The following is a 56,568-nucleotide window of genomic DNA, read 5'->3' as shown; positions in this document are numbered from 1 at the left end:
GGCGCGATCAAGGCGCTCGGCTCCAAGGCCGGCAGGTCCGTGCAGGTGGTCGGCTTCGACGGCACCCCGGACGGTCTGAGCGCGGTCAAGAACGGCACGCTGTACGCGTCCGTCGCCCAGCAGCCCTCGCAGCTGGGGAAGATCGCCGTGGACAACGCCCTCAAGGCGGTCAGGGGCGACAAGGTGGACCCGACGGTGAAGGTGCCGGTGAAGGTGGTCACGAAGGACAACGTGGCCGGCTTCACCGGCTGACAACAGGCGACTCGGGCGGGCGGCCCCGGGCACTTCCGGGGCCGCCCGCCTGGCGTCATCTCTCAGGGGAGTCAACTGATGTACGACTACGACCTTCTGGTCGTGGGATCGGCCAACGCCGACCTGGTGATCGGCGTCGAGCGGCGGCCGGCCGCCGGCGAGACGGTGCTCGGCGGCGATCTGGCCGTGCACCCGGGCGGCAAGGGCGCCAACCAGGCGGTCGCCGCTGCCCGGCTCGGTGCCACCACGGCCCTGCTCGCGCGGGTCGGCGACGACGGCCACGGCCGGCTGCTGCTCGACTCCCTGCGCGCGGCCGGGGTCGACACCGTGGGCGTGCTGGAGGGCGGGGCCCCGACGGGCGTCGCGCTGATCACCGTCGACCCGTCCGGTGACAACAGCATCGTGGTGTCGCCGGGCGCCAACTCCCGCCTGCTGCCGGCGGACGTCCGGGCGGCGGCGGGCGTGCTGCGCGCCTCCCGGGTGGTGTCGGCGCAGCTGGAGATCCCGCTGGAGACGGTCGTGGAGGTCGTACGGACCCTGGCGCCGGGCACGCGCTTCGTGCTGAACCCGTCGCCGCCGCGCCGGCTGCCCGCACAGGTGCTGGCGGCGTGCGACCCGCTGATCCTCAACGAGCACGAGGCGCGGGTCGTCCTCGGGGACGCCGGTGCGAGCGACGACCCCGAGGACTGGGCCCGGCGGCTGCTGGCCGAGGGTCCCCGCTCGGTCGTGGTGACGCTGGGCGCGGAGGGTGCGCTGGTGGCCGACGGCTCGGGGGTGACCCGGGTGCCGTCGGTGGCGGTGGACGCGGTGGACACCACGGGCGCCGGGGACGCGTTCACGGCCGCGCTGGCCTGGAGGCTGGGGGCCGGTGCGGAGCTGGCGGACGCGGCGGCCTACGCGGCCCGGGTCGGCGCGGCGGCCGTGACCCGGCGGGGCGCGCAGGAGTCGTACCCGACGGCGGAGGAGGTCGAGGCGCTGTGAAGAAGGCGGGGATCCTCAACCGTCATCTCTCCGGCGCCCTGGCCGAACTGGGCCACGGGCACGGGGTGCTGGTCTGCGACGCGGGCATGCCGATACCCGACGGGCCCCGGGTGGTGGACCTGGCCTTCCGCGCCGGTGTGCCGTCCTTCGCCGAGGTGCTGGACGGACTGCTGGCCGAGCTGGTGGTGGAGGGCGCCACGGCGGCGCGGGAGGTGCGGGCGGCCAATCCAGAGGCGGCCGGGCTGCTCGACGCCCGCTTCCCGGACCTGGCCCTCGTCCCGCACGAGCGGCTCAAGGAGTTGTCGGCCGGGGCCCGGCTGATCGTCCGCACCGGCGAGGCCCGGCCGTACGCGAACGTCCTGCTGCGCTGCGGGGTGTTCTTCTAGCGCGGCCGGCACGTAGCGAGGGGGCCTCCCCGGCCCACAGGCCCGGGACGCCCCCTCGGCGTTTCCCCTCCCTCGCCGGAACCCGATCCCCCCCCGGGGTCCCCCGTGGTTCCGACGACAGGTACGACACGGCGGGCGACGGAATGGTTGCACCCGCTTCTGAAATTACTCCGCGCGGGTGAGCTGGCGGATCACGTGCTCCAGGAACCGCTCGGTCGTCTCCGCCAGCACCTCACGCCCGTCGCGCGCCCACAGCCGCTCGTTGAACAGCTCGACCTCGATGGGGCCGGTGTACCCGGCGGCCTCCACGCGGCTCCTCCACTCCCGCAGGTCGACCGCTCCGTCGCCGATCTGGCCGCGCCCGTTGAGGACGCCCTCGGGCAGGGGGGTGGTCCAGTCGGCGACCTGGAAGGTGTGGATGCGGCCCGCCGCGCCCGCGCGGGCGATCTGGGCGGGGGCCTGGTCGTCCCACCAGACGTGGTAGGTGTCCACGGCCACCCCGACCTGGTGCGCGGGGAAGCGTTCGGCGAGGTCCAGGGCCTGGGTGAGGGTGGAGACCACACAGCGGTCGGACGCGTACATGGGGTGCAGCGGCTCGATGGCGAGGCGTACGCCGCGTTCGGCCGCGTAGGGGGCGAGGACGGCCAGGGCGTCGGCGATGCGCTCGCGGGCGCCGCGCAGGTCCTTGCTGCCGGCGGGGAGCCCGCCGGAGACCAGGACCAGTGTGTCGGTGCCGAGGGCGGCGGCCTCGTCGATCGCCGCGTGGTTGTCGCCCAGCGCCTCGGCCCGCTCGACGGGGTCGGTCGCGGTGAGGAAGCCGCCCCGGCACAGTGTCGTCACCGTCAGCCCCGCGTCCTCGACCAGCTTGGCCGCGGCCTCCACGCCGTACCGCCGCACCGGTTCGCGCCACAGGCCGACACCGGGGATGCCCAGCGCGACGCAGGCGTCGACCAGTTCGGGCAGGGACAGCTGTCTGACCGTCATCTGGTTGACGGAGAAGCGCGCGAGTTCCGCCGTGCTCACTGGTTCACCCCGTACAGCGACAGAAGGGTCTTCATCCGTTCCTCCGCGAGCCGGGGATCCGGGAACAGGCCGAGGCCGTCGGCGAGTTCGTAGGCGCGGGCGAGGTGCGGGAGGGAGCGGGCCGACTGGAGTCCGCCGACCATGGTGAAGTGGCTCTGGTGTCCGGCGAGCCAGGCGAGGAACACCACTCCCGTCTTGTAGAAGCGGGTGGGCGGCTGGAACAGGTGCCGGGACAACTCCACCGTCGGGTCGAGGAGTTCGCGGAACGCCTGGACGTCGCCCGTGTCCAGGACGCGTACCGCCTCGGCCGCGAGCGGGCCCAGCGGGTCGAAGACGCCGAGCAGGGCGTGGCTGAAGCCCTGGTCGTCGCCCGCGATCAGCTCGGGGTAGTGGAAGTCGTCGCCGGTGTAGCAGCGCACGCCCTGCGGCAGCCGCCGTCTGAGGTCGACCTCCCGCCGCGCGTCCAGCAGGGAGATCTTGACACCGTCGACCTTGTCGGGGTGGGCGGCGATCACCTCCAGGAAGGTGCCGGTGGCCGCGTCCAGGTCGGACGAGCCCCAGTAGCCCTCCAGGGCCGGGTCGAACATCGGGCCGAGCCAGTGCAGGATCACCGGTTCGGCGGCCTGGCGCAGGAGGTGGCCGTAGACCTCCAGATAGTCCTCGGGGCCCTTCGCCGTCGCGGCCAGCGCCCGGGACGCCATGAGGACGGCCTGGGCGCCGGCCTCCTCCACGACCGCGAGCTGCTCCTCGTACGCGGCCCGGATCTCCGCGGGGCCGCCCCCGGCGAGCTGGTCCGTGCCGGCACCGCAGGCGATACGGCCGCCGACCGAGCGCGCCTCCGCCGCGCCGCGCCGGATCAGTTCGGCGGCGCCCGCCCAGTCCAGGCCCATGCCGCGCTGTGCGGTGTCCATCGCCTCGGCGACACCGAGCCCGTGGGACCACAGGTGGCGGCGGAAGGCGAGGGTGGCGTCCCAGTCGACGGCGGCGGGCGCGTCGGGCGGGACGTCGGCGAAGGGGTCGGCGACGACATGGGCCGCCGAGAAGACCGTCCGGGAGGTGAAGGGGGTGCCGGGGGCGAGGGCGAGGGGTGCGGTGCGCGGCTCGTACGCGCGCAGGCTGCCGTCGGCAGCGGGGAGTCGGACGGTCACAGGGAGATCTCCGGTACGTCGATGCGGCGGCCCTCGGCGGAGGACTTCAGGCCCAGTTCGGCGAGTTGCACGCCTCGGGCGCCGGCCAGCAGGTCCCAGCGGTAGGGGGCGTCGGCGTAGACGTGCTTGAGGAACAGCTCCCACTGGGCCTTGAAGCCGTTGTCGAACGCGGCGTTGTCGGGGACCTCCTGCCACTGGTCGCGGAAGACCTCGGTGGCGGGGACGTCCGGGTTCCAGACCGGCTTCGGGGTGGCGCTGCGGTGCTGGACGCGGCACCCGCGCAGGCCGGCGACGGCCGAGCCCTCGGTGCCGTCGACCTGGAACTCGACCAGTTCGTCGCGGTGGACGCGGACCGCCCAGGAGGAGTTGATCTGGGCGACGGCACCGCCCTCCAGCTCGAAGATGCCGTAGGCGGCGTCGTCGGCGGTGGCGTCGTAGGGCTTGCCGTCCTCGTCCCAGCGCTGGGGGATGTGGGTGGCCGCGAGGGCCTGGACGGAGGTGACGCGGCCGAACAGCTCGTGCAGGACGTATTCCCAGTGCGGGAACATGTCGACCACGATGCCGCCGCCGTCCTCGGCGCGGTAGTTCCAGGAGGGGCGCTGGGCGGGCTGCCAGTCGCCCTCGAAGACCCAGTAGCCGAACTCGCCGCGCACGGAGAGGATCCGGCCGAAGAAGCCGCCGTCGACGAGGCGCTTCAGCTTCAGCAGGCCCGGCAGGAAGATCTTGTCCTGGACGACGCCGTGCTTGACGCCCTTGTGGTGGGCGAGGCGGGCGAGGGCGAGGGCGCCGTCGAAGCCGGTGGCGGTGGGCTTCTCGGTGTAGACGTGCTTTCCGGCCGCGATCGCCTTGGTGAGGGCCTCCTCGCGGGCGGAGGTGACCTGGGAGTCGAAGTAGATGTCGACGGACGGGTCGGCGAGGACGGCGTCCAGGTCGGTGGAGACCTGCCCCAGGCCGTGCCGCTCGGCGATCTCCCGCAGGGCGTGCTCGCGGCGGCCGAGCAGGATCGGTTCGGGCCAGAGCACGGTGCCGTCGCCGAGGTCGAGGCCGCCCTGGTCGCGCAGGGCGAGGATCGACCGGACGAGGTGTTGGCGGTAGCCCATGCGCCCGGTCACGCCGTTCATGGCGATACGCACCGTCTTGCGTGTCACGTGAATCCCCTTCGCGGGCCGGTGGAGCAAGCGATTCGGACCATCGGATAGCAAGCGCTTTCTACATGGAGAAGCTAGCCTGCGGACCTGGTCTGTACAAGACCGTGTCCGCTTCGAGTTGTTCGAGGGGGCGAACAACGGGGGGTCGCGGCCGTAAGGTCTGCTCGGAACCAGGACGGATGCCCGGCTGTCTACGAGGGCGTACCAGACGACGCGTGACCGGAGGACGACGAGATGACGGTGACCCTGGCGGACGTGGCGGCCCGCGCCCAGGTCTCCCCCGCGACGGTGTCGCGCGTGCTGAACGGCAACTACCCGGTCGCCGCGTCCACCCGCGAGCGGGTGCTGCGGGCGGTGGACGAGCTGGACTACGTCCTCAACGGTCCCGCCAGCGCGCTCGCCGCGGCCACCTCCGACCTGGTCGGCATCCTCGTCAACGACATCGCCGACCCGTTCTTCGGCATCATGGCGAGCGCGATCCAGGGCGAGATCGGGGGGCCGGGCGGGCGCGCGGGCGGTGAACGCCTCGCCGTCGTCTGCAACACGGGCGGCTCCCCCGAGCGCGAGCTGACGTATCTCACCCTGCTCCAGCGGCAGCGGGCCGCCGCCGTCGTACTGACCGGCGGGGCCGTGGAGGACGCCCCGCACGCGGCGGCCGTCGCGGCGAAGCTGCGGAGGCTGGCGGACGCCGGCACCCGGGTGGTGCTGTGCGGGCGTCCGCCGGCACCGGACACCGAGGCCGTCGCGCTGACCTTCGACAACCGCGGCGGCGCCCGCGCGCTCACCGACCACCTCATCGGCCTCGGCCACCGCCGGCTCGGCTACATCGCCGGCCCCGAGGAACGCACGACCACCCGGCACCGCCTGGAGGGCCACCGGGCGGCCCTCGAAGCGGCGGGCATCGAGGAGGACCCGCGCTGGACGGTCCACGGCCGCTACGACCGCCGGTCCGGCTACGAGGCCACACTGGAGCTGCTGCGCCGCGACCCCTCGCTGACGGCGATCGTGGCCGCGAACGACTCGGTCGCCCTCGGCGCCTGCGCCGCGCTGCGGGAGTCCGGGCTGCGGATCCCCGCGGACGTCTCGGTGGCCGGCTTCGACGACCTGCCGTTCAGCATCGACGCGGTGCCCTCTCTCACCACGGTCCGGTTGCCGCTGGCGGAGGCGGGAGCACGGGCCGGGCGCATCGCGATGGGCCGGGAGGAGCCGCCGCCCGGGGGGATCGCCTCGGCGCGGGGGGAGTTGATGGTGCGGGGGTCCTCCGGGGTTCCGCGGGGGTGAGGGTGCGGGGGTCCTCCGGGGTTCCGCGGGGGTGAAAGTGCGGGGGTCCTCCGGGGTTCCGCGGGGGGGTGCGGGGTGTTGCCCGGGGCGGCGTCGGGGTGGGGGTTGTGGTTGTGCACCGGCTGCGGGTGCGGGGGTTACCAGGGCGGCCCCGGGGTGGGGGTCGGGGTCGTACGCCGGCTGCGGGTGCGGGATGTCGTGGGGGCGGCGTCGTGCACCGGCTGCGGGTGCGGCATGTCGTGGGGGCGGCCTTGCGAGTGAGGTTGCGGTCGTGCGCCGGCTGCGGGTGCGGGGCGGCGTCGGGGTGGGGCGTGTCGTCGTGCGCCAGGTGCGGGTGCGGGGGTTGCCGGGGCGGCCCCGAGGTGGGGTTGTGGTTGTGCGCCGGGTGCGGAGGTTGCCCGGGTGGGGGTTGGGGTCGTGCACCAGGTGTGGGTGCGCGGTGGTCGAGTGCGTCGTGTCCGCGCGGCGGAGGTGGACATCTGTACGGCCCGCGCCCCCTAGGGTTGGCCGGGCCGCCGTTTTTCCGGTCGGCACCGATGAGTTTCCGAGGTGCCGGGCGTCTTCATCGTCGTAAGCAACGGACCCTTGCCGAGGAGCGGACACATGCGTGTCGTCGTCACCGAGTTCATCAGTCTTGACGGAGTCGTCCAGGCCCCGGGCGGACCCGAGGAGGACACCGACGGGGGGTTCGCGCACGGCGGGTGGTCGCATCCGTTCTTCGACCCGGAGGTCGTGGGCGGGGCCTTCGCCGCGGGGCTGGAGAAGGCCGAGGCGCTGCTGTACGGGCGGCGGACGTATCTGACGATGGCCGCCGCGTGGCCGGAACGGGCGGGGGACCCGTTCGCCGACCGGCTGAACTCCATGAAGAAGTACGTCGTGTCCGACACGCTCGGCGAGGACGAGCTGAGCTGGGAGAACACCGTGCGCATCCCCGGGGCCCAGGCCCTGGACAAGGTGCGGGAGCTGCGGGCCGCCGAGGGCGGGGACCTGGCGATGATGGGCAGCCCCACCCTGGTACGCGCGCTGATCGCGGCGGGGCTCGTGGACGAGTTGCAGCTCGTCGTCATGCCCGTGCTGCTCGGCGGCGGGAAGTCGATCTTCCCGGCCGACGGGGGGCTGCGCAGCTGGGAGCTGGTGTCGTCGGCCACCGCGAAGACCGGGGCGCAGGTGAACGTGTACCGGCCGGCCGGACGGGCGTAGGCGTGGACGGCGCGGCGCGGGCGGCCTAGGCTCGGGGCAGAGGATCTCTGACTGGGTCAAGCATCCGGGGGCGATCATGACCGTCCAGGACGTCCGCGCGTTCAACCGCTTCTACACGGGGGTGATCGGCGCCCTCGACTACGAGCGCCACCTGTACGCCCCGTACACCCTGACCGAGGCCCGCGTGCTGTACGAACTCGCGCACGCCCCCTACCTGGACGCGGCCGACCTGCGCGCCGGGCTGGGACTCGACGCCGGGTACCTGAGCCGGATCCTGAACCGCTTCGAGGAGAGCGGGCTGATCGGGCGGGAGCCCTCGCAGGACGATCCGCGGCGGCGCCGTGTCACGCTGACCGCGCGCGGGCGCGAGACCGCCGCACTGCTGGACGAGCGGGCCCGCGAGTCCGTCGGGGAACTGCTCGACGGCGTCGCGCCGGCGGACCGGGTCCGGCTGGCCGAGGCCATGCGGACCATCCGCGACATCCTGAGTGGGGAGAAGCGGGCCTCGGAGGTGGTGCTGCGGGAGCCGCTGGCCGGGGAACTGGGCTGGATCGTGCAGCGCAACGGCGCCCTGTACGCGGCCGAGTACGGGTGGAACGCCGAGTACGAGGGGCTCGTCGCCCGGATCGTCGCCGACTACGCGGAGGATCACGATCCGCATCTGGAGCGGGTGTGGATCGCCGAGCTGGCCGGGCGGCCCGTGGGCTGTGTGATGTGCGTACGGGACGACGCGCCCGGCACCGCGCGGCTGCGGCTGCTGCTCGTGGAGCCCGAGGCGCGCGGGCACGGCATCGGCGACCGGCTGGTACGGGCGGTGATCGACTTCGCCCGGGGGGCCGGCTACCGGGACCTGGTGCTGTGGACCAACGAGGTGCTCGACAGCGCCCGCCGCCTCTACCAGCGGCACGGTTTCGTCCTGGCCGCCGAGCGGCCCCACCGCTCCTTCGGCAAGGACCTGGTCGGCCAGGACTGGCGGCTGACGCTGCGGGGGCCGGCCGAGTGACACGCAGGCCCCCCGAACATGCCCACCGCCTCCGCCGGCCCTGCCCCGGCCAGGCCGACCCCGCGCCCTGCCACTGGCGCACCGCCTCCCGGGCCGTCCGGTGGGCCGTGACCGGCGGCTCGCGCTGTGTGGATCGAGCATGCGGCGGGCGGGGCGAGTAGGGTCCCTGCCCATGAAGCTGGCGTTCTCCACTCTCGGTGTCCCCGGCCTGCCCGTCCCGGAGGTCCTCGCGCTCGCGACCGCGCACGGCTACCACGGTGTCGAGGTGCGCGCCCATCCCGAGGAGCCGGTGCACCCGGGCCTGGCTCCCGCCCAGCGCGCCGAGACCGCGGCCCTGTTCCGGGACGCGGGGGTCGAGTTGCTCGGCCTCGCCGGGTACGCGCGTGTCGCGGCCCCGGGCGAGGACGCGCCCGTCCTCGCGGAGATCCGGGACCTTCTGCGGCTGGCCCACGACCTGGGCGCGCCCTTCGTCCGTGTCTTCCCCGGCGCCGCCCCGGACCGGCCCCGCGAGGAGTCGGACGCGATCGCCGCCCGGCGGCTCGGCACCGCGGCCGAGGACGCCGCCGCCCTGGGTGTCCGGATCCTGCTGGAGACGCACGACTCGCACCGCACCGGCGCCGACGCGATCCGCATCCTCGGCCCGGTCGGGCACCGGCAGGTGGGCGCGCTGTGGGACGTGATGCACACCTGGCTGGGCGGTGAGCAGCCGTCGGACACCTACGCGGCCCTCGCACCGCACCTGGGCTACGTCCAGGTCAAGGACATCGCCTCCGCCGAGGACACCACCCCGCTGCCGCTCGGCACCGGAGTGCTGCCGCTCACCGAGTGCGTGGACGTGCTGTCCCGGCACCACTGGGACGGCTGGCTGTGCTGGGAGTACGAGAAGCGCTGGTACGAGGGGGCGGCGCCGCTTGCGGACCTGCTCGGCGCCGGCCGCGAGCACCTGCTGAGGATGCTGGGCGAAGCGGCCTAGCCCGGACAGACCTGGCCCCCGGCCGGTCCGCCCCGCGCGCAGCCGCCGCCCGCGCGAAATTCGCTGGCCGGGGCGTCGGCGCCCGGTTACCCTCCCCCGGTGATCCAGCCACCGGGGCCGTGCGCCCGCCTCCGCTCATGAGCCTCACCCGCTCGCTCGTCGACGTACGCCCCCTGCGCACCTCACCCGTCTTCCGGCGGCTGCTGATCGGACGGACCGTGTCCGTGCTGGGCGGGTTCATGACCATGGTGACGGTCATGTACCAGGTCTGGGACCAGACCCGCAGCACCGCGTGGACCGGTGCCGTGGGGCTGGCCCAGGCGCTGCCGCTGGTGGTGTTCGGGCTGTTCGCCGGGGCGTGGGTGGACCGGGCCGACCGGCGCCGGGTCTACCTCACGGCGACCGTCGGCCAGGCGGCCTGCTCGCTGCTGCTCGCCGTGCAGGGCTTCACCGGGCACGTGCCGCCGGCGGTCGTCCTGCTGCTCGTCGCCGTGCAGTCGGGCTTCGGCGCGCTGGGCGCCCCGGCCGCCGGGGTGTTCGTGCCGCGGCTGCTGCCCAAGGAGCAGGTGGCCGCCGGGCTGGCGCTCCAGCAGGTGACCGGTCAGTCGATGATGCTGCTCGGCCCCGCCCTGGCCGGGCTGCTGCTGGGCTGGTTCGGCATCGGTGTCTGCTATCTGCTGGACGCCCTCAGCTTCGGCCTCGCCTTCTACGGCGCCCTCGGGCTGCCGGCGCTGCCGCCGCAGGGCGAGCCGTCGCGGGCCGGGCTGCACGGGGTGCTGGACGGGCTGCGCTTCCTCGCCGGGCACCGGGTGGTGCGGGGGGCGCTGATCACCGACCTCGCCGCCACCGTGCTGTCGTTCCCGGTGAGCCTGTTCCCGCTGGTGAACGCCGAGCGGTTCGGGGACGATCCGCGCACCCTCGGCCTGTTCCTGTCGGCGCTGGCGGTGGGCGGGGTCGCCGCGACCGCGCTGTCCGGGCCGCTGACCCGGCTCGCCCGGCCGGGACCGGTGATGCTGTGCGCGTCCGCCACCTGGGGCGCGGCCCTGGTGCTGTTCGGCCTGGCCGGCAACCCCTGGCTGGGCCTGGCCCTGCTCGCGCTGGCCGGTGCGGCGGATGCCACGGCCGTGGTCTCGCGCTCCACGATCGTGCAGACCCGCACCCCGGACGCGCTGCTCGGCCGGGTGACGGCGGCCGAGCAGATCGTCGGCCAGGCGGGTCCCAGCCTCGGCAACGCGCGCGGCGGTCTGCTCGCCGGCTGGACCTCGGGCACGACCGCGCTGATCAGCGGCGGCCTGCTGTGCGTGCTGGCGGTGGCGGCGGTCGCGACGGCCACGCCGGAACTGCGGGACGGGGCTAGCGCGGTGCCGGACGCACCGTGAGCGGTGCGGTGCCGTCGACGCACCAGTCCAGGACCGCCGGCCAGGAGCCGTACCCGGCGTCCAGGTCGAGGTGGGCGGCACCGGGCAGGACGTCGGCGGGGATGCCGAGCGGCTCGGCGAAGACGGTGTCCGCGCCCCCGGGGCAGTACGGGTCGTCGTCGCCCGCGACCAGCCGCGTCGGCCCGGGCAGCGTGAAGTCGAGCGCGGGCGGGGCGAAGGCGGCCACCTCCGGGTGCCGGGCGAGGACGGGACCGGAAGGCGGGGAGACGAGCAGTACCCGGTCCGCGTACCGCTGCTGCTTCATGCCCCGGGCGGCGGCGTGCAGCCACAGCACGGCGGACAGGCTGTGGGCCACCACGACCCGCTCCTCGGGTCCGTTCAACTCCTCCAGGTGGCGGGCGAGTTCGCCGAGCCAGACGTCCAGGTCGGGGTCGTCGGCGTCGGGCAGCTGCGGGTAGCCGACCCGGTGGCCGAGGGCGGTGAGCCGGCCGGCGAGCCAGTGCTGCCAGTGCTCCGGCGGGCGGTGGTTCTGCCAGCCGTGCAGGATCAGGTACGCGCGTGTGGTCATGCGGGTGATCCTCCACGGCCGGCGCCCACCGGTCCAGCGATCTCGTGGAAGCCGGGGAACGCCCGGACGCGCCCCGCCAATGCGCGGCCGGCCGGCCCTTCGTGGTTACTGTGCATTCCCTTGACGGAAAGAAACTTCCCGGATATTGGTGACTCCTCGGAAGTTTCCTTCAGCGGTTCTCCTCGGGAAGGAGCGCACGTGCACCACACCAGCACGGGAAGCGGCACCGGCACGGGAGGCACGGAGAGCTCCGCAGGCGCGGGCGGGTCCAGGGCACGGCCGTCCCGACGCGCCGTCCTCGCCGCGACCGCCGGCCTCACCGCCGCGCTGACCGTACCGACGACCGCCCACGCCGCCACCCCGGACGACCGGCGGCTGCGCGCCCTGATCTCCGGCATGACACTTCAGGAGAAGGTCGGCCAGCTCTTCGTGATGCGGGTCTACGGCCACTCCGCCACCGCCCCCGACCAGGCCGACATCGACGCCAACCTCCAGGAGATCGGCGTCCGCACCGCCGCCGAGCTGATCGCCGAGTACCGGGTCGGCGGCATCATCTACTTCGCCTGGGCGCACAACACCCGCGACCCGCACCAGATCGCCGAGCTGTCCAACGGCATCCAGCGGGCCTCCCTGGACCAGCCGCGCGGCCTGCCGGTGCTCATCGCCACCGACCAGGAGCACGGCGCGGTGTGCCGGATCGGCAAGCCCGCCACCCTGTTCCCGGGTGCCATGGCGATCGGCGCGGGCGGCTCCCGCTCCGACGCCCGCGCCCTCGGCCGGATCTCCGGCGCCGAGCTGCGCGCGATGGGCGTCAACCAGGACTACTCCCCCGACGCCGACGTCAACGTCAACCCGGCCAACCCGGTCATCGGCGTCCGCTCCTTCGGCGCCGACCCGGAGGCCGTGGCCGGGCTGGTCGCCGCCGAGGTGAGGGGCTATCAGGCCGCGGGGGTCGCCGCGACCGCCAAGCACTTCCCGGGCCACGGGGACACCGCCGTCGACAGCCACTACGGCTTCCCGGTCATCACCCACAGCCGCGAACTGTGGGAGGAGCTGGACGCCGTACCCTTCCGGGCCGCGATCCGGGCGGGCATCGACTCGATCATGACCGCGCACATCCAGTTCCCGGCCCTGGACGACTCCGGCGACCCGGCGACCCTCTCCCGCCCGATCCTCACCGGCATCCTGCGCGAGGAACTCGGCTACGACGGTGTCGTGATCACCGACTCGCTCGGCATGCAGGGCGTGCGCACCAAGTACGGCGACGACCGGGTGCCGGTGCTCGCCCTCAAGGCCGGCGTGGACCAGCTGCTCAACCCGCCGTCGTTGGAGGTGGCCTGGAACGCGGTGCTGAAGGCCGTACGGGAGGGCGAGCTGACCGAGGCCCGCCTCGACGAATCGATCCTGCGCATCCTGCGCCTGAAGGCCCGGCGCGGACTCTTCGACCACCCCTGGGCCGACCCGGCGGGCGTCGACCGCACGGTGGGCACCAAGGCCCACCTGGCCACGGCCGACCGCATCGCCGAACGCACCACCACCCTGCTGGTCAACGAGGACGCCGCCCTGCCCCTCGACCGCCGCACGCAGCGCAGGCTCCTGGTCGTCGGCGCCGACCCGGCCTCCCCGTCCGGCACCACCGGCCCGCCCACCGGCGTGCTCGCCGCCGCCCTCACCGAACTGGGCTTCACCGCCACGGCCCTGTCCACCGGCACCGCGCCGTCCGCCACGGCCATCGACCAGGCGGTCACCGCCGCGAGGGACGCGGACGCGGTGATCGTCGCCACGTACAACGTGACGGCGTCCAGCACCCAGCGCACCCTGGTGGACCGCCTGCTGGCCACGGGCCGGCCGGTGGTCGCGGTGGCCGTCCGCAACCCGTACGACATCGCCCACCTCCCCGCCGTCCGGGCCTGCCTGGCCACGTACTGCTGGACGGACGTCGAACTGCGCGCGGCGGCCCGGGTGATCGCGGGCCGGGTGGCACCGCGCGGCAGGCTGCCGGTGCCGGTGCAGCGGGCGGACGACCCGACGCGGGTGCTCTACCCGATCGGCCACGGCCTGACCTATTAGAGGCACCCGCGCACCGTCCGGCGTCTCCTCCGTACGGCCCCCTTCCGGCTGCGGCATATGCCAGGGATGACCGATCCTGGCCGGGACGGGGAGCCGACGCCCCCGCGCGACGGAGGAGGCGCCGTGACAGTCCTGACCCGGATCCCCCTGGAGGGCGGGGGCTTCCTCCTGGTCGAGGCACCGGCCGGCCTGGAGGGACCGGTGAAGGCCGGGCGCGTCGGGGAGTTCCTGCACGAGGCGCCGCGGACCCTTCAGGAGGCGCTGGAACCGGTCACCCAGGCGGCCCAGACCGCCCTGGACCAGCTGCGCAAGGCCCGCCCCGACGGGATCACCGTCGAGTTCGGGGTGGACCTCGCGGTCGAGGCCGGTGCGGTGATCACCAAGGGCCGGGCCACCTGCCACCTCCAGGTGACGATGTCCTGGCAGGACGCGCGTGGCTAGCACCGGCGGGAGACCGGACGCGGGCCTGCCCTCACTCCTTCCGATGGCAGTGGCCCAACTGCTCGCGCCGGACGGGAGCGTGACCGGGACGGGTTTCCTGGTCGCCGAAGACGTCCTCGTCACCTGCGCACACGTCGTACGGGCCGCCGGGGCGGGGCCCGAGGAACCGGTGCTGCTGACGTTCCCGAACGTGCTGGGCACCCACGGGCTGGAGGGGCGCGTCGAAGGCTGGCGCGCGCCCGGGAACGACGACGTCGCCTTCGTACGCCTGGAGGCCGCGCCACCCGGCACGAGAGTCCTGCCGCTGGGCTCCGCGGAGGGGTGCGCGGGCCACAAGATCCGGTCGTACGGGTTCCCGGCGCAGGCACCGCCGGCCGGGCACTCCGGCTACGGCCGGGCGGGCGACCTGCTGCCGGCCACCGCGAACAGGGGCGCGCTCCTCCAACTGACCGAGGCCAACGACATCACCACCGGCTTCAGCGGCGGCCCCGTCCTCGACCTGAGGACCGGCCTCGTCATCGGCATGGTCACCGAGATCACGGCGCCCGACCCGGTCGCGCGCGGACAGAACATCGCCTACGCCACCCCGACCGAGGTCCTGCGCGGGATCCGCCCCGGGCTGACCGCCCAGCAGGTGTGCCCGTACCGGGGCCTGGAGCCGTTCACGGCCGAGCACGCGCACTGGTTCCAGGGACGGGGCGAGGCCGTACGGCAGGTACTGGCGAACCTGGCGGGCGGGCGCCGCCTGACCCTGCTCCTGGGGCCGTCCGGCTCGGGCAAGTCGTCGCTGATCCAGGCGGGTGTGCTGCCGGCGTTGGCGGAGGGGGCGGTGCCGGGGAGTGACCGGTGGCTGCCGGTGCTGGCCCGGCCGCGGCGGGACCTGGCGGCCGAGATCGAGAGGGCCGGGCTGCCGGGTGCCGCCCGCGACGGGATCGTGGCGGCGGTCCGGCGCAGACTCGCGGCCGAACCGGCCGCCGAGCGGGTCCTGCTGGTCGTCGACCAGTTCGAGGAGTTCCTCACCGAGTCCTCCGAGGACCCGCGACGGCCGCCCACGGCCGTCGCCGCGGAACTCGCCGCGCTGGCCGGCTCGCACGCCCCGGTCAGCGTGATCCTGGTCATGCGGGACGACTTCTATCACCAACTGGCCGCGCAGACGCCGAAGGTGCTGAAAGCGGCGATGCCGGGACTGCTCAACGTGCCGGGCACCTTGAGCGAGGACGACCTGCGCGCCATCATCACCCTGCCCGCCGACGACGTGGGGCTGCGTTTCCAGCCGGGACTGCCGGAGCAGCTCATCGCCGACGTCCTCGCCACGAGCCCCGGGACCGCCACCGCGAGGCAGGCGCCGGCCACCGTACTGCCGCTGCTGGAGCTGACGCTGGAGCAACTGTGGGACCGGCGGCAGGACGGGTACCTCACCCATGACGCCTACCGGAACATCGGGGCGGTCGGCGGCAGTCTGACGACGTGGTGCGAGAGAGCGCTGGACGAGATGTCGCCCCGCCAGGAGGAGATCGCGAGAAGCGTCCTCACCTCGCTGGTGCGTCCCGCCGACCCGGACCGGCGTATCCCGGCCGTCCGCGCGCAGGTTCCGCTGGACGAACTGCGCGACCTGGGGGCCGGGCCGGGCAACGTGCCCGACGGCGAAGTGGACGCGGTCATCGCCTCCCTCGCCCGTCACCGCATCATCACCACGCAGACCCTCCCCGAACACGACCGGCCCGACGCCCCTCCGGGCGTACCGGTGGCGGAACTCATCCACGACGCCCTGATCCGCGACTGGGACTCCCTGCGGACATGGCTCGACTGGGACCGCGCCTTCCACGAGTGGCTGGAGCGCACCCGGGAGAGACAGCGGCGCTGGTCCGAGAAGCACGACCCCGGCGACCTTCTCGCCGGCACGGCGCTGGCGGACGGCATCAAGTGGTCGGGGCGGTGGGGACTGCCGGACGACATCGCCGCGTACCTCACCGCGAGCCGCCACCACCAGGAGGCGGCGGCCCGGCGCCGCACACGCGTCATCACCGTGCTGGCGACGCTGCTGGTGCTGGCGCTGCTGGCCGGCGCGGTGGCGTTCTGGCAGCGGCGAACGGCGGTCGAGGAGCGGCAGGCGGCGCTGTCACGGCAGTTGGCCGCCCAGTCCGACACCATCCGCGGGACGAACGCCGAACTGGCCTCGCTCCTGGCCATCCAGGCCTACCGCACCAGCCCCACGGCCGAGGCGCTCCAGAGCCTTCGCACCGCCGCCTCGCTCCCCCTGCAGCGACGCCTGTCCGGTCACACCGAAGCGGTGGCCGCCGTCGCGTACAGCCCGGACGGCAGGACCCTCGCCACCGGCGGCTACGACCGCACGGCACGGCTGTGGGACCCGGCCACCGGCCGGACACGCCACGTCCTGAAGGGACACACCGACCAGGTCTACGCCGTGGCGTTCAGTCCCGACGGCGCGACGCTGGCGACCACCGGACGCGACGGAACGACGTGGCTGTGGGACGTGGCCACCGGCGAGCCCCGGGCCAGGCTGGGGGGACACGACGGCGCGGTGGCGTCCGTGGCGTTCAGCCCGGACGGCAGGACGCTCGCCACCGCCCGCGAGGACACCGTGCAGTTGTGGGACCTGGTCGCCCACAAGGCGGGTGACGTGCTGCGGGGACACACCGACCTGGTCACCTCGGTGGCGTTCAGCCCGGACGGCGGGACGCTCGCCACCGGCAGCGCCGATCAGACCGTGCGGCTGTGGAACACGACCGCCGGCGGGGCACCCCACGTCCTGAAGCGGCACACCGCGCCTGTCACGTCGGTGGCGTTCAGCCGTGACGGCCGGCACCTCGCCACCGGCGGCACCGACTCCACCGTCCTGGTCTGGGACGTGGCCACCCGCACGGCTCGCACGGAACTGTCCACCGACACCGATTCGGTGACCTTCAGCCCCGACGGCAGAACCCTCGCGACCGGCGGCACGAGCTACCTGGGGGACTACGACGTCAAGCTGTGGGACGTGAGCACCGGCGCGACGGTCTCCTCCCTGTCGGGCCACAGCGACCATGTGCTCGGGACAGCGTTCGCCCCGGACGGCAGGACGCTCGCCAGCGCCGGCCGGGACCACACCGTACGGCTGTGGAACGTGTCCGCCGAGCGGAGCGGGACCACGCTGACCGGTCACACCGACTCGCTGACGTCGGTGGCGTTCGCTCCCGACGGCGGCACGTTGGCCACGGGCAGCGTCGACGCGACCGCCCGGCTGTGGGACGTGGCCACCGGCAAGGCCCGGCCGCCCCTGCGGGGACACGCCACGACGGTCGGTTCGGTGGCGTTCAGACCGGACGGCAAGGTCCTCGCCACCGGCAGCTTCGACGGCACCGCGGGGCTCTGGGACGTGGCGACCGGCGCCCGCCTGCACACCCTTCGGGGGCACGAGGACTCGGTGGACGCGGTGGCCTTCAGCCCGGACGGCAGGACGCTCGCCACCGGCAGCGCCGATCGGACCGTGCGGCTCTGGGACGGCGCCACGGGCGGGCTGCGCCGCACTCTGAGGGGCCACACGGATGACGTGCTCGCCGTCGCGTACAGCCCGGACGGCACGACCCTCGCCACCGGCGGCTACGACTACACCGTCCGGCTGTGGGAGGCGCGGACGGGCCGGCTCCGCCGGATCCTGCGGGGACACAACGGCCGGATCAACTCGGTGGCGTTCAGCCCCGACGGCAAGACGCTCGCCACCGGCAGCGGCGACCGGACGGCCCGGCTCTGGGACCCCAGGACCGGCCAGACCCGTACCACCCTGCTCGGACACACGCAGGAGATCTATGCCGTGGCCTTCAGCCCCGATGGCAGGACCCTTGCCACGGGCAGCAGCGACCACACGGCACGGCTGTGGGACAGCGGCTCCGGCAGGGCCCTCTTCACGCTGACCGGACACACCTACACGGTGACCGACGTGGCGTTCAGCCCTCGCGGTCACACCCTTGCCACAGGGAGCGTCGACTTCACCGCGCGGCTGTGGAAGGTCGGTCTTCCCCGGCCCGACGCGGCGGTCCGCAAGATCTGCCGTGCCGTCGCCCGGGATCTCACGCCGCAGGAGCGCACCTCGTACCTGCCGGGCCAGTCGGTCGGCCCCGTCTGCCCTTCGCGCTGACGGCGGGCCGCATCGGCCCGCCGCCAGTCCTTCCCCCGGCGCGGGCTACGGCCGCAGCGCCGGCTCCCTCTCCGTGTCCCGTACGTCCAGCTTCGCGTCGTACCCGGCCAGCGGCCTGCCCTGGGCGACGGTGGTCGGCGAGGCGCCGGCCCAGGCCAGGATGCGGGCGGTGGCCAGGGACTTCTCCTCGGGGATCAGGCCCGCGACGTTCGCGCCGTGGTTCGCCCCGGGGGCCGTGAAGACGTACGCGTCACGGGCGCCCGCGCCGAGGCGGAAGCGCTCGGAGCCCCAGGGGTCGTTCTGGCCGTAGACGAAGAGCATGTGGTCGGCGTGGTGGCGGACCCATGTGTCCACGTCCCGCATGGCGTCCGGCTGGAAGCGCATCGGGATGGAGCGGGGGACGAAGTTGCGCGGGGGCTGGTAGCCGTAGCGGATCAACTTCCGTTCGATGTACGGGAAGTGGATCGTCGGGGCGCCCAGCTGTGTGCCCGCCTGGTAGTAGTACGGGGTGTACGTCTCCAGGCCCTGGTCGGTGTAGGCGGAGAAGCCGGAGATGGTGTCGACCGAGTTCCAGATCTCGTCGTCGGTCGCGGTCGCCGCGTCCGCCGGGACGGTGTCGCAGTCCTTCAGGAGGCTGTACTGCCAGAAGCCCCAGACGTAGTCGAGGACGACCGCCTCGTAGGCCTTGTCCAGGCTGCCGATGGTGCTGAAGGTGTAGCCGTTCTCGGCCGCGTACGCAGCGTACTTCCTCTCCAGCGGCTCGCGGCGCACCAGCGCCTCCCGCTGGACCGCGTTCAGCCGGTCCCGGCACTCCTTGGTGCCGACCCGCTCGAAGAAGCGGTCGTACGCGGAGTCCTCCTTGTTCACGACGTCGTTGGGGGCGACGTAGGCCACCACGCCGTCCATGTCACGGGGGTAGAAGCGCTCGTAGTACGTGGCCGTCATGCCGCCCTTGGAGCCGCCGGTGGCCAGCCAGTTGGCGGAGTAGACCGGCTTCAGGGCCTCGTACACGCGGTGCTGGTCGCTGGCCGCCTGCCAGATGTCGAGCGTGGACCAGTCGGCCGGGGCCGGGCGGGACGGCGTGAAGAAGCGGTACTCCAGGGAGACCTGGTTGCCGTCCACGATCTGGGTGGGCTCGCGGCGCGAGGGGGTCGTGGAGACGTTGTAGCCGCTGGTGTAGAAGACCGTGGGGCGGCTCGTGTCCTTGTGCAGCACGGTGATGCGCTGCTGGAAGGTGCCCCGGCCGGGGTGGCGGTGGTCGACCGGCTGGGTGTAGTTCAGGACGAAGTAGCGGTAGCCGGGGTACGGCTTCTCCTGGACGAGGCTCATGCCGGGTATCGACAGGAGCCGGTCCTTGATGTCGGCGGGCTCGGACCCGGCGGCGGTGGCCGCGCCGGCCGCCGTGCCCAGGGTTCCCATGAACACCGTGAGCGCCAGCAGCCATCTGAGCGCCTTGCGCATGCGCACTCTCCCCTGTGAGACAGATGTGCGCCGGAAGCTATCCCAGCAACTGCCGTACCACCAGAGGGAATTGAGCGCACCGCGTCACCGGCCGGGCGCACGGCCCGCGTTCAGCACAGGATCCAGCCCGAGCTGACCGAGTACCTGCCCACCGAGCCCTTGATCCACACGCAGCGGTGGCCGGCGTGCACGGTCACCGGGCCGGCGTGGTGCCTGTAGCGGCCCTTGTCGACGACCGGCCGGTTGCCGCGGGCCTGCACGCTGACCGACATGGTCCGGGTGGGCCCGGGCTGTCTGGCGACGGTGACGGCGCAGACGTAGCCGTTCCGCTTGTAGACGTGGGTGACGCCGGACTTGAACGGCAGCGTCCGCACCTCGCGCCCGGCGCAGCCGCCCGCCTGCTCGGCCTGCGCGGCCCCCGTCGCCGTGAGCCCGAGCACCCCCGACGCGGCCAGCACGGCCGCGGCGAGCGCCAGTCGCCGGCGTATCGCACCACTGTCCACTGTCGTCCTCCCCGTCCCGGTCACGCACCCCCGTGTCCGTACTGATGTACGGACGCACGGGTGTGCCGGATGGTTGCACGACCGTCAGGGAGACGACCCGGCCGAAGCGCCTCGGTCCGCTTCGCGGGACTCTCAGCGGGAGGCGCCGACCGGCTCCTCCGGCTCGGACTGGCCGACGAAGGTCCGCCACAGCTCGGCGTACCGGCCGCCCCGGGCCAGCAGCTCCTCATGAGTGCCGTCCTCCACGACCCGGCCGTGGTCCATCACCACCACGCGGTCCGCGCGGGCGGCGGTGGTCAGCCGGTGGGCGACCACCAGCGTCGTACGGCGGCCCGCCAGGCGGTCGGTGGCCTGGTTGACCTGGGCCTCGGTGGCCAGGTCCAGGGCGGCCGTGGCCTCGTCGAGGAGGAGGATGTCCGGGTCGACCAGTTCCGCGCGGGCGAGGGCGATCAGCTGGCGCTGGCCCGCCGAGAGGTTGCGGCCGCGCTCGGCGACCTCGTGCAGATAGCCGCCCTCCAGCGTGGCGATCATCTCGTGCGCGCCGACCGCGCGGGCCGCCGCCTCCACCTCGGCGTCGGTGGCGTCGGGGCGGCCGTAGGCGATGGCGTCGCGGACGGTGCCCGGGAAGAGGTAGGCCTCCTGCGGGACGACCCCGAGCCGGTGGCGGTACGACGTGAGGTCCAGGGCGCGCAGGTCCGTGCCGTCGACCGTGACCCGCCCGGCGGTCGGGTCGTAGAACCGCGCGACCAGCTTGACCAGGGTCGACTTGCCGGCGCCCGTCTCGCCGACGAAGGCGACCGTCTGCCCGGCCGGGATCGTCAGGTCGATGCCGGACAGCGCCTCCTCCTCGCCGCCGTACGCGAAGTGCACGTCGTCGAAGGCGATGTCCCCGCGCAGGGACAGCACGTCGAGGGGTTCGTCGGCGGTCCGTGTGGACGTCGGCTCGCGCAGCAGCTCCTGGATGCGGCCCAGGGAGACGGTGGCCTGCTGGTAGCCGTCGAAGACCTGGGAGAGCTGCTGGACGGGCGCGAAGAACAGGTCGATGTAGAGCAGGTACGCCACCAGGGCGCCGGTGGTCAGCGTGGCCGCCTCCACCCGGCCCGCGCCCGCGATCAGCACGGCCGCCGCGGCGACCGAGGACAGCAGCTGCACGAACGGGAAGTAGACGGATATCAGCCGCTGGCCGCGGATGCGGGCGCTGCGGTAGGCGTCGCTGCGCTCGGCGAACCGCCGCCCGCCGTCCCGCTCCCGCCGGAAGGCCTGCACGATCCGCAGCCCGGCCACGGTCTCCTGGAGGTCGGCGTTCACCGTCGACACCCGCTCGCGGGCGAGTTCGTACGCCTTCACGCTCGCCCTGCGGAAGAAGAAGGTGGCCACGATCAGCGGGGGCAGGGTGGCGAAGACGACCAGCGCGAGCTGGAGGTCGAGCACCAGCAGCGCGACCATGATCCCGAAGAAGGTGACGACCGAGACGAACGCGGTGACCAGACCGGTCTGGAGGAAGGTGGAGAGCGCGTCGACGTCCGTCGTCATCCGGGTCATGATCCGGCCGGTCAGCTCGCGCTCGTAGTAGTCCAGGCCGAGCCGCTGGAGCTGCGCGAAGATCTTCAGCCGCAGCGTGTACAGCACGCGTTCGCCGGTACGCCCGGTCATCCGGGTCTCGCCGATCTGCGCGGCCCACTGGACGAGCACGGTCAGCAGGCCGAGCAGGGCCGCGGACCAGACCGCGCCGATCGCCATCTTCGTGACGCCCGAGTCGATGCCGTGCCGGATCAGCACCGGCAGCAGCAGGCCGGCGCCCGCGTCGACGGCGACCAGCAGCAGGCTGACGAGCAGGGGCAGGCGGAAGCCGCGCAGGAGGCGGCGCAGGCCGTAGGAGTCCTCGGGCTGGACGGCGCGGGTCTCGTCGACGTCGGGGACGTCGGTGGCCGGGGGCAGCGCCTCGACCTGGGCGAGCAGCTCCGGGGTGGCCGGGGTGCCGGTCAGCGCCGGGTCCCCGGCGTTCTTGGGCTCCCGGTCACCGCTCCACAGCCGGGGGGTGACGCCCCGCTCGGCGTCGAACTCGGCCTCCAGCTCGTCGCGGACGGAGGTGTCCTCCCGGCGCTCGGCCGGCACGGCCCGCCCCGGGGAGACCCCGCCCAGCTCGTCCGGGTCGGTGAGCAGACGGCGGTAGAGGGCCGAGCGCTCCTGGAGCTCCTCGTGGGTACCGAGGTCGGCGAGCCGGCCGCCGTCGAGCACGGCGATGCGGTCGGCGAGGTTGAGGGTGGAGCGGCGGTGGGCGATGAGCAGGGTCGTACGGCCCTCCATCACGTGCTTCAGCGCCTCGTGGATCTCGTGCTCGACGCGGGCGTCCACGGCCGAGGTGGCGTCGTCCAGGACCAGCAGGCGCGGATCGGTGAGCAGGGCGCGGGCGAGGGCGATGCGCTGGCGCTGGCCGCCGGAGAGGGTGAGGCCCTGCTCGCCGACCTTGGTGTCGTAGCCCTCGGGCAGCTCCCTGATGAACCGGTCGGCCTGGGCGGCGCGGGCGGCGGCCTCGATCTCCTCCTGGCCGGCGTCCGGGCGGCCGTAGGCGATGTTGTTGCGGACGGTGTCGGAGAAGAGGAACGAATCCTCCGGGACCAGTCCGATCGCGGCCCGCAGCGAGTCCAGGGTCAGCTCGCGGACGTCGTGGCCGCCGATCAGGACGGCGCCGTGCGTGACGTCGTAGAAGCGCGGCAGGAGCAGGGACAGGGTGGACTTGCCGGAGCCGGAGGAGCCGACGACGGCGAGGGTCTCGCCGGGCCGGATCTCGAAGCTCAGTCCGTCCAGCACGGGCCGCTCGTGGTCGTAGCCGAAGGACACGTCGTCGAACTCGACGGTCGCGGGCGCGTCGGCGGGGAGGGTCTTGGTGCCGTCCTTCAGGGTCGGCTCGGTGTCGATCAGCTCCAGGACGCGCTCGGTGCCGGCGCGGGCCTGCTGGCCGACGGTGAGGACCATCGCGAGCATGCGGACGGGGCCGACCAGCTGGGCCAGGTAGGTGGAGAAGGCGACGAAGGTGCCGAGCGTGATGTGCCCGCGTACTGCGAGCCAGCCGCCGAGGGCCAGCATGGCGACCTGGCCGAGCGCGGGCACCGCCTGGAGGGCCGGGGTGAAGGTGCTGTTGAGGCGGATCGTGCGCAGGCGGGCCGCGAACAGCCGGCGGCCGACCTCGCGCAGCTTGTTCGTCTCCTGGTCCTCCTGCCCGAAGCCCTTCACCACGCGGACGCCGCTGACCGCGCCGTCCACCACGCCGGCCACGGCGGCGGCCTGGGCCTGGGCGTACCAGGTGGCCGGGTGGAGCCTGGTGCGGCTGCGTCTGGCGATCCAGCCGAGGGCGGGCGCGACGGCCAGCGCGACCAGGGTCAGCGGCAGCGACAGCCACGCCATGATCGCCAGGGACATGAGGAAGAGCAGGATGTTCCCGATGGTCATCGGGAGCATGAAGAGCAGGCCCTGGATCAGCTGGAGGTCGCTGGTGGCACGGCCGACGACCTGCCCCGTGGACAGCTCGTCCTGGCGGCGGCCGTCCAGCCGGGTGATCGTGCCGTACATCTCGGTCCGCAGGTCGTACTGGACGTCGAGGGCGAGCCGGCCGCCGTAGAAGCGGCGGATGTAGGTGAGGGCGTAGACGAGGAGGGCCGCGCCGATCAGGGCGCCGGCCCAGGGGGCCATGGCGCGGGTGTGCGCGCCGATCACGTCGTCGATGATCACCTTGGTGAGCAGCGGGACGACGGCCAGGACGGCCATGCCGGCGAGGGAGGAGCCGAGGGCGAGGACGACGTCCTTCGGATGCCGCCAGGCGTACCCCGCCAGGCGTCGTGCCCATCCCCGTTGCGCTGCCACGCCGGTGCCTCCTGGTTCTGGCCGTGCTCTACCGCAGACGTCAACGCGTTCGGGGGGTGATTTCATCCCGCCGTAACAGTCGCCGGGTCAGAGGGGCCGTCGGGCAGCAGGGTCGGGCCCTCGAAGGTCTGGTCGGACCCGGCGGCGGCCGGACAGGTGGCCGCCGCCGGGCCGGCGGTGAGGGTGGGCAGGGTGCGCCAGGGTCAGCCGCGCGGCGGTACGGCGACGAACGCCTCGGCCGGCCGGCTGGTCGGGGTGTAGCGGGTGACGCCGGCGGTGGTCGGCACCAGGTCCTTGTGGATCGCCTTGGCGACGTTCTGGATGGTGGTGACGCCGTAGCTCATGGTGCTGTTGTCCTGCGTCAGCACGGTGATCATGTAGTCGCGGCCGGCGCCGTTGAAGGTGCCCAGGCTGTGCACGCGCCAGCCGTGCGTGGAGCGCTGCAGCCAGCCGTTCTTCACGTGCACGGCGACGGAGGACGGCGCGCCCGCCGGGGTGCCCCAGCGCTGCGAGGAGACGACCTGGCCCATCAGCTTCAGGATGTAGGCGCGGGCGTTGTCGCTCAGCACGCTGTTCTTGGCGGTGACGAGTTTGAGGAGCTTCTGCTCGTCGGTGACGTTCTCCTGGGTCAGACCCCAGTAGCCGTTCGCGCCGGGCACGGTCTTGGTCATGCCGGCGGCGGACAGGAAGCCCTTGATCTTCGTCATGCCGAGCTGCTTCCAGAGCTTGCTGGTCGCGTTGTTGTCGGACTGGGTGATCATGGCCTTGGCGAGCGACTGCTCGGTACTGGTCAGGTACCGGTTGTGCTTCTTCGCGTCCCACAGCAGCGTGGCGAGCACGGTGACCTTGACCGTGCTGGCCGAGTCGTAGGCACTGGTGGCCCGCAGGGTGCAGGTGGTCTTGGTGCTGCGGTCGTACAGGCCGATGGCGACCGTGCCCTTGCGGTTGGTGAGGGCGGCCGTGATGTCCTTCTTCAGCTTGGCGGCCAGGCCGGCCTTGGCCGAGGTACAGGTCACGGTGGGCGTGGCCGCGGCGGCCGGGGTGGCGGCGGCGACCGTCGGTATGAGCAGCGCGGCACTGAGGGCAGCCGCGAGCGCGCCGGCCCGGCCGGATGTCCGGTGAGTCATGAAAGGTCCCCCTTGAATGTCGTACGGGCGTCCCCTGAACGCCGTTGAGCGCACCCGTGCGCTGCATGACTGGACTCGCCAGGGCGGGCGAAAGTTGTACGTGCGTTCGGAGAGCGGGAGTTTCTCACCGGGCTCTCACCATCTGGTGGGCAGCCGGAACGCCGGGGACGACAGGCGGGGTGGGCGGGCGGGTCCGGGGTGCCGGCCGCCGCCACGTGAACTCCCGCCAGCCGGCGTGGCGTTGAGGGGGACCTGCCCGCGAGGTCACCGAGGGGGCGCCTGCGGTCCTACTGGTCCCACTTGTTCCCTCACACCGGCGAAGGCGTTCTCGCCGCCGGGCGTGTCCCGCCCGCCGGCCCCCACCATGGCGGTGCCCGGCGCGCTGCCGGGCGGTCCGACTCCCCCCCTTTCCGGAGAGCCCTGTGAAGCAGCAGCTCCGCGGCTGGACGCTCGCCGCCGCCCTCGCCCTGACCGCCGCGCTCGTGCCCGCCGGGACCGCGACGGCGCGCGCCGCCCAGCCCTCGTGTCCCGACGGCTCCGTGTGTCTGTGGAGCGACGAGGGCTTCGGCGGCTCGTACTGGGAGTGGACGGCCCGCAGCGGCTACCGCGACCTGCCGCCGAGCCTCCACGACCACGTGGGCTCCTTCGTCGCCTCGACCCGCGCCTGCTTCATCGACTGGGGCCCGGTGGCGAAGCGGGACGTCTTCAACGCCGACTGGCGCTCCCGCTACCTCGGCGACTTCGGCGGCCGGATGGACGGGGTGGGGCCGGGCGGCTGCTGAGGGGGTGGCAAGGCCGCCGAGGACGCGTACCCGGCTCCGCGGGTACGACCGGGACAGTGGCCTGAATCGGAAAACCGTACAGTGCGTTGGCTACAGTGGCTGGTGACGTGCACCGCATTGACGTCGCGCTCCAGGGATACGGGCGCGAACTCGTCGGCGCCGTCAGCGCGGTGAGGTCTGGCCCCGGCGGCCACCGGAGCCAGACCGCGGTGCATGCGCCGGGTGGGTCCGGCCGATCAGAGGCCGGTCGGACTCACCTCGCCGTCCGGCGAAGTCGTCCCCCTCGGCCCGAACCCGTCCACGTCGTCGCCTACTTGGCGAACGCCTGCACACACACCGCGACAAGGGGAGCCAGTGGCGTCAGGATCGCGACCGTGACCCGCGCCCACCGGGGCAGCGGTTCCGGCTCGCGTTCCGCGGTGCCACGCCTTCTCCTTGCCATGCCAGCGCTCCTCTCGCCGTAGCGTCCCGCGCTGCGGGATCCGGCCCTGGCGGACCGGAGCACTGGACGGCGATCGAAGCACCAGCGGCACAGAGCATACTGGCTCCCCCTGGCCGGGCCGGCACCTTCCGACCATCAAGTCACGTCGTGACGCGCGCAGTTGCAGCCGTCCGCCTGACCCAGGTGCGTCGGCGCGAACATCCGCAGGACGGCCGGGAGTACGACCACCGACGGGCCCGGGGAGCCGAGTGCCTTCGCCAGGTCCTGTTCCAGCGTCTCCGGGGTCGTACGGACCCCCGGCACGCCGAAGGACTCCGCGAGGGCGACGTAGTCCGGACGGTGGAGTTCCGTCGCCGTCGCCTGGCCGAAGGTGTCCGTCATGTACTCGCGGAGGATGCCGTAGCCGCCGTCGTCGACGATGAGCCAGGTGACCGGGAGGTCGTACTGGCGGGCCGTTGCCAGTTCGGCGATCGAGTAGAGCGCTCCGCCGTCGCCCGACACCGCGAGGACCGGGCGCGTCGGGTCCGCCGCCGCCGCGCCCAGGGCCGCCGGGAAGCCGTAGCCGAGGCCGCCCGCGCCCTGGGCCGAGTGCATGGTGTTGGGACCCTGCGCGTCGAAGGCCGACCAGGCCCAGTAGGCCAGGATCGTCATGTCCCAGAAGGACGGGGAGCCGGCGGGCAGGGCACGGCGGACCGACGCCAGCACGTCCAGCTCCAGGGTGAGTTCCTGGGCGGCGATGCGCTCGGACACGCGGGCCAGGAGGCCCCGTACCCGCTCGGGCGCCGAGGCGTCCGTCCGCTCCTCGACCGTCTCCAGCAGCGCCTGGAGGGCCGGGCGGGCGTCCGCGTGGATGCCGAGGGCCGGGTGGTTGGACTCCAGCTTGCCGAGGTCCGCCTCGATCTGGATCACCCGTCCCCGGGGCCTGAACGTGTGGTAGTTGGAGGACAGTTCGCCGAGGCCCGAGCCGACCACCAGCAGGACGTCCGCGTCCTCCAGGAAGTCCGTCGTGTGCCGGTCCTCCAGCCAGGACTGCAACGACAGGGGGTGGTGCCACGGGAAGGCGCCCTTGCCGCCGAAGGTCGTCACGACCGGCGCCTGGAGCTTCTCGGCGAGCTGGAGCAGCTTGCCCGACGCGTCCGCGCGGACGACCCCGCCGCCCGCGATGATCGCCGGGCGGGCGGCGCGGGACAGCAGGTCGGCCGCCACCGCGGTCAGTTCGGGGCGCGGGACCAGGTCGTCGGGGGTCGCGTCCATCGCCGTCACCACGGGCAGCGAGGTCTCGGCCAGCAGCACGTCCTGCGGGATCTCCACCCACACCGGGCCGTGCGGGGCCGTCAGGGCCGACTTCCAGGCCGCCGCGAGGGCGGAGGGGATCTGGGAGGGGGTGCGGACCGTGTGGACCGACTTCACCACGCCCCGGAACGAGGCCGCCTGGTCCGGGAGTTCGTGGAGGTAGCCGTGCCGGCCGCCGCCCAGGCCCGCCGTCGGGATCTGGCTGCTGATGGCCAGCACCGGCGCGCTGGCCGCCGCGGCCTCCTGGAGCGCGGCCAGGGACGTCAGCGCGCCCGGGCCCGTCGAGAGCAGCAGCGGCGCCGCCTCGCCGGTGATCCTGCCGTACGCGTCCGCCGCGAAGCCCGCGTTGTTCTCCACCCGCAGGCCCACGTAGCGCAGGGAGGAGCGGCGGAGCGCGTCGAACATGCCGAGGGCGTGCTGGCCGGGGAGGCCGAAGACGGTGGTCGCGCCCAGCCCGGCCAGCGTCTCCACGACCAGGTCTCCGCCGTTGCGCCCCGGGGGAGGGTTCAGGGCGGCGGTGATCTGCGCCGGTGTCGGGCGGAGTACCAGGTCGTGGTCGTGGGTCACTTCGCTTCCGCGTCCTTCCGGGCCGCCGCGATCTGGCGGCTCATGATGGTGGTGAGTTCGTACGCCGTGTGGGAGGCGGCGACCGAGGTGATCTCGGCGTGGTCGTACGCCGGGGCCACCTCGACGACGTCGGCCGACACCAGGTTGCAGCCGGCCAGGCCGCGCAGGATCTCCAGCAGCTCGCGGGAGGTCATGCCGCCCGCCTCCGGCGTGCCGGTGCCGGGCGCGTGGGCCGGGTCGAGGCAGTCGATGTCGATGGAGATGTACAGCGGGCGGTCGCCGATGCGCTGGCGCAGCTGGTCGGCGACCTCGTCGGCGCCCCGGCGGTAGATGTCGGCGGAGGTGACGATGCCGAAACCCATCTTCTCGTCGTCCGTCAGGTCCTGCTTGCCGTACAGCGGGCCGCGGGTGCCGACGTGGGAGAGGGCGGAGGTGTCGAGGATGCCCTCCTCCACCGCCCGGCGGAACGGGGTGCCGTGCGTGTACTCGGCGCCGAAGTAGGTGTCCCAGGTGTCCAGGTGGGCGTCGAAGTGGAGCAGGGCGACCGGGCCGTGCCTCTTGGCGACCGAGCGCAGCAGCGGCAGGGCGATGGTGTGGTCGCCGCCGAGGGTCATCAGGCGGGCGCCGGTGCCGAGCAGGTCGTCCGCGGCGGCCTCGATGGTCTCGACGGCCTCGTTGATGTTGAACGGGTTCACGGCGATGTCGCCGCCGTCCGCGACCTGGGCGAGGGCGAACGGGGAGGCGTCCTGCGCCGGGTTGTAGGGGCGCAGCAGCCGGGACGCCTCGCGGATGGCGTTGCCGCCGAAGCGGGCGCCCGGCCGGTACGAGACGCCGGAGTCGAACGGCACGCCCACGACGGCGACGTCGGCGGTGCCGACCTCGTCCAGGCGGGGCAGCCGGGCGAAGGTCGCGGGTCCGGCGTACCGCGGGATGCGGGAGGAGTCGACGGGGCCGCGGGGCGTCTCGTTGCTGCTCATGGTGAAATGCCTTCTTTCCAGCGCTTCATCGCGCTTGTACTGCTTTCCCTATGACTCTACTGGTGAGCCGGGACCGGTTCGGACGGGAGTTCGGAGGAGCGTCCGGCGAGGCGCTCGCGCCAGGTGGCGAGGACCGTCTCGTCGGTGGGCCTCGTGGCCAGGGAGACGGCGAGGTAGGCCGCGAGGGAGGCAAGCAGGCCGTAGTAGACGGGCTCGTTGGCGAGGATGCCGTAGCCGGCCATCAGGCCGATGACGGCGAGGCCGCCGACGATCACGGAGGCCAGCGCGCCCTGGACCGTGCCGCGCTTCCACAGCAGGCCGCCGAGGATGGGCACGAGCAGGCCGCCGACGAGGAGGTTGTACGCCACGGTGAGCGCCTCGACCACGTTGTTCAGGGCGATCGCGGTGCCGATCACGGCCACGCCCATGACGAGGATGAACGCGCGGTTGCCCTTGACCTCGTCGTGGTCCTCGCCGTCCCGTCGCACCACTCCCCGCAGGCGGGACCAGATGTCGTTGTTGGCGACCGTGGCGCAGGCGATCAGGGCGCCGGAGGACGTCGACATCACGGCGGCGAGGGCGGCGGCCAGGACCAGCCCGCGCACGCCGACGGGCAGCTCGTCCTTGACGATGGTGGCGAAGGCGTCGTCGGGGCTGCCCAGCTTGGGGTAGAGCACCTTGGCGGCCGTGCCGATCACCGCGCCGGCCAGGGCGTAGGCGAGGCAGTAGGTTCCGGCCACGGTGCCGCCCCATCTGGCGGTCCGGTCGTTGCGGGCGGTGAACACGCGCTGCCAGATGTCCTGGCCGATCAGCATGCCGAACGTGTAGATCAGGACGTAGGTGAAGATCGTCTCGCCGCCGATGCCCAGCGGGTCGAAGTACTCGGTCGGCAGCTTGGCCTTCATCTCGGAGAAGCCGCCCGCCTTGACGACCGCGATCGGCAGCAGCAGGAGCAGCACGCCGATGGTCTTGACGACGAACTGGACCATGTCCGTCAGGGTGATCGACCACATGCCGCCGAGGGTCGAGTACGCGACGACGATGGAGCCGCCGAGGATGATCGCGACCGTGCGGTTCATGTCGAAGAGCACGTCGAAGATCGTGGCGTAGGCGATGGTGGAGGTCACCGCCAGCATGAGGGTGTACGCCCACATGACCACGCCGGAGATCACGCCGGCCCGGCCGCCGTAGCGCAGGTCGAGCATCTCGGAGACCGTGTACACCTTCAGGCGGGCGATCCGGGCCGAGAAGAAGACCGACAGGGCGAGCAGGCCGAGGCCGATGGTGAAGACCATCCAGGCGCCGGAGAGGCCGTACTGGTAGCCGAGGCCCACGCCGCCGATGGTGGAGGCGCCGCCGAGGACGATCGCCGCCATGGTGCCGGAGTACATGGCGGGCCCGAGGCGGCGGCCGGCCACCAGGAACTCGCTCTTGGACTTGGCGCGGCGCATGCCCCACCAGCCCATGGCGAGCATGCCGGCGAGATAGACGACGATCACTGTGTAGTCGACGGCCATGGGGGCCCTCCTTCGCGCACTGTCCGGTGGCGTGTCGTGCAGGTGCTTCGGGGATGTGTCGGCAGCGGCTCGCGGGGACATCCGCCCGTACCCGCGGCTGCCGTGCCCCTTGAGGCTAGGTGGCCGGAAAGCGACTGCGAAGTGTACGTTTCATCCATATGAACGGGGCGGGATGGAGGGAACGCACACCATGCCGGAGACGATCGCCCCAGCGGTCCCACCGACTCCACCGGTCACACTCCAGGCGCTGCTGGCCCGTGACGACCTCGCCCTGCGGCAGATCGCGGGGCCGGCGGACCCGGGGATCGTGATCCACTGGGCCCACACCTCGGAGATGGCCGACCCCTACCCCTATCTGCTGGGCGGCGAGCTGCTGCTCACGGCCGGGGTGCACATCCCGGAGGCCGCCGGATCGGGCACCTACTTCGACGACTACGTCTCCCGGATCGTGGCGGCGGGCGGCGCGGCCCTCGGCTTCGGAGTCGCGCCGGTGCACGACACGGTCCCGCGCGCCCTGGTCGCCGCCTGCGACCGGTACGGCCTGCCGCTGCTGGAGGTGCCGCCGCAGACCACGTTCTCCGGGGTGGCCCGCGCGGTCTGGCAGCTGATGGCACAGGCCCGGCTGGCCGAGCTGCGCCGGGTCACCGAGGCCCAGCAGAGCCTGGCCGCCGCCGCCTCGCGGCCGGATCCGGTCCCCTCGGTCCTGCGCCAGCTCGCCCAGCGCCTGGGCGGCCGGGCGGTGCTCTACGGGCCCGACGGCACGGAGGTCGCGGGGGCGGGCCGGGTGGCACCCGAGGGCGCGCGGACGGCACTGGCGGAGCTGGCGGGGGTGGTCAGGCAGCCCCCGGCCTCCGCCCCCGCCGGCCCGGCCCCCCGGCCGCACCCGACCTCCGCCACCGACACCCACGGCGCCACCCACCTCGCCGTCTACGCCCTCGGCGCGGGCGAGGGCTTCGTGCTCGGGGTGGCCGCCCCCCGGCGTGACCCGGGCGACCACACCATCGCCTCCGTCGCCGCCGTCCTGCTGGCCCTGCTGACCGGTGACCAGCCGCCGGAACTCCTCGATGCGGCGCCGGATCTCGTCGTCCAGCAGCCGGTCCGCGAACCCGGCGCCGCTGCCGCCGTCCCGGCCGCGGACGTCGGCCCGCACCCGGGCCAGCAGGGTCTGGGGCCGCAGCCGGTCCAGGGTCTGGTACGCCGACCAGCCGTCCGAGCCCGGTGAACTCCCGTACCCGCCCAGGCCGTCGACCGCCTCCGCCGCCAACCGGGCCATCATCGCCCGGTCGTCGGCGGCCAGCGCCCCGGCGAGCCGGTCGCGCAGGGTCTCCCGGTCCCGGGGAGCGTCCTCGGGACCGCCGACTCCGCGCGGGAAGTACAGGTCGAAGACCGAGTCGAACACGGCCCGTTGGCCCGGTCCGTGCAACAGGGTCGCCGCCAGCCCCTCACGCAGGCGCTCCCGGTCCGCGAGGCCCAGCGCCTCCACCGCCCGGGCCGCGTCCACGGTCTCGCCGGTGCCGATCCGCACGCCGTGCGCGCGCAGGGCCGCGGCCAGGCCGGTGATCCGGTCGGCGACAGCGGTCACAGCGCCTCCAGGTCGAGCTTGGCCGCCGCCTTCTGGATGTCGTCCTGGTGCTTGAGGATCACCCCGAGGGTGTCCCGTACGACGGTCTCGTCCAGCGTGTCGGCGCCCAGGGCGAGCAGGGTGCGGGCCCAGTCGATGGTCTCGGCGACGGACGGCACCTTGCGCAGGTCCATCGCGCGCAGCGCCCCGGCCACCCGGACCACCGACTCGGTCAACGCCGCGCCGAGGCCCGGCACCTTCAGCCGTACGATCCGCCGCTCCAGCTCCTCCTCGGGGAAGCCGATGTGCAGGAACAGGCAGCGACGGCGCAGCGCCTCGGACAGCTCGCGGCCGGCGTTGGAGGTGAGGACGACGAACGGGCGGCGGGTCGCCGTGACCGTGCCCAGCTCCGGGACCGTGACCTGGAAGTCGCTGAGCACCTCCAGCAGCAGCCCCTCCATCTCGACGTCGGCCTTGTCGGTCTCGTCGATGAGCAGCACGGTCGGCTCGTCGCCGCGGATGGCGGTCAGCAGGGGGCGGGGGAGCAGGAACTCCTCGGTGAAGATGTCGGTGCGGGCCTCGTCCCAGCTCTCGCCGCGGCCCGCGCTGATGCGCAGCAGCTGCTTGGCGTGGTTCCACTCGTACAGCGCCCGGGACTCGTCCACGCCCTCGTAGCACTGGAGCCGCACCAGCCGGGCTCCGGCCACCTGGGCGACGGCCTTGGCCAGCTCCGTCTTGCCGACCCCGGCGGGGCCCTCCACCAGCAGCGGCTTGCCCAGCCGGGCGGCGAGGAACACGGTCGTGGCGACGGCGGGCGAGGCGAGGTAGCCGGTCTCGGCGAGGCGGGCGGAGACGTCGTCGACGGACGTGAACAACGGGGCCTCCGGCGGGGTCGGGGACAGGGTCCGGGAGGAGTGGGGTTCCGCACCCCTATCTAAGCGCTTGTTCAGTTCTGGCGCCACGGTATACACCGATCGGTGTCCATCGGGCGGCGCCGCGGTAACCTCGCGGTATGACCACCGCAGAGAAGGCCTCCCCCCGCGACCGGCTGCTGGACGCCGCCGCACGGCTCTCCTACCGCGACGGTGTCTCCATCGGCATCGAGGCGCTGTGCCGGGAGGCGGGCGTCTCCAAGCGGTCGATGTACCAGCTCTTCGACAGCAAGGACGAGATGCTGGCCGCCAGCCTGGAGCGGCGGATGCCGGGGTACCAGGCCCGGCTGACCCACCCCGATCCGGCGTCCGCGACCCCGCGCGAGAGCATCCTCTACGTCTTCGAACAGCTGGAGAAGCGCTCCGTGGAACCCGGGTACCACGGCTGCCCCTACCTGGCCGTGCTGGTCGAGGTGAAGGACCCCGAGCATCCGGCGAGCGTGGTCGCCCGCGAGGCCAAGGACGTCCTGCTCAGCACCTTCCGCACGGCGGCGGAACGGGGCGGCGCGCGGGACCCCGAGCTGCTCGCCCGCCAGCTCCTGCTCGTCTTCGACGGCGCCAGCGCCCGCGCCGGCGCCCGCGTGGAACACCTGGACGACGGCCTCACCACGACGACGGTGACGGCCCTGCTGGACGCGTCGGGAATGCGGTAGCCCCCCGACCGGCACCTCCCCTCGCCAAGGGCTGCCCTGGCGCGCCGGTTCGTGCGGGGGCCGGTGAGAGGGGCTGTCCGGCACGGGCCGGCGGGACGCGAGCCCTGTGGTACGACCGCCGCCCCCCGTCCGGGTCACCACAACGAGCCGTCGGTCTCGGCCGACCGGTGCAATGGATGCGTGACCGCGCCTCCGGACGACTGCCTCGCGCGCAACGAGTGGATCTGCGGCGCCTATCTGAGCACTCGCCGCCAGATCCTGCTCGACGCGGTCGTCCAGCACCTTCAGCTGACCTTCCTGTCGGTCCTGATCGGCCTGGTCATCGCGCTGCCGCTGGCCGTGCTGGCCCGCCGCTGGGGCTGGGCGGCGGGGCCGGTCCTCGCCGTGACGACGATCCTGTACACCATCCCCTCGCTGGCCATGTTCTCCCTGCTGCTGCCCCTCTACGGCCTCTCGGCGACCCTGGTCGTCGCCGGACTGGTGCTGTACTCGCTCACCGTGCTGGTCCGGAACATCCTCGCCGGCCTGCGTGCCGTCCCGGAGGAGACCCGGCAGGCCGCGCGGGGCCTCGGCTACGGCCCCGTCCGCCTCCTCCTCGCCGTGGAGCTGCCCCTGGCCCTGCCGGCCGCGATGGCCGGCCTGCGCATCGCGACCGTCTCGGCGGTCTCCCTGCTCACGGTCGGCGCGATCGTCGGATTCGGCGGTCTCGGCAACCTCATCTACGCCGGCATGAACACCTACTTCAAGGCCCAGGTGCTCACCGCCTCCGTCCTGTGCGTGCTGATCGCCGTCGCCGCCGACCTGCTCCTGCTGGCCGTACAGCGGCTGATCACCCCCTGGACGCGGGCGGCCCGCACATGAACACCCTCACCGCCGCCTGGGACTGGCTCACCGACCCCGCGCACTGGTCGGGCGACGACGGGATCCGGCACCGCCTGCTCCAGCACCTCCTGCTCACCGTCGTCTGCCTGCTCCTCAGCTGTCTGATCGCGCTGCCCGTCGCGCTCGTCCTCGGCCACCTCGGCAGGGGCGGCGCGCTCGCCGTGAACCTGTCCAACGCCGGCCGCGCCGTGCCCACCTTCGCCGTGCTGGTCCTGCTGCTGCTGACCCCGGTGGGGAGGTGGGGCGACGGCCCCACGGTGGTCGCCCTCGTGCTGTTCGCCGTACCGCCGCTGCTCACCAACGCCTACGTCGGCATGCGCGAGGTCGACCGCGGTGTCGTCCAGGCCGCCCGGGGCATGGGCATGACCGGCGGGCAGGTGCTGTTTCACGTGGAACTGCCCCTTTCGCTCCCCCTGCTGCTGAACGGTGTCCGGATCGCCGCCGTCCAGCTCGTCGCCACCGCCACGATCGCCGCGCTCGCGGGCGGCGGTGGCCTCGGCCGGATCATCACGGCCGGCTTCAACCTCGCCAGTACCCCCCAGGTGGTCGCGGGCGCGCTGCTCGTCGCGGTGTTCGCCCTGCTCGTCGAGGGTGTCTTCGAGGTCGCCCAGCGCCTGGCACCCGCATGGGCCCGGGGCGGCCGATGAGGGGCCGCACGGCACGCGCCACCCCCGCTCTCCCCGGCCGCCGTACCGCGATCGCCACGGCCGTCCTCCTCGTGCTCGGCGGCTGTGCCACCGGGCCGTCCCTGGAGGACCGCGGCCAGGTCACCGCGCCGCCCGGGGACAGCCGTCACCTGACCATCGGCTCGGCCGGGTTCACCGAGAGCGATCTGCTCGCCCAGATGTACGCCCAGCTGCTCGACCAGGCCGGCTACAAGACGTCCCTCCTCACGGTCGCCAACCGGGAGCTGTACGAACCCGCCCTGGAGTCCGGCCAGATCGACGTCGTCCCCGAGTACGCGGCCACCTTGGCCGACTGGCTCGGCGCCAAGACCCACGGCCCCGACGCGCCCCCGGCCGGCTCGCCCGACCTCGCCACCACGATGAGGAACCTGCGCGCCCTCGCCGCGCCCCGCGGCCTCACCGTCCTCCCGCCCGGCCGGGCCGTCGACCAGAACGCCTTCGCGGTGACCGCCGCCTACGCCCGCCGGCACCACCTCAGGACCCTCAGCGACCTCGGCGCCTCCGGGCTGAAGGTGCGGCTCGCGGCGGGCGACGAGTGCGTCCGGCGGCCGTACTGCGCGCCCGGGCTGAAGAAGGTGTACGGCATCGACATCACCGGCATCGACCCCAAGGGCGTCGGCACCACCCAGGCCAAGCGGGCCGTGCAGGAGGGCCGTGATCAGATGGTGCTGACCACCACCACCGACGCCACCCTGGACGCCTTCGGCCTGGTCCTGCTCGCCGACGACAGGCGACTCCAGAACGCCGACTACGTCGTCCCGGTCGTCAACCGCTCCCGGGCGGGCGGTGCCGGCGTGGCGAAGGTGCTCGGCAGACTCAACGACGTCCTCACCACCGGTGACCTGGCCGCCATGAACCGGCAGGTCGACAGCTGGCGGCGGCTGCCCGCCGACGTGGCCCGCGCCTATCTCAAGGACAAGGGCCTGCTGCGATGACCCGGGTCAGGCGTCCGCCACCGAGTCGAACGGCACCTGCCCCCGCGTCACCCCGCGCGCGTCGGCGTCCACCGAGCGGCGCAGCGCCTCGTGCAGCTTCGCCGGGGTGAGCACGCCGAGGAACCGCGCCCCGTCCAGCACGGCGACCCACCCGGCGTCATGCTGGAGCATCACCCCGAACGCCTGCTTCAGCGGCGCGCCGACCGGCACCCAGGCGGTCATGCGGTGGGCGCGGTCGCCGACCGTGCCGCCCGCCGCGAGTTCCCCGACGCCGACCCAGCCGTGCAGGTCACCGCCCGCGTCCAGGACCACCGCCCACCGCGCACCCGCGGACCGCAGCCGCTCCAGCGCCCGCGCGGCGGGTTCGTCCGGGCGGGCCACGGGCGGCTGCTCCAGGTCCTCCGGCTCGATCGCGGTGACCGACAGCCGCTTCAGCCCGCGGTCGGCGCCCACGAAAGAGGCGACGTACGGCGTCGCGGGCGACCCGAGCACCGCGCCCGGCGTGTCGAACTGCTCGATGCGGCCCTGCCCGTACACGGCGATCCGGTCGCCCAGCCGGACGGCCTCCTCGATGTCGTGCGTGACCAGCAGCACCGTCTTGCGCACCGCCGCCTGCATCCGCAGGAACTCGTCCTGCAACTGCTCCCGCACCACCGGGTCGACCGCGCCGAACGGCTCGTCCATCAGCAGCACCGGCGGATCCGCGGCCAGCGCCCGCGCCACACCGACCCGCTGCCGCTGCCCGCCGGACAGCTGCTCCGGGTAGCGCGGGCCGTACGTCTTCGGGTCGAGCCCCACCAGGTCCAGCAGCTCGGCCGCCCGGGCCCGCGCCTTCGCCCGCTTCCAGCCGAGCAGCGCCGGCACGGTCGCGGTGTTGTCCAGGACGGTGCGGTGCGGGAAGAGGCCCACCTGCTGGATGACGTACCCGATCCGGCGGCGCAGCCGAACCGGGTCGACGCTCGCGATGTCCTCACCGCCGACGAGGATCCGGCCGGAGGTCGGCTCGATGAGCCGGTTCACCATCATCATGGTCGTCGTCTTGCCGCACCCGGAGGGCCCGACGAGCGTGACCAGTTCCCCCTCGGCCACCTCGAAGGACAGGCCGTCCACGGCCGTCGTGCCGTCCGGATACCGCTTGGTGACCTGCTCGAACCGGATCATTCCCCCACGCTACGGCAGGACGCCGCCCGCTTCCTTCCGTCGTGCCCCGACCGGCGGACGGCCGGCGGGTGCGGTCAGCCGAGCAGGATCACCTCCAGGGTGCGGGGGCCGTGCACGCCCTCCACCCGGTCCAGTTCGATGTCGCTGGTGGCCGACGGGCCCGAGATCCAGGTCAACGGGCGGGTCGGGTCGAGGCGTTCGAGGGCCTGGGGGACGGAGGAGACGACCTGGTCCGGGACGCGGACGACACAGATGTGGTGGTCCGGGACGAGCGAGATGCGGCGGCGGCCCTGGTCCGGGGAGCCGTCGAGCACGATCGTGCCGGTCTCGGCGATCGCCACGGCACACCCCGTCACCACACTGTCCACCCGGTCCAGCCGCTGGGCGGTGTCCGCCGCCCGGTCGTCGATCCGCGCGACCTCGGTGGCGGACAGCCACGTGGACGGCAGCCCCGGCGGGACCAGCACCTCCTGGGAGCCGCGCTCGGCCAGCAGCCGCGAGACGAGCAGCGGCAGCTCTGCCACGTCGCAGCGGTGCACGATCGCCCGGTAGTCCACCAGGTTCTCCGCGAGCAGCTCCACCGTCTCCTCGACGGTCCGCCGCCCGTGCTCGCGCACGTAGTCCCGCGGCACGGCCTCCTCGTACGGCCCCTCGTCCGCGGGCACGTCCGCGAGCGCGCGCCGCACCCGGCCCAAAATCCGCTCCCTGCTGCTCACTTCGCACCGTCCTTCCCGCCGCGCGTGCGCTGCCACCAGTCCCGGAACGGTTCCGGCGGCACGGCCGGCAGGTCCCGGGTGCCGCTCCACGCCCGGCCGGGACCCGGCAGGGTACGCGGGTGCAGCCGGCGGGTCCGGGACGCCAGCCGCTGGCCCGTGCGCAGGGCGCCGGGGTGGGCGAACGCCCAGCGCGCCGCCCGCATCGCCGCCCGCTCGGCCGCGTGCCCCTTCGCCGGCCGGAGCACCACCTTGTTGCCCTGCCGCACCGCGGGACCGCCCTCCACCACCCGCTCCCGCAGGTGCACCAGCACCTCGGGGATGTCGATGGCCACGGGGCACACCTCGTAGCAGGCCCCGCACAGGCTCGACGCGTACGGCAGGGAGGCGTCGATCTCGCTAGCCGTGCCCCGCAGCTGGGGGCTGAGGATGGCGCCGATGGGACCCGGGTAGACCGAGCCGTACGCGTGCCCGCCCGCCCGCTCGTACACCGGGCACACGTTCAGGCAGGCCGAGCAGCGGATGCAGCGCAGCGCCTGGCGGCCGACCTCGTCTGCGAGGGTGTCGGTGCGGCCGTTGTCGAGCAGCACCAGGTGGAAGGTCCGCGGACCGTCGCCGTCCGTCGTCCCCGTCCACATGCTCGTGTACGGGTTCATCCGCTCGGCGGTGGAGGAGCGGGGGAGGGTCTGCAGGAAGACCTCCAGGTCGCGCCAGGTGGGCACGACCTTCTCGATGCCGACGACCGAGATCAGCGTCTCCGGCAGCGTCAGGCACATCCGGCCGTTGCCCTCGGACTCCACGACGACCAGCGTGCCGGTCTCGGCGACCATGAAGTTGGCGCCGGAGACGCCGACCTTGGCGCGCAGGAACTTCTCCCGCAGGTGCAGCCGGGCCGCCTCGGCGAGGTCGGCGGGCGTGTCCGTCAGGCCCTTCGGGGCCGGGCGGCCCCACTCGCCCATCTCGGAGCGGAAGATGTCCCGGATCTCGCCCCGGTTGCGGTGGATGGCCGGGACCAGGATGTGCGAGGGGCGGTCCTTGCCCAACTGCACGATCAGCTCGGCGAGATCGGTCTCGTAGGCGCGGATGCCCTCGGCCTCCAGGGCTTCGTTGAGGCCGATCTCCTGCGTGGCCATCGACTTGACCTTCACGACCTCCGACTCACCGGTCTCCTTCACGAGCCGGGCCACGATCCGGTTGGCCTCCTCGGCGTCGGCCGCCCAGTGGACCGTACCGCCGGCCGCGGTGACCGACTCCTCCAACCGGACGAGATAGCGGTCGAGATGGCGCAGGGTGTGGTCCTTGATCCGTCTGCCCGCCTCGCGCAGCGCCGCCCAGTCGGACAACTCGCCCACCGCCCGGGCCCGTTTGGCCCGGATGGTGTGGGTGGCGTGCCGCAGGTTGCCCCGCAGGACGGGGTTGCGGACGGCGTCGTGCGCGGCCTTCGGGAAGGCCGGCATACCGAGATACGTTCCGGTCATACGGCCGGTTCCTCCTCCGTGCTCGCCAGGATCTCCGCGATGTGCACCGGCCGCATGCCCGTGCGCAGCCGGCTCATCGTCCCGCCGAGGTGCATCAGACACGAGTTGTCGGCCGCGCACAGCACCTCCGCGCCCGTCGACTCCGCGTTGCGCACCTTGTCCGCGCCCATCGCCGCCGACACCTCCGCGTTCTTCAGCGCGAACGTGCCGCCGAAGCCGCAGCACTCCTCCGCGCCCGGCAACTCGACCAGCTCCAGCCCCTTGACGGCCCGGAGCAGCCGGCGCGGCCGGTCACCGAGCCCGAGCCCGCGCAGCCCGTGGCAGGTCGGGTGATAGGTCACCGTGTGCGGGTAGTACGCCCCGACGTCCGTCACCCCGAGCACGTCGGTCAGGAACTCCGTCAGCTCGTACGTCTTCGGCACCACCGGCGCCAGCGTCCGCGCGAGGCTGTCCCCGCGCCCCTCGGCCCGGGCCCGCTCGCCCATGCGCGGGTACAGCTCCCGCACCATCGCCCCGCAGGACCCGGACGGGGTCACGATCGCCTCGTACTCGCCGAAGACATCGGAGAAGTGCCGGGCCAAAGGCTCGGCCTCATGTCGGTAGCCGGTGTTGTAGTGGGCCTGCCCGCAGCAGGTCTGCGCCATCGGGAAGTCGACGTCGACACCCAGCCTGGTCAGCAACTTCACCACAGCCCGGCCGGTGTCCGGATACAACGTGTCGTTGACACAGGTCAGGAACAGGGCGACACGCATCGCGGCTCCTCGGTGTCGGTCATCGGACGAGTGCAGGGTAGTCGGCGGGTGGCGCCGACGGGAGAGCGCGGCTCACCGCGTGGCGAGCCGGGCCTGGGCCGCCCGCCACGGGCCGGTGTCGCCGCGGGGCGTGTACCGGGTGAGCGGCTGGGTCCGGACGAGCAGCCGGCGCAGGGCGGCGAGATCGCCGGCGAGCCCGTCCGCGCGGGCCTGCACGAGGACGTTGCCGAGGGCAGCCGCCTCGGTGGCGCCGGCCACCACCGGCAGCCCGCAGGCGTCGGCCGTCAGCTGGCACAGCAGCGCGTTGCGGGTGCCGCCGCCGACCAGGTGCACCACGTCCACCGGATGATCGGCCAGCCGCTGCGCGTCCAGCACGGCCCGCCGGTGGGCCAGGGCCAGCGAGTCGAGGATGCACCGGGTGGTCTCGGCCGGGGTCCTGGGCACCGGCTGCCCCGACGCCCGGCAGGCCTCGGCGATCCGCTGCGGCATCCGCCCCGGCGCGAGGAACGCCTCGTCCCCGGCGTCCACCACGGAGCGCAGCGCCGGCACGGTCGCCGCTTCCCGCAGCAGCACCCCCAGATCCGGCTCGCCCCAGGCCCGTACGCACTCCTGGAGCAGCCAGAGCCCCATGATGTTGCGCAGGTAGCGGACGGTGCCGTCGAGGCCCAGCTCGTTGGTGAAGTTCGCGGCCCGGCTCTCCTCGGTGAGCACCGGCGCGGACAGTTCCAGACCGGCCAGGGACCAGGTGCCGGTGCAGATGTAGGCGAAGCGCTCCCCGGTCGCCGGGACGGCGGCCACCGCGGACGCGGTGTCGTGCGAGCCGACGGCCGTCACCGGCACCGGGCCGGTCAGGCCCGTCTCCGCCAGTACCTCCGGCCGCAGCGTCCCGGCCGGATCGCCCGGCTGCCGCAGCGGCGCGAACAGTCCGAGGTCGATCCCCAGCCGTTCGGCGACCTCGTACGACCAGTCGCGTGTCCGGGGATCGACGAGCTGGGTGGTGGAGGCGTTGGTCAGCTCGGTGCCCTGTTCGCCGGTGAGCCAGTACGTCATCAGGTCCGGTACCAGCAACAGCCGCATGGCGTGGGCGAACTGCTCGGAGGTGCGGGCCGCCGTCAGCTGGTACAGGGTGTTGAACGGCGCGTACTGGATGCCCGTCGCGGCGTACAGCTCCGCGGCCGGCACGGTCGCCCAGACCTTCTCCGCGACCCCTTCGGTGCGGGCGTCGCGATAGTGCACCGGGTTGCCGAGCAGGGCCCCGTCGGCGTCCAGCAGGCCGTAGTCGACGGCCCAGCTGTCGACGCCGACGGAGGCGAGGCGTCCACCGCAGTGGGCCCCCGCCGCCCGCAACCCGTCGAGGACACCGCCGTAGAGCGCCAGAACGTCCCAGCGCAGCCCCTCCGGGACCCGCACCGGCCGGTTGGGGAACCGGTGCGCCTCGCTCAGCTCCACCGAGTCCGGGCCCACCCGCCCCACCATCACCCGCCCGCTGGAGGCGCCGAGGTCGACCGCGGCGTACGACTTCACGCCCGCGCTCATCGCAGGAACGCGGCCGCCACGCCCGCGTCGACCGGGATGTGCAGCCCGGTGGTGTGCGTGAGGTCCCCGCCCGTGAGCGCGAACACCGCGTTCGCCACGTGCTCGGGCAGCACCTCCCGCTTCAGGATCGTCCGCTGCGCGTAGAACTCGCCCAGCTTCTCCTCCGGCACCCCGTACACCGCGGCCCGCTGCGCCCCCCAGCCGCCGGCGAAGATCCCCGACCCGCGCACCACACCGTCGGGGTTGACCCCGTTCACCCGGATGCCGTGCTCACCCAGCTCGGCGGCCAGCAACCGCACCTGGTGAGCCTGGTCGGCCTTGGCGGCGGAGTAGGCGAGGTTGTTCGGACCGGCGAACACGGCGTTCTTGGAGGCGATGTAGACGTAGGCCGGTGCCTGAGTCGCTCACCCGCGCGGTCCGCTGGGACACGGTCGTCGGCGCGCTGCTCATCGTCCTGTTGCTGCTGTCGTTCGGCTTCGTCGACGGCTTCGGCAACGCCCTCAACCTGTCGTTCCTCATCGGCAACACGCTCCCGATCGCGCTGATCGCCCTGCCGATGACCCTGCTGGTCGTCGCCGGCGAGATCGACATGTCCGTCGCCTCCACGGCCGGGCTGTCCGGCGCGGTGATGGGCAAGCTGTGGAACGAGGGCATGGCCATCGAGACGATCATCCCGGTGTGCCTGCTGCTCGGAGTGGCGTGCGGGCTGGTCAACGGTCTGCTCGTGACCCGGCTCGGGCTGCCGTCGCTGGCGGTCACCATCGGCACGCTGGCCGCGTACCGGGGTGTCGCGCAGATCGTGCTCGGCTCCGACGCGGTCACCGATTTCCCCGCGCAGTACCTGGACTTCGCGGCCGGCCGCATCGGTGACTCCTTCCTGCCGCGGGCCTTCCCGCCCTTCCTGGTGCTGCTCGCCGCAGCCGCCGTGCTGCTGCACGCCACGCCGTTCGGCCGGTCGCTGTTCGCGATCGGAGCGGGGGAGGAGGCGGCGCGGTTCGCGGGGATCCGAGTGAAGCGGACCAAGCTCTGGCTGTTCGTCGCCACGGGGGCCATGTCGGCACTGACCGGTGTCTTCTGGGCCCTGCACTACGCCAGCGCCCGGTACGACAACGCCACCGGGCTCGAACTGTCCGTCGTCGCCGCCGTGCTGCTGGGCGGGATCGACTTCGACGGGGGCAAGGGCACGATCGGCGGCGCCGTCGCCGGTGTCTTCCTGCTCGGCGCGCTGCAGAACGTGATGAGCCTGCTCAACGTCTCGGCACAGTCGCAGATCGTCGTCACCGGTGTGCTGCTCGTGGTGTCCGTGCTGGGCCCCCGGGTCGCACGGCAGATCTCCCTCGCGCGGGCGGCCGGTTCCACCGGATAGGCCGTCCGCCGGCCGCGGACCGTCCCGCGGCCGGTCGCGCCCACGCGGCGGAGCCGCACACCGATCCCACCCCGCGCCCCTCCGGGCGCACCACCCACTCCTCTCGACAAGGGGCCCTCTCCATGCTCAAGCCGACCCTCCGCCGCTCCTTCGCCGCCCTCGCGGCCGGCACCTCCCTCGCCCTCGCGCTCACCGCCTGCGGCGGCACCACCAAGAAGGACGTCAAGGACGACAACGCCGCCGCCGCCTCCGCCGGCAAGGCCGACCCGAACGCCGCCACGAAGAAGGGGCTGACCGTCGGCTTCCTGCCCAAGCAGGTCAACAACCCGTACTTCACCACCGCCGACAAGGGCGGCGAGAAGGCGCTGGCCGAGCTCGGGTCCACGTACAAGGAGGTGGGGCCCAGCAGCGCCACCGACACCGCAGGGCAGGTGAGCTACGTCAACACGCTCACCCAGCAGCGGGTGAACGCCATGGCGGTGTCCGCGCAGGACCCCGGTGCGCTGTGCACCGCGCTGAAGCAGGCCATGAGCAACGGCATCAAGCGCGAACTGCCCACCGAGCGGCTCGACGTGGCCGCCGGCCGGGACGCGGGTGCCCGGCTGCTCGGCCTCGCCGACCGGCCCACCGCCGTGTTCTGCGCCAACGACCTGCTCGCCCTCGGCGTGCTCCAGGCCATGTACGCGGCGGGCGTGACCGTGCCGGACGACCTGGCGATCGTCGGCTACGACGACATCGAGTTCGCCGCCGCGGCCGCCGTCCCCCTCACCTCGGTGCGCCAGCCCGCCGTCACGATGGGCGCCCTCGCCGCCGACCTGCTGCTGGAGGAGACCGAGCAGGGCGAGGGGGACGGCAAGGGCAAGCGGGCCCACGAGCACCGGCGCGTGGTGCTCCAGCCCGAGCTGGTGGTGCGCCGCTCCAGCCTCGCCGCACGCTGACCCGCGAGGTGCGCCCCCCGCGAGCCGGGCACCGAGCCTCCCGCCGACCGGAAGCGCCGACCGGAAGCGCCGTCCGGAGCGCTGACCGGAAGTTCAGTAACAATCCATGATCCCGGGGCTCGGCCCGCGCCCGCTCATGTGCTCAACTGGGAGACGTCCAGCCCGTCCGTCCCAGGAGACCCGTTGAGCCTCAGCTACCGCCAGCCCGGCGTCGTCCTCACCGACCGCCACTTCACCGTGCCCCTCGATCACGCCGACCCGGGCGGCGAGACCATCGAGCTGTACGCCCGTGAGGCGGTCGCGAGCGACAAGGCCGGGCAGGATCTGCCCTGGCTGGTGTACCTGCAAGGCGGCCCCGGCTTCGGGGCGAATCGTTTCGTCGGACGTCAGGCCTGGCTCGACCGGGCCTTGCAGGACTACCGCGTCCTGCTCCTCGACCAGCGCGGCACCGGCCGCTCCACGCCCGCCACCCGCCAGACGCTCCCGCTGCGCGGCGGCCCCGCCGCCCAGGCCGACTACCTCACCCACTTCCGCGCCGACTCCATCGTCCGCGACTGCGAGGCCATCCGCCCCGAGGTCACCGGCGGCGCCCAGTGGACCGTGCTCGGCCAGAGCTTCGGCGGCTTCTGCACGGTGTCGTACCTCTCCCTCGCCCCCGAGGGCATCGCCACCGCGATCATCACCGGCGGCCTGCCCTCCCTGCACGCCCACGCCGACGACGTCTACCGGGCCGCCTACCCGCGCGTCGAGCGCAAGGTCGCCGCGCACTACGCCCGCTACCCGCAGGACGTGGAGCGGGCCCGCCGGATCGCCGACCACCTCCTCACCCACGACGTGGTGCTGCCGAACGGCTACCGCTTCACCGTGGAGGCCTTCCAGTCCCTGGGCCAGATGCTCGGCACGAGCGACGGCAGCCACCGGCTGCACCACCTCCTGGAGGACGCCTTCGTGGTGACCCCGGCCGGCCTGGAGCTGTCCGACGCCTTCCAGGAGCAGGCCCAGTCCCTCCTGTCGTACGCCTCCCACCCCCTCTACGCCCTCGTCCACGAGTCGATCTACGGCCAGGACGCCCGCCCCACCGCCTGGTCGGCCGAGCGCGTCCGCGCCGAGTTCCCGCAGTTCGACGCGGCCAAGGCACTCACCGGCGACGGCCCGGTCCTGTTCACCGGCGAGACCGTCCACCCCTGGATGTTCGACGCCGACCCCGCCCTGCGCCCCCTGCGCGAGACGGCCGAACTGCTCGCCGCCCGCACCGACTGGCGGCCCCTCTACGACCCGGCGCGGCTCACGGCCAACGAGGTCCCGGTCGCCGCGGCCGTCTACCACGACGACATGTACGTCGACAGCGGCCACTCCCTGGAGACGGCCGGCGCGCTCCGTGGCCTGCGCCCCTGGGTCACCAACGAGTACGAGCACGACGGCCTGCGCACGGGAGCGCCCCGGGTGCTGGACCGGCTGCTGGCGCTGGCGCGCGACGAGGTGTGACGTACGCGATAGGACGTCCGGGTGGGCCGTGAAACGGGTCACGCGCGGGGCGCGGCGGCATAGTGTGCCGCCCATGACCGAGCCGAAGATCACCCAGCTCCAGCCCCTGCCCGGCGACTGGCAGCGAGCCCTCGCGGTGGTGGCCCACCCGGACGACCTCGAATACGGGTGCTCCGCGGCGGTCGCCGCCTGGACCGACGCCGGCCGTGAGGTCGCCTATGTGCTGGCCACCCGCGGCGAGGCGGGCATCGACACCCTCGACCCGGCCACCTGCGGCCCGCTGCGCGAACGCGAGCAGCGGGCCAGTGCGGCCGTCGTCGGCGTCGGCACCGTGGAGTTCCTCGACCACCGGGACGGCGTCATCGAGTACGGCAGCGCGCTGCGCCGGGACATCGCCGCCGCGATCCGCCGCCACCGCCCCGAACTCGTCGTCACGCTCAACCACCGCGACACCTGGGGCAGTGTCGCCTGGAACACGCCCGACCACGTCGCCGTCGGCCGCGCCACCCTGGACGCCGCCGCCGACGCGGGCAACCGCTGGATCTTCCCGGAACTCGCCGAGCAGGGACTGCAGCCCTGGAACGGCGTGCGCTGGGTGGCCGTCGCCGGTTCCAGCAGCCCCACGCACGCCGTCGACGCCAGGCCGGGCCTGGACCGCGCGGTGCGCTCGCTGCTCGAACACCGCACCTACATCGAGGCGTTGACCGACCAGGACCCGGAGACCTACGTCCGTGACTTCCTGACCGAGACCACCACCGCCACCGGTGAGCGCTTCGGCGGCACGCCGGCGGTGGCCTTCGAACTGTTCGCCCGCCAGTGAAGGGGAGAGCCGCCCAACGCATCGGCGTGAGGGCACAAGCACGCAGGTCAGTAGGCTGGACTCCATGCCGGATCAGATAGCCGACCTTGCCGACCTGCGCGGCGACTGCGCGCAGTGCTTCGGGCTGTGCTGTGTCGCCCTGCCCTTCGCCCGCTCCGCCGACTTCGCGCTGGACAAGCCCGCGGGCAAGCCGTGCGCGAACCTCCGGGGCGACCACCGCTGCGGCATCCACACCGACCTGCGCCCCAAGGGCTTCACCGGCTGCACGGTCTACGACTGCTTCGGCGCCGGCCAGAAGGTCGCGCAGGTCACCTTCGGCGGGCAGGACTGGCGTACGGGGTCCCCGGAGCACGCGCGCCGGATGTTCGACGTGTTCCCGGTCGTACGGCAGCTGCACGAACTGCTGTGGTACCTCACCGAGGCGCTGGGGCTGCCCGCCGCCCGGCCCGTCCACCCCGACCTGCGCCGGGCACTGGAGAAGACCGAGGGGCTGACCCGGCGGACTCCCGACGAACTGGCCGCGCTGGACGTGGCCGCGCACCGGCAGGAGGTCAACGTGCTCCTGCTGCGCACCAGCGAGCTGGCCCGGGCCGGCGTCGGCGGCAAGAGCAAGAGCAAGAGCAAGGGCAAGGGCAAGGGGCGGGGCAGGGACCGCAGGGGCGCGGACCTCGTGGGCGCCCGCCTCAGGGGCGCCGACCTGCGCGGGGTGAGCCTGCGCGGTGCCTGTCTCATCGCCGCCGACCTCACCGGCGCGGACCTGCGCGACGCGGACCTGATCGGTGCGGACCTGCGGGATGCCGACCTGACCGACGCGGACCTCACCGGCGCCTTCTTCCTCACCCAGCCGCAGGTGAACGCCGCGCGGGGCAGCGGGGGTACGCGTCTGCCGGAGTCGGTCGATCGCCCCGGGCACTGGGCAGCGGCTCGCTGACGCGCGCGGGGCAGATGCCGGTACCCGTCTGCCGGTGTCAGTCGGTCGCCCGGTGCACCGGGCAGCGGCTCGCCTGCGCCGGTTCGGCCGGGTCCGCGGCCCCGGCGTGGGCCGGTCGCGCCTGCGGGGCGCTGGTCCGTGCCTCTGCGGGGCGCTGTGGCCGCCGCTCCAGTCGCAGCCGTAGCCCTTCCGGCATCAGGGTGAGCCGTTCGGCCACGCTCAGCCGGTAGCCCGGGTCCACCGACAGGTCGTAGCGGCGCAGCAGCAGGCCGAGGACCAGCGTCGCCTCGTGGAGGGCGAACTGGCGGCCGATGCAGGCCCTCGCTCCGGTGCCGAACGGCTTGAAGGTGTGCGGCGGCCGGGCGCGGACGGCCGGCGCGGTGAAGCGGTCGGGGTCGAACCGCTCGGCGTCCTCGCCCCACGCCTCCGGTTCGCGGTGCAGCATCGGCGTCAGCACCAGGGCCCACGCGCCCCGGCGCATCGGGTGCTCCCCGGCGAGGACCGTGTCCTGCCGGGCCTCGCGGGCGAAGGCGGGTGCCGTCGGCCACAGCCGCAGCGACTCGTCCAGCACCCGGCGGACCTGGCGCAGCCTGGCGACCTGGTCGTAGCGGGGCAGTCCGGTGCCGCCCCAGACCTGTTCGACCTCGGCGCGCGCCCGGGCGGCGATCTCGGGATGCCGGGCGAGGTAGTACAGGGCGAAGGACAGCGCGCCGGAGGTGGTCTCGTGGCCCGCCACCAGGAACGTGATCACCTGCTTGCGGACGTTCTCCGACGACAGCTTCTCCCCGGTCTCCGGGTGGGCCGTCGCCAGCATGCGGTCCAGCAGATCCCCCTCGCCGCCGCCGGACCGGCGCCGGGCGGCGATCAGGTCGTCGACCGTGCGGTTGAGGTAGGCCATGTCGGCCGCGTTGCGCCGGGCGGCGGCGCGCAGCAGCAGCGGGGCCAGCGGCCCGGGCACGCTGTTCAGCCGTTGCGCGTAGGTCAGCGTGCCGACCATCGCCGTGACGAAGGGGTGCGGCCGGTCCCGCTCGAAGGAGCCGAAGTCGTACCCGAAACCGGTGCGGGCGATGGTCTCCAGGGTCAGCCGGGTCATGTCGCCCGGCACGTCCACCGTGCGCCCGGCCGCCAGCTGACGGTCCCAGTGGTCGGTGAGCCGGCCGGCGACCGCCAGCATCATCCCGTGGTAGCCCTCCATGGCCTCCCGGCTGAACCCGGGCGCCAGGACGTCGTGCGCCAGCTGCCAGTTGGGCTCGTGGTTGTAGGCGGTGAACAGTCCGTCGCCGGCCACCGGCCGCAGGTTGGCGACGCCCAGGCCGACGTGCTTGGCGAAGCGGGACTCGTCGGCGAGGTCGGCGACCAGCCGCGCCCCCCACACGAACACGAACTCCTTGCCGAACGCCCGGCGGCGGAAGATCGGCCCCAGCTCGCGCGCGAAGCGCATCGAGTCCTGCAACGGCCGGTGCCGGTCGGCGCCGAGCACATCGCCGAGCAGCGGCAGCCGGTGCGGCGGGTGCGGGATGCGGCGCAGCTCGGGCCAGCCCTGCTCGGCGCTCCGGAAACCCTTCGGCAGCCCGGTCTCCATGGTCTCCGTCATCGCCGCCATGACGCGATCTCCCTTGATCGGCGGATGGTTGAAGCCGTGACGCGCGGATGTTGTACGTGGGTTCAATAACCTGTTCCAGTGTGGTGCCCTTGTTGAACCGACGTCAAGTAAAGTGACGCCATGCCCGCGAACCAGGGGGAGCGCGCCCGGCGCAGACTCAGCACCGCGGAACGCCGTGAGCAACTGCTGTCGGTCGGCGCGAGGCTGTTCTCGGAGAGCCCCTACGACGACGTGTGGATCGAGCAGGTCGCCGAGATCGCCGGGGTCTCCCGGGGGCTGCTGTACCACTACTTCCCGACCAAGCGGGACTTCTTCGCCGCCGTCGTGGAGCGGGAGAGCGCCCGCATGCTGCGCATGACGGCGGCCGAGCCCGGGGTGCCGGTGCGCGAGCAGCTCACCGCCGGTCTCGACACCTACCTCGGCTACGTCGAGGCGCACGCCCACGGCTTCCGCGCCTTCCACCGCGCCGACGCGGCCGGCGACCAGGCCGTGCGCCGGGTCTACCAGCGGGCGCTGGCCGCCCAGGAGAAGCAGATCCTGGCCGCGCTCGCCGCCGACCCCGAGTTCGGGCCCGCCGTCGAGACCGCCCCGCGGGTGCGCCTGGCGGTGCGCGGCTGGCTCGCCTTCACCACCGCCGTCTGTCTCGAATGGCTGCGCGGGGAAGGGGAGCTGAGCCGCGAGCAGGTGCGCGACCTGTGCGCCCGCGCGCTGCTGGGCGTCCTCGCGTAAGAGCTGCCCCGGAGTCCGCTGTCGTTGATGCCAGGCGTGGATGCCGGTGTGCCGCTCGATGCCCCCGGTCGCTCGTATTGCTCGTTCGGCTGCGTACCTCGTGCACGTTCCGGCCCAGGTGTCCAGGCTTGACCTCGGATTGAGTCTTCTCGTGAAGGTGAGAGAACATGCCGACGTACGTCGCCTTGCTGAGCTGGACCGATCAAGGGGTTCGCACCTACAAGGACACCGCGAAGCGCGCCGAGACCTTCGGTTCAGCGGTACAGAAGCTCGGGGCGAAGCTCCTGAACATCTACTGGACCGTGGGTCCGTACGACCTCGTGGCCATCATCGAGGCGTCCGACGACGAGACCGCCACCGCGGCACTGCTGCAACTCGGTGGTGTGGGCAACGTCCGTTCCACGACTCTGCGGGCCTTCGGCCGAGAGGAGATGGAACGCATCATCGCCAAGGCGGCCGGCTGACGGCCGCGGACGTAGTGCGGGCGACGGCACGCCTTCCGGCGCTCGAGCAGTCGGGTCCAGGTCGCCGAAAGCTGCGAACGCACGGCCGGACACTCTCCCCCGCAGGGGCGCCGTGGTTGGCGTGCGCCCCGATCTCCGATAGGTTAGGCAAGCCTTACCTAAGGAGGTCTCGGATGGGTGACACGCAGGACTGGACGGCCGCCCCCGGCGCGGCGGAACGGGCACGCTCGGTGCTGGCCGTCGCCTGGTCGTGCGCGGTGACCGCGGACGGCGTCCGCGAGGAGTACGTCGGCGCGCACACCGTGACCGAGGACGGCGCGGTACGGCTGGCGGTGCCCGACGACAGCGGCCTGTTCGGGGCGGTGCTGTGCGCCCCGCGCCAGGAACCCCCCGCGCTGCTGGAGTTCGCCGACGTGGCACCCGTACCGGTGCGCCACCGCATCCGCGCCCGGCTCTTCCTGTCCGGCTGGTTCGCGCCGTCCGAGGGCACCCTCCTGTTCCGGCCCACCCGCGTGGTGCTGCGCCGGTCCGCCGGGGCCGTGGTGGTCGACCCGGACGAGTTCACCGCCGCCCGGCCCGACCCCCTGGCCGGCGCCGAGTCCCGGCTGCTCACCCACCTCGCCGACGCCCACCCGGACGCCGTCGAGCGGCTCACCCGCCTGGTGCGGCCCGAGAGCCTGCACGCCGCGACCCGGGTGGCACCGCTCGCCGTCGACCGGCACGGACTCACCCTGCGCATCGAACGCACCCGCGCCCACGGCGACGTACGCCTGCCCTTCCACACCCCCGCCGACGACGTCGCCCAGCTCACCGAGCGGGTGCACGCCCTGCTCGCCCAGGCCGGCCATGCCGCCTGCCCCCGGGCGCTACAGCGGCAGCGCGCAGACGGCGACGGGTGACGCGAACGGCTCGCCGGCCGGCCGGAGTTCACCGCTGTCCGCGTCGACGCGGAAGACGGTGACCGTGCCGGAGCGCTGGTTCGCCGCGAACAGCAGCCGGCCGTCGGGCGAGAAGGCGATCTGCCGGGGGAAGTCGCCGCCCACCGGCACCGTGCCGAGCAGCCGCAGCCGGGCCCCGCCGTCCTCGACCGCGTACCGCGCCAGGCTGTCGTGGCCGCGGTTGGCGAGGAACGCGTACCGGCCGTTCGCCGTCACGAGGATCTGCGCCGGATAGTTCGTGCCGCCCCCTGAGCCCGTCGACTGCGGCTCGCCGATCGTCAGGCGCCCGGTGCCCGGCTGGTACGCGCACACGGCCACGGTGTCGTCCACCTCGTTGGCCAGGTAGGCGTACCGGCCGCCCGGATGGAAGGTCAGATGGCGCGGTCCCGCGCCGGGCCGGGTCCGCGCCCGCGCCGCCTCCGTGAGCGTGCCCTTCGCCCGGTCGAGGCGGTAGGTGTAGACCGTGTCGGTGCCGAGGTCCACGGCGAGGACGTGCCCGCCGTCCGGGCTCGTGACGAACTGATGGGCGTGCGGCCCCTGTTGCCCCGGACCGGGCGGCGGAGAGCTGTGCGTGACCAGAGCGGTGCGCTCGCCCAGCGCGCCGGAGGCGTCGATCGGGTGCACGGCGACACTGCCCGAACCGTAGTTCGCGCTGAGCAGCCAGCGCCCGGAGGGATGCACCGACAGGTGGCACGGGCCCGCGCCGCCGGTGCTCCGGGTACCGAGGACGCGCCGGTCGGCGAGGCGTACGGCCGTCACCCCGCCGTCCTCCCGTTCGTCCACCGCGTACAGCGTGCGGCCGTCCGGGTGCACGGCGAGATACGACGGGTCGGGGACCCCGGTGAGCGTGCCGGACCCGGTGATCCGGCCCGACTGCGGGTCGTACGACGCCAGGCCGATGCCGCTCCCGCCGCCCTCGACGGAGGTGTAGGTGCCCACGTACAGCGGGCGCGGCCCGGACGGCTTCCGGGGCGGCGGCGCCACCCCCGGCTCCTCCTGCCCGGCCGGCGTGTCCGTCGGCGGGGCCGCAGGGGACGGCACCACGACGACCGCCGCCGTGCCGGCCACGGCGCCGACGAACCGGCGTCTGGTCCAGCCGCCGTGCTCCCGGTCCGGGCGCCGGTCCCGCCGGGGGAGCACCGCGCCCTCTCCCGCCGTCCCTGCCTCCGTGTCCATGCGCTACCCCAGGTCGTCGGTCGCCCCGCTCGTGACAGCCACCTTGGCCCGCGCACGTCGCCAAGGGCAAGCCGGGCAACAGCCGTTGCGCAGGACGCAACACCGAGCCGGTGGTGTCACCAGTCGCCGTCCTCCACCGGCTTGCCCGGCGCGTCCTTCAGGGGCGTCACCTGGTCCGAGGACGGCGCCTGCCACGGATCCAGGTCCTCCCCGAGCCACTCGCCGACCGGCTGGACCGCCTCCAGGGTGTCCGTGGGGGCGAGGTCCTCGGCGTCCGCGTCGTAGTAGTCGTACCAGGGCAGGCCCGCCCGGGTGTACGCCGCCCGGTCCACCGGCGACGGCGGCGGCGCCTCACCGGTGATCCGGCGCCACTCCGGGGGCGTGACCAGATGCACGAACACCCGGCCGGCCGGCTCCTCGGACCAGTCGCCCAGCGGCCGGTCGTCCCGGTACACCTCCTGCCGCATCGAGCCGCCGACGCCGAGCCCCATGGCCGTGGCGCGCCGCGGGGGAGCGGCGGCCGGGGCGGGCGGACCACCGAAGGCCGCGGCGGACAGGGGCAGGGGCGCGCCGTAACCGACCTGCGCGCCGGGCAGGCGCCGCCGCTCCCGCTCCCGGCGTCGCCACTCGGCGAGGGCGTCCTCCTTCAGCGGGAACGACTGGAGCTGTACGCCGCCCCAGACCTCCTCGCCGGTGACCTGCCCCTCCACGGTCGCGCCCAGGCCCAGCGGCACGGCCACGAACTGGCGGACCGTCCCCTTGCCGGAATTGATGCCGTCCAGCCAGGGCTGGCGGGGCAGCACCACATAGTTCTGCGGACGCCGGGACAGCCGGTCGCGCCAGGGCTTGCCGGACACCGCGCACACCTTGCCCGCGCCGACCTGGAGCGCGGCCGGCTCCGACGCGGCGAAGCTCAGCCACATCGCCTCGCGCAGATACACCGGCAGCAGGACGCCGCCGCGCGCCCGCATCCACGCGGGGGCCCGGTCGGCGTGGTCGGCCACCCGCCGGACCGGGAACTCGCCCAGCCCCGGTGGCAGCGGATGCGTACCGCTCTCCGGCAGGCGCAGGGTGCGCACGAACCGCACCGCGACCCCGCCGGGCAGCCGCAGCGTGTTCCCGTCGATCCGCACTCCGTCAGCGGTCATCCGTACGCTCCCTCGCCTCGGGCGCCGTCGGCCTCGGGCGCCGTCCACGGCCGTCCGTACGCTCCCCCGCCCGCGGCGCGGACCGCTCCGGCGGCTTCCTCACCGATAACGCTCACCGAAGCCCGCGCGGTTCCGCCACAGCTCCTCCTGCACCCCGAGGCGGTCGCGCAGCCAGGCCAGCCGGGGCAGCTTGGCCCGCTGCCCGCGCGAGACCCGGTCCAGCTCCTCCAGCAGGCGCCGGGTTCGGTGCTCGGTGTTCAGCTCGTCGATGATCCTGGTCGTCTCGGTGAGGACGGCCCCCAGCAGCTGCCAGTGCGCCCAGTCCTTGCGGATCTCCTCCTGGAGCAGCTCGGCCAGCCGGTCCCGGGTGCCGGCCGCCGTGTGCAGCTCGGCGGACAGCCGTGCCTCCGCCGACTCGGCGTTCTGACTCAGATGGGTCGTCACCAGCACCGCGAAGCTGACCACCGCGTCGGCGATCTCCGACAGCAGCTGCTCCACGGTGGCCCCCACCGCGGGCGGGAACAGCTCCTGCGGCCCGCGGGCCTTCGCCAGGTCCGTGAACGAGCGGGCCAGGACCCGCAGCACCACCGTGCAGATCTCCAGCGTGTCCAGACCGGTGCGCAGCACCACCCGGTGCAGCAGGCCCTCCTTCACCCGCGGATTGAGCCGCAGGCTGTCCTCGGCCTGCCGCAGCGCCGCGTCCACCTGCACGATGTCGTGGTCCAGCCGCCGCGCCTCGTGCAGCCGCTCGGCGGCCCGCTCCCAGGGGATGCGGCCCCCGGCCTCCTCGCCCATCCGCAGCATCAGCTGGCGCACCCGCCGGGCCAGGTCCTCGATGGACCGGCCGGCCTCGTCCACCCACACGGGTGGGGGCAGCAGCAGGTTGCAGGCCGTGCCGACGACCGCGCCGATCAGCGTCTCGACGATCCGCGCCCACGCGGTGAACCCGACCGTGGTGACCCCGAGCACCAGCATGGCGCTGATCGCCACCTCGGCGACGTACTCGTCGACGCGGACCAGGTGTCCCACGGCCAGCGCGGCGACGATCAGCAGGGCGAGGCTCCACCAGGTCAGGCCCACCAGCACGCTGAAGGCGATGGCGACCAGCACACCGGCGACCACCGAGTTCACCCGGCGGATGCCGTTGGTGAGCGTGGCGTAGAAGGTCACCTGGACGACCAGCAGGGCGGTCAGCGGTGCGGTGAGCGGGGCCGGTTCGGGGCTCAGCCGGAGCGCGATGACGTAGGCGATCGTCGCGGCCGTGGCCGACCGCAGTGTCTGGACGACCACCGGCTCCCGGCGGCGCTTCACCAGACGCAGTAGTCCCGTGATCAACTTTCGTTCGCGCATCCCTTGGCCTGTTCCCGCTCATCGGGGGCGTCGAACGTAGCCGTTCGCGGTCTGCTTCCGACTGCTTTCCGCCAGACGCTTACGCGTACAGCTTGTCGATGAAGGCGGACAGGTTGCCCGCCGTGCGCGCGATCTGCTCCTCCAGGGTCAGGCTCTCCTGGAACCGGGTGCCGGACTCGGGGGCCTTCCTGCCGCGTACGTACAGCGAACAGGCCAGGTCGGTGCACATGTACAACCCGACCGAGTTGCCCTCCCGGCCGGCCGCCCCCGCCTTCCGCGCGGTCATCAGCGACACCCCGCCGCCGGGATGCGTGGTCAGACACACCGAGCACATGCTCCGGTGCAGGAAGCCGTGCTGCGAGGCGGGGAAGCGCAGGGCGACACCGACGAGCCGGCCATCCCTTTCCGTGACCAGATAACTGCGGTCGGGAGCGCCCTGATCGCGCCAGCCGAGGAAGTCGAGATCGTCCCAGGGGCGCTCACCGAGGTCGCGGGGGACGGTCAGCCGCTTGGCCTCGCCCTTGGAGCAGTTGATAAACGAGTTGCGGATGTCCTGCTCGGTGAGCGATCTCATGGGCGGGGGTCCTTCCGGATGTCCAGTCGCGCAACCTAGAGCCCCTAGGCTGGCGACTATCCTATTTAGTCGTATGGGGGGGGACCAATGGATTTCCGGTGGAGGCCGCCCGCGCTGCCGCATCGTGCCCGGGGTGCGCTGGACCATGTCACCCGCACCGTGTCCGGTCCACCACTCGACCCCGGCCTGCGCATCACCGTCAACTTCCACCCCGACCGGATCTCCGGCGGACTGCCGATCCTGGAGTCGCTGGCCCGGGACGGCGCGTACCACTCGCAGTACGTCACCGGCACCAGCAACGGCGGCCTCACCGCCCACCCGGGCGGCGACCGGACGCGCTGGGAGAGCCGGATCTTCGGCGGCGCGTACGACGACGCCGACCCGGCCGAGCGACCGGTGTACGGCGCGCTGGACTTCCGGCACCAGGTGGTCGGTGCGGCCCCCCGCTTCGGCTCCTCGCACCCCAGGCTCTCCGCGGCGGTCCTGGCCCGGGCCACCTTCTGCTACCCGGACAGCGCGGCCGGGCCCACCGACTTCGGCGTGGCCGGCGCCATGCCGCTGATCGCCCTCGCCGAGGCCGACGAGCAGGACGCGCTCAACGACTACATCGAGGCCCATGTGCACGGGGGTGTGCTGCTCGACCGGGACGTGGAGGCGCTGGTACTGGACGCCGGCTACCGGGGCACCCCGGTGGAGACGGCCGCCCGGCGCCTGCCCTTCCCGCTCGCATGGCACCCCGGCTACCGCCTCACCGTCGCCGCACTGCGCCGGCACGCCGACTACCGCGGGCCGGAGTACGCCGACCTCGGGGCGCGCATCGCCGACCGCGGCCTCCTCACCCCCCGCGTGATCGGCGACGCGGCCCGCAGCGCCCGGTACGACCTCCAGGCCCTCAAGATGGTCTGGCACACCCTGGCCCGCTTCGGATCCCCGGAGGGCGCGGGAACGGCGAGGCTCCCACCGCCGCCCGTCACCCCGCCGCGCACGGACACCGCGGCCGGACTCGGGGGGCCCGCGGCCGTGGCTCCCCCGGGCGGCGCCGCGGTGCAGATCCCACCGGAGCGCTGCGGCTGAGGTTCCCGGCGGTCCTGGCGCCGTGGCCGCTGCCGACCTCTCGCCACGGCGTGCGCAGAGCCTGCGGCTGCTCGGCCGGGCCACGTCCGGGGAACCGCCACCACCGGGCCGGGCCGCCCCCCACTGCGCTCGCCGCACTGCGCACAGCGTGAGGGCCGGCCTCGC

The 56,568-nt window shown here is 73.5% G+C and carries 47 protein-coding genes and 5 pseudogenes (1 of these 52 only partly in view); 27 read left to right on the top strand and 25 right to left on the bottom strand.

Annotated features, from left to right (window positions below):
- The 3 genes from ABZV94_RS08755 to rbsD form a co-directional block, all read left to right on the top strand.
- A protein-coding gene (locus ABZV94_RS08755) for a substrate-binding domain-containing protein (RefSeq protein WP_356338655.1) crosses the window boundary here: on the top strand, positions 1-252 show its 3' portion. 1,695 nt of this gene lie to the left of the window's left edge; only the last 252 of its 1,947 coding nucleotides appear in the window; its start codon lies beyond the left edge, outside the window; the stop codon is at positions 250-252.
- Positions 253-330: 78 nt separating this feature from the next.
- Positions 331-1,233: a ribokinase gene (locus ABZV94_RS08750; RefSeq protein ID WP_356338653.1), complete on the top strand. Its 903-nt coding sequence runs from the start codon at positions 331-333 to the stop codon at positions 1,231-1,233.
- The gene (rbsD, locus tag ABZV94_RS08745; protein WP_356338650.1) at positions 1,230-1,619 is read left to right on the top strand and encodes a D-ribose pyranase; all 390 of its coding nucleotides are present in this window, start codon (positions 1,230-1,232) and stop codon (positions 1,617-1,619) included. Before ABZV94_RS08750 ends, rbsD begins: the two co-directional genes overlap by 4 nt.
- A 165-nt stretch (positions 1,620-1,784) precedes the next feature.
- On the opposite strand, the gene ABZV94_RS08740 is transcribed toward rbsD, so the two are convergent.
- From ABZV94_RS08740 to ABZV94_RS08730, 3 genes are read right to left on the bottom strand one after another with little or no spacing between them, the layout of a single operon-like run.
- The gene (locus ABZV94_RS08740; protein ID WP_356338648.1) at positions 1,785-2,642 is read right to left on the bottom strand and encodes a sugar phosphate isomerase/epimerase family protein; all 858 of its coding nucleotides are present in this window, start codon (positions 2,640-2,642) and stop codon (positions 1,785-1,787) included.
- A complete protein-coding gene (locus tag ABZV94_RS08735; RefSeq protein WP_356338646.1) occupies positions 2,639-3,790 on the bottom strand; it encodes a dihydrodipicolinate synthase family protein in 1,152 nt (383 codons plus the stop codon). The genes ABZV94_RS08740 and ABZV94_RS08735 overlap by 4 nt, the downstream gene beginning before the upstream one ends.
- The gene (locus tag ABZV94_RS08730; protein ID WP_356338644.1) at positions 3,787-4,938 is read right to left on the bottom strand and encodes a Gfo/Idh/MocA family oxidoreductase; all 1,152 of its coding nucleotides are present in this window, start codon (positions 4,936-4,938) and stop codon (positions 3,787-3,789) included. The genes ABZV94_RS08735 and ABZV94_RS08730 overlap by 4 nt, the downstream gene beginning before the upstream one ends.
- Before the next feature lie 234 nt (positions 4,939-5,172).
- Between ABZV94_RS08730 and ABZV94_RS08725 the strand changes: the two genes are divergently transcribed.
- The 5 genes from ABZV94_RS08725 to ABZV94_RS08705 all read left to right on the top strand — a co-directional run bounded on the left by ABZV94_RS08725 (position 5,173) and on the right by ABZV94_RS08705 (position 10,774).
- Positions 5,173-6,219 carry a LacI family DNA-binding transcriptional regulator gene (locus tag ABZV94_RS08725; RefSeq protein WP_356338641.1) on the top strand — a complete coding sequence of 349 codons (1,047 nt, stop codon included), beginning with the start codon at positions 5,173-5,175 and terminating at the stop codon, positions 6,217-6,219.
- 603 nt (positions 6,220-6,822) lie between these two features.
- The gene (locus ABZV94_RS08720; protein ID WP_356338639.1) at positions 6,823-7,419 is read left to right on the top strand and encodes a dihydrofolate reductase family protein; all 597 of its coding nucleotides are present in this window, start codon (positions 6,823-6,825) and stop codon (positions 7,417-7,419) included.
- Positions 7,420-7,495: 76 nt separating this feature from the next.
- The gene (locus ABZV94_RS08715) at positions 7,496-8,422 is read left to right on the top strand and encodes a bifunctional helix-turn-helix transcriptional regulator/GNAT family N-acetyltransferase (protein WP_356338637.1); all 927 of its coding nucleotides are present in this window, start codon (positions 7,496-7,498) and stop codon (positions 8,420-8,422) included.
- 172 nt (positions 8,423-8,594) lie between these two features.
- The gene (locus ABZV94_RS08710) at positions 8,595-9,395 is read left to right on the top strand and encodes a sugar phosphate isomerase/epimerase family protein (RefSeq protein WP_356338635.1); all 801 of its coding nucleotides are present in this window, start codon (positions 8,595-8,597) and stop codon (positions 9,393-9,395) included.
- Between the two features lie 137 nt (positions 9,396-9,532).
- Complete coding sequence (locus ABZV94_RS08705; protein WP_356338632.1) at positions 9,533-10,774, top strand: MFS transporter; 1,242 nt, start codon at positions 9,533-9,535, stop codon at positions 10,772-10,774.
- Here ABZV94_RS08705 and ABZV94_RS08700 read toward each other — a convergent pair.
- Entirely contained in the window at positions 10,749-11,342 is a 594-nt protein-coding gene (locus ABZV94_RS08700; protein WP_356338630.1) for an alpha/beta hydrolase, read from the bottom strand. The genes ABZV94_RS08705 and ABZV94_RS08700 overlap by 26 nt on opposite strands.
- Positions 11,343-11,540: 198 nt before the next feature.
- Between ABZV94_RS08700 and ABZV94_RS08695 the strand changes: the two genes are divergently transcribed.
- The 3 genes from ABZV94_RS08695 (at position 11,541) to ABZV94_RS08685 (ending at position 17,988) form a co-directional block, all read left to right on the top strand.
- Complete coding sequence (locus ABZV94_RS08695; protein WP_356338629.1) at positions 11,541-13,412, top strand: glycoside hydrolase family 3 protein; 1,872 nt, start codon at positions 11,541-11,543, stop codon at positions 13,410-13,412.
- 123 nt (positions 13,413-13,535) lie between these two features.
- Positions 13,536-13,853, top strand: coding sequence for a CU044_2847 family protein (locus ABZV94_RS08690; protein ID WP_356338626.1), 318 nt, complete (start codon positions 13,536-13,538; stop codon positions 13,851-13,853).
- A 43-nt stretch (positions 13,854-13,896) separates the two neighbouring features.
- Positions 13,897-17,988, top strand: coding sequence for a trypsin-like peptidase domain-containing protein (locus ABZV94_RS08685; RefSeq protein WP_356338624.1), 4,092 nt, complete (start codon positions 13,897-13,899; stop codon positions 17,986-17,988).
- 45 nt (positions 17,989-18,033) lie between these two features.
- Here ABZV94_RS08685 and ABZV94_RS08680 read toward each other — a convergent pair whose 3' ends face one another.
- The 4 genes from ABZV94_RS08680 to ABZV94_RS08665 form a co-directional block, all read right to left on the bottom strand.
- A complete protein-coding gene (locus ABZV94_RS08680; protein ID WP_356338622.1) occupies positions 18,034-19,449 on the bottom strand; it encodes a S28 family serine protease in 1,416 nt (471 codons plus the stop codon).
- Positions 19,450-19,559: 110 nt separating this feature from the next.
- Positions 19,560-19,952, bottom strand: coding sequence for a hypothetical protein (locus ABZV94_RS08675; protein WP_356338621.1), 393 nt, complete (start codon positions 19,950-19,952; stop codon positions 19,560-19,562).
- A 132-nt stretch (positions 19,953-20,084) separates the two neighbouring features.
- Positions 20,085-23,813, bottom strand: a complete 3,729-nt coding sequence (locus ABZV94_RS08670; RefSeq protein WP_356338618.1) for an ABC transporter ATP-binding protein — start codon at positions 23,811-23,813, stop codon at positions 20,085-20,087.
- A gap of 203 nt (positions 23,814-24,016) precedes the next feature.
- Entirely contained in the window at positions 24,017-24,940 is a 924-nt protein-coding gene (locus tag ABZV94_RS08665) for a serine hydrolase (protein WP_356338616.1), read from the bottom strand.
- Between the two features lie 422 nt (positions 24,941-25,362).
- Here ABZV94_RS08665 and ABZV94_RS08660 point away from each other — a divergent pair, with 422 nt between their 5' ends.
- Positions 25,363-25,722, top strand: a complete 360-nt coding sequence (locus tag ABZV94_RS08660) for a peptidase inhibitor family I36 protein (RefSeq protein WP_356338614.1) — start codon at positions 25,363-25,365, stop codon at positions 25,720-25,722.
- Positions 25,723-26,032: 310 nt separating this feature from the next.
- Here the strand turns inward: ABZV94_RS08660 and ABZV94_RS08655 are convergent, their stop codons facing one another.
- The 4 genes from ABZV94_RS08655 to ABZV94_RS08640 all read right to left on the bottom strand — a co-directional run bounded on the left by ABZV94_RS08655 (position 26,033) and on the right by ABZV94_RS08640 (position 30,518).
- Positions 26,033-26,164 carry a hypothetical protein gene (locus ABZV94_RS08655; RefSeq protein ID WP_356338612.1) on the bottom strand — a complete coding sequence of 44 codons (132 nt, stop codon included), beginning with the start codon at positions 26,162-26,164 and terminating at the stop codon, positions 26,033-26,035.
- A 135-nt stretch (positions 26,165-26,299) separates the two neighbouring features.
- The gene (locus ABZV94_RS08650; protein WP_356338610.1) at positions 26,300-28,024 is read right to left on the bottom strand and encodes a thiamine pyrophosphate-binding protein; all 1,725 of its coding nucleotides are present in this window, start codon (positions 28,022-28,024) and stop codon (positions 26,300-26,302) included.
- A complete protein-coding gene (gene speB / locus ABZV94_RS08645) occupies positions 28,021-29,001 on the bottom strand; it encodes an agmatinase (protein ID WP_356338608.1) in 981 nt (326 codons plus the stop codon). Before speB ends, ABZV94_RS08650 begins: the two co-directional genes overlap by 4 nt.
- 56 nt (positions 29,002-29,057) lie before the next feature.
- Positions 29,058-30,518, bottom strand: coding sequence for a sodium:solute symporter (locus ABZV94_RS08640; RefSeq protein ID WP_356338606.1), 1,461 nt, complete (start codon positions 30,516-30,518; stop codon positions 29,058-29,060).
- A 190-nt stretch (positions 30,519-30,708) separates the two neighbouring features.
- Between ABZV94_RS08640 and ABZV94_RS08635 the strand changes: the two are divergent.
- Positions 30,709-31,563 (top strand): annotated as a pseudogene (locus tag ABZV94_RS08635) (PucR family transcriptional regulator ligand-binding domain-containing protein); the annotation flags it as partial.
- Here the strand turns inward: ABZV94_RS08635 and ABZV94_RS08630 are convergent.
- Both ABZV94_RS08630 and ABZV94_RS08625 read right to left on the bottom strand, forming a co-directional pair.
- A pseudogene (locus ABZV94_RS08630) lies at positions 31,561-32,100 on the bottom strand (hypothetical protein); the annotation flags it as partial. The pseudogenes ABZV94_RS08635 and ABZV94_RS08630 overlap by 3 nt on opposite strands.
- A complete protein-coding gene (locus ABZV94_RS08625) occupies positions 32,097-32,954 on the bottom strand; it encodes a MoxR family ATPase (protein WP_356338603.1) in 858 nt (285 codons plus the stop codon). The pseudogene ABZV94_RS08630 and the gene ABZV94_RS08625, both read right to left, overlap by 4 nt.
- Before the next feature lie 137 nt (positions 32,955-33,091).
- Between ABZV94_RS08625 and ABZV94_RS08620 the strand changes: the two genes are divergently transcribed.
- From ABZV94_RS08620 to ABZV94_RS08605, 4 genes are all read left to right on the top strand, one after another.
- Positions 33,092-33,664 carry a TetR/AcrR family transcriptional regulator gene (locus ABZV94_RS08620; RefSeq protein WP_356338601.1) on the top strand — a complete coding sequence of 191 codons (573 nt, stop codon included), beginning with the start codon at positions 33,092-33,094 and terminating at the stop codon, positions 33,662-33,664.
- Between the two features lie 180 nt (positions 33,665-33,844).
- Positions 33,845-34,525, top strand: coding sequence for an ABC transporter permease (locus ABZV94_RS08615; protein ID WP_356338599.1), 681 nt, complete (start codon positions 33,845-33,847; stop codon positions 34,523-34,525).
- Positions 34,522-35,193 carry an ABC transporter permease subunit gene (locus tag ABZV94_RS08610; protein ID WP_356338597.1) on the top strand — a complete coding sequence of 224 codons (672 nt, stop codon included), beginning with the start codon at positions 34,522-34,524 and terminating at the stop codon, positions 35,191-35,193. Before ABZV94_RS08615 ends, ABZV94_RS08610 begins: the two co-directional genes overlap by 4 nt.
- Positions 35,190-36,167, top strand: coding sequence for an ABC transporter substrate-binding protein (locus ABZV94_RS08605; protein ID WP_356338594.1), 978 nt, complete (start codon positions 35,190-35,192; stop codon positions 36,165-36,167). The genes ABZV94_RS08610 and ABZV94_RS08605 overlap by 4 nt, the downstream gene beginning before the upstream one ends.
- 6 nt (positions 36,168-36,173) lie before the next feature.
- Here ABZV94_RS08605 and ABZV94_RS08600 read toward each other — a convergent pair whose 3' ends face one another.
- From ABZV94_RS08600 to ABZV94_RS08575, 6 genes and pseudogenes are all read right to left on the bottom strand, one after another.
- Positions 36,174-37,328, bottom strand: a complete 1,155-nt coding sequence (locus tag ABZV94_RS08600) for a betaine/proline/choline family ABC transporter ATP-binding protein (RefSeq protein ID WP_356338592.1) — start codon at positions 37,326-37,328, stop codon at positions 36,174-36,176.
- A 74-nt stretch (positions 37,329-37,402) separates the two neighbouring features.
- On the bottom strand, positions 37,403-38,044 hold the full coding sequence (locus ABZV94_RS08595) for a lactate utilization protein C (protein WP_356338590.1): 642 nt from the start codon (positions 38,042-38,044) through the stop codon (positions 37,403-37,405).
- Positions 38,041-39,519, bottom strand: coding sequence for a LutB/LldF family L-lactate oxidation iron-sulfur protein (locus tag ABZV94_RS08590; RefSeq protein ID WP_356338587.1), 1,479 nt, complete (start codon positions 39,517-39,519; stop codon positions 38,041-38,043). Before ABZV94_RS08590 ends, ABZV94_RS08595 begins: the two co-directional genes overlap by 4 nt.
- Positions 39,516-40,271 (bottom strand): (Fe-S)-binding protein, encoded by a 756-nt coding sequence (locus ABZV94_RS08585; protein ID WP_356338585.1) that lies wholly within the window; start codon positions 40,269-40,271, stop codon positions 39,516-39,518. Before ABZV94_RS08585 ends, ABZV94_RS08590 begins: the two co-directional genes overlap by 4 nt.
- Before the next feature lie 72 nt (positions 40,272-40,343).
- Positions 40,344-41,807 (bottom strand): rhamnulokinase family protein, encoded by a 1,464-nt coding sequence (locus tag ABZV94_RS08580; protein WP_356338584.1) that lies wholly within the window; start codon positions 41,805-41,807, stop codon positions 40,344-40,346.
- Positions 41,804-42,236: pseudogene (locus tag ABZV94_RS08575) on the bottom strand (SDR family oxidoreductase); the annotation flags it as partial. The gene ABZV94_RS08580 and the pseudogene ABZV94_RS08575, both read right to left, overlap by 4 nt.
- On the opposite strand from ABZV94_RS08575, the gene ABZV94_RS08570 reads away from it, so the two are divergent.
- The 6 genes and pseudogenes from ABZV94_RS08570 (at position 42,199) to ABZV94_RS08545 (ending at position 47,347) form a co-directional block, all read left to right on the top strand.
- On the top strand, positions 42,199-43,173 hold the full coding sequence (locus ABZV94_RS08570) for an ABC transporter permease (protein ID WP_356338582.1): 975 nt from the start codon (positions 42,199-42,201) through the stop codon (positions 43,171-43,173). The pseudogene ABZV94_RS08575 and the gene ABZV94_RS08570 sit on opposite strands and share 38 nt — an antisense overlap.
- A 122-nt stretch (positions 43,174-43,295) precedes the next feature.
- Positions 43,296-43,718: pseudogene (locus ABZV94_RS08565) on the top strand (substrate-binding domain-containing protein); the annotation flags it as partial.
- Positions 43,719-44,111, top strand: a pseudogene (locus tag ABZV94_RS08560) (substrate-binding domain-containing protein); the annotation flags it as partial.
- Positions 44,112-44,294: 183 nt separating this feature from the next.
- Positions 44,295-45,596: an alpha/beta fold hydrolase gene (locus ABZV94_RS08555; protein ID WP_356338579.1), complete on the top strand. Its 1,302-nt coding sequence runs from the start codon at positions 44,295-44,297 to the stop codon at positions 45,594-45,596.
- 73 nt (positions 45,597-45,669) lie between these two features.
- Positions 45,670-46,416 (top strand): PIG-L deacetylase family protein, encoded by a 747-nt coding sequence (locus ABZV94_RS08550; RefSeq protein WP_356338577.1) that lies wholly within the window; start codon positions 45,670-45,672, stop codon positions 46,414-46,416.
- 64 nt (positions 46,417-46,480) lie between these two features.
- On the top strand, positions 46,481-47,347 hold the full coding sequence (locus ABZV94_RS08545; RefSeq protein WP_356338575.1) for a pentapeptide repeat-containing protein: 867 nt from the start codon (positions 46,481-46,483) through the stop codon (positions 47,345-47,347).
- Between the two features lie 37 nt (positions 47,348-47,384).
- On the opposite strand, the gene ABZV94_RS08540 is transcribed toward ABZV94_RS08545, so the two are convergent.
- Positions 47,385-48,950 carry a cytochrome P450 gene (locus ABZV94_RS08540; RefSeq protein WP_356338573.1) on the bottom strand — a complete coding sequence of 522 codons (1,566 nt, stop codon included), beginning with the start codon at positions 48,948-48,950 and terminating at the stop codon, positions 47,385-47,387.
- 120 nt (positions 48,951-49,070) lie between these two features.
- Between ABZV94_RS08540 and ABZV94_RS08535 the strand changes: the two genes are divergently transcribed.
- The 3 genes from ABZV94_RS08535 (at position 49,071) to ABZV94_RS08525 (ending at position 51,042) form a co-directional block, all read left to right on the top strand.
- A complete protein-coding gene (locus tag ABZV94_RS08535) occupies positions 49,071-49,679 on the top strand; it encodes a TetR/AcrR family transcriptional regulator (protein ID WP_356338571.1) in 609 nt (202 codons plus the stop codon).
- A gap of 167 nt (positions 49,680-49,846) precedes the next feature.
- On the top strand, positions 49,847-50,143 hold the full coding sequence (locus ABZV94_RS08530) for a GYD domain-containing protein (protein WP_356338569.1): 297 nt from the start codon (positions 49,847-49,849) through the stop codon (positions 50,141-50,143).
- Between the two features lie 173 nt (positions 50,144-50,316).
- Positions 50,317-51,042, top strand: a complete 726-nt coding sequence (locus ABZV94_RS08525; protein ID WP_356338567.1) for a DUF2470 domain-containing protein — start codon at positions 50,317-50,319, stop codon at positions 51,040-51,042.
- Here the strand turns inward: ABZV94_RS08525 and ABZV94_RS08520 are convergent.
- The 4 genes from ABZV94_RS08520 to ABZV94_RS08505 all read right to left on the bottom strand — a co-directional run bounded on the left by ABZV94_RS08520 (position 51,010) and on the right by ABZV94_RS08505 (position 55,329).
- Positions 51,010-52,149 (bottom strand): lactonase family protein, encoded by a 1,140-nt coding sequence (locus ABZV94_RS08520; protein ID WP_356338693.1) that lies wholly within the window; start codon positions 52,147-52,149, stop codon positions 51,010-51,012. The genes ABZV94_RS08525 and ABZV94_RS08520 overlap by 33 nt on opposite strands.
- Positions 52,150-52,373: 224 nt before the next feature.
- On the bottom strand, positions 52,374-53,405 hold the full coding sequence (locus tag ABZV94_RS08515; RefSeq protein ID WP_356338565.1) for a hypothetical protein: 1,032 nt from the start codon (positions 53,403-53,405) through the stop codon (positions 52,374-52,376).
- A 99-nt stretch (positions 53,406-53,504) separates the two neighbouring features.
- Positions 53,505-54,755, bottom strand: a complete 1,251-nt coding sequence (locus ABZV94_RS08510; RefSeq protein WP_356338562.1) for an aromatic acid exporter family protein — start codon at positions 54,753-54,755, stop codon at positions 53,505-53,507.
- 79 nt (positions 54,756-54,834) lie between these two features.
- Positions 54,835-55,329: an FBP domain-containing protein gene (locus tag ABZV94_RS08505; RefSeq protein ID WP_356338560.1), complete on the bottom strand. Its 495-nt coding sequence runs from the start codon at positions 55,327-55,329 to the stop codon at positions 54,835-54,837.
- Between the two features lie 87 nt (positions 55,330-55,416).
- Here ABZV94_RS08505 and ABZV94_RS08500 point away from each other — a divergent pair, with 87 nt between their 5' ends.
- On the top strand, positions 55,417-56,403 hold the full coding sequence (locus ABZV94_RS08500) for a DUF3626 domain-containing protein (protein ID WP_356338559.1): 987 nt from the start codon (positions 55,417-55,419) through the stop codon (positions 56,401-56,403).
- The last annotated feature ends 165 nt before the right edge of the window (positions 56,404-56,568 follow it).

The sequence above is a fragment of the Streptomyces sp. NPDC004658 genome, assembly GCF_040609555.1.
In the GTDB taxonomy this organism is placed as follows: domain Bacteria; phylum Actinomycetota; class Actinomycetes; order Streptomycetales; family Streptomycetaceae; genus Streptomyces.
Note: the sequence above shows the minus strand (reverse complement) of the source record. Positions and strands in the feature narration are given on the sequence as shown.

Coding starts and splice junctions, on each gene's coding strand:
- ABZV94_RS08590 (WP_356338587.1), bottom strand. CDS start 39,519: ATGACCGGAACGTATCTCGGTATGCCGGCCTTCCCGAAGGCCGCGCAC.
- ABZV94_RS08540 (WP_356338573.1), bottom strand. CDS start 48,950: ATGGCGGCGATGACGGAGACCATGGAGACCGGGCTGCCGAAGGGTTTC.
- ABZV94_RS08715 (WP_356338637.1), top strand. CDS start 7,496: ATGACCGTCCAGGACGTCCGCGCGTTCAACCGCTTCTACACGGGGGTG.
- speB (WP_356338608.1), bottom strand. CDS start 29,001: ATGAGCAGCAACGAGACGCCCCGCGGCCCCGTCGACTCCTCCCGCATC.
- ABZV94_RS08605 (WP_356338594.1), top strand. CDS start 35,190: ATGAGGGGCCGCACGGCACGCGCCACCCCCGCTCTCCCCGGCCGCCGT.
- ABZV94_RS08610 (WP_356338597.1), top strand. CDS start 34,522: ATGAACACCCTCACCGCCGCCTGGGACTGGCTCACCGACCCCGCGCAC.
- ABZV94_RS08665 (WP_356338616.1), bottom strand. CDS start 24,940: ATGACTCACCGGACATCCGGCCGGGCCGGCGCGCTCGCGGCTGCCCTC.
- ABZV94_RS08535 (WP_356338571.1), top strand. CDS start 49,071: ATGCCCGCGAACCAGGGGGAGCGCGCCCGGCGCAGACTCAGCACCGCG.
- ABZV94_RS08580 (WP_356338584.1), bottom strand. CDS start 41,807: ATGAGCGCGGGCGTGAAGTCGTACGCCGCGGTCGACCTCGGCGCCTCC.
- ABZV94_RS08530 (WP_356338569.1), top strand. CDS start 49,847: ATGCCGACGTACGTCGCCTTGCTGAGCTGGACCGATCAAGGGGTTCGC.
- ABZV94_RS08525 (WP_356338567.1), top strand. CDS start 50,317: ATGGGTGACACGCAGGACTGGACGGCCGCCCCCGGCGCGGCGGAACGG.
- ABZV94_RS08505 (WP_356338560.1), bottom strand. CDS start 55,329: ATGAGATCGCTCACCGAGCAGGACATCCGCAACTCGTTTATCAACTGC.
- ABZV94_RS08720 (WP_356338639.1), top strand. CDS start 6,823: ATGCGTGTCGTCGTCACCGAGTTCATCAGTCTTGACGGAGTCGTCCAG.
- ABZV94_RS08585 (WP_356338585.1), bottom strand. CDS start 40,271: ATGCGTGTCGCCCTGTTCCTGACCTGTGTCAACGACACGTTGTATCCG.
- ABZV94_RS08655 (WP_356338612.1), bottom strand. CDS start 26,164: ATGGCAAGGAGAAGGCGTGGCACCGCGGAACGCGAGCCGGAACCGCTG.
- ABZV94_RS08620 (WP_356338601.1), top strand. CDS start 33,092: ATGACCACCGCAGAGAAGGCCTCCCCCCGCGACCGGCTGCTGGACGCC.
- ABZV94_RS08680 (WP_356338622.1), bottom strand. CDS start 19,449: ATGCGCAAGGCGCTCAGATGGCTGCTGGCGCTCACGGTGTTCATGGGA.
- ABZV94_RS08545 (WP_356338575.1), top strand. CDS start 46,481: ATGCCGGATCAGATAGCCGACCTTGCCGACCTGCGCGGCGACTGCGCG.
- ABZV94_RS08700 (WP_356338630.1), bottom strand. CDS start 11,342: ATGACCACACGCGCGTACCTGATCCTGCACGGCTGGCAGAACCACCGC.
- ABZV94_RS08705 (WP_356338632.1), top strand. CDS start 9,533: ATGAGCCTCACCCGCTCGCTCGTCGACGTACGCCCCCTGCGCACCTCA.
- ABZV94_RS08685 (WP_356338624.1), top strand. CDS start 13,897: ATGGCAGTGGCCCAACTGCTCGCGCCGGACGGGAGCGTGACCGGGACG.
- ABZV94_RS08600 (WP_356338592.1), bottom strand. CDS start 37,328: ATGATCCGGTTCGAGCAGGTCACCAAGCGGTATCCGGACGGCACGACG.
- ABZV94_RS08640 (WP_356338606.1), bottom strand. CDS start 30,518: ATGGCCGTCGACTACACAGTGATCGTCGTCTATCTCGCCGGCATGCTC.
- ABZV94_RS08710 (WP_356338635.1), top strand. CDS start 8,595: ATGAAGCTGGCGTTCTCCACTCTCGGTGTCCCCGGCCTGCCCGTCCCG.
- ABZV94_RS08500 (WP_356338559.1), top strand. CDS start 55,417: ATGGATTTCCGGTGGAGGCCGCCCGCGCTGCCGCATCGTGCCCGGGGT.
- ABZV94_RS08750 (WP_356338653.1), top strand. CDS start 331: ATGTACGACTACGACCTTCTGGTCGTGGGATCGGCCAACGCCGACCTG.
- ABZV94_RS08550 (WP_356338577.1), top strand. CDS start 45,670: ATGACCGAGCCGAAGATCACCCAGCTCCAGCCCCTGCCCGGCGACTGG.
- ABZV94_RS08725 (WP_356338641.1), top strand. CDS start 5,173: ATGACGGTGACCCTGGCGGACGTGGCGGCCCGCGCCCAGGTCTCCCCC.
- ABZV94_RS08515 (WP_356338565.1), bottom strand. CDS start 53,405: ATGACCGCTGACGGAGTGCGGATCGACGGGAACACGCTGCGGCTGCCC.
- ABZV94_RS08510 (WP_356338562.1), bottom strand. CDS start 54,755: ATGCGCGAACGAAAGTTGATCACGGGACTACTGCGTCTGGTGAAGCGC.